Source organism: Embleya sp. AB8, assembly GCF_049739465.1.
Taxonomy (GTDB): Bacteria; Actinomycetota; Actinomycetes; order Streptomycetales; family Streptomycetaceae; genus Embleya.
Genome location: NZ_JBMHHY010000006.1, coordinates 173,015 through 230,685 on the forward strand (window position 1 = coordinate 173,015; position 57,671 = coordinate 230,685).

The 57,671-nt window shown below is 71.4% G+C and carries 51 protein-coding genes, 2 tRNA genes and 1 pseudogene (2 of these 54 running past the window's edge); 21 read left to right on the top strand and 33 right to left on the bottom strand.

Annotation, left to right across the window (positions count from 1 at the left end; translation table 11 throughout):
- From ABIA38_RS10830 to ABIA38_RS10845, 4 genes are all read left to right on the top strand, one after another.
- Positions 1-1,000, top strand: partial view of an MFS transporter gene (locus ABIA38_RS10830; protein WP_424638309.1) — the 3' portion only. It extends 347 nt beyond the left edge of the window; the window shows 1,000 of its 1,347 coding nt (coding positions 348-1,347); its start codon lies off the left edge, out of view; it ends in the stop codon at positions 998-1,000.
- A gap of 271 nt (positions 1,001-1,271) precedes the next feature.
- Positions 1,272-1,865, top strand: a complete 594-nt coding sequence (locus ABIA38_RS10835) for a lytic polysaccharide monooxygenase auxiliary activity family 9 protein (RefSeq protein WP_424638310.1) — start codon at positions 1,272-1,274, stop codon at positions 1,863-1,865.
- 157 nt (positions 1,866-2,022) lie between these two features.
- A complete protein-coding gene (locus ABIA38_RS10840) occupies positions 2,023-3,399 on the top strand; it encodes a hypothetical protein (RefSeq protein WP_424638311.1) in 1,377 nt (458 codons plus the stop codon).
- 178 nt (positions 3,400-3,577) lie between these two features.
- Positions 3,578-4,057 (top strand): hypothetical protein, encoded by a 480-nt coding sequence (locus ABIA38_RS10845; protein WP_424638312.1) that lies wholly within the window; start codon positions 3,578-3,580, stop codon positions 4,055-4,057.
- Positions 4,058-4,388: 331 nt separating this feature from the next.
- On the opposite strand, the gene ABIA38_RS10850 is transcribed toward ABIA38_RS10845, so the two are convergent.
- The 3 genes and pseudogenes from ABIA38_RS10850 to ABIA38_RS10860 all read right to left on the bottom strand — a co-directional run bounded on the left by ABIA38_RS10850 (position 4,389) and on the right by ABIA38_RS10860 (position 9,070).
- The gene (locus tag ABIA38_RS10850; protein WP_424638313.1) at positions 4,389-5,231 is read right to left on the bottom strand and encodes an HAD family hydrolase; all 843 of its coding nucleotides are present in this window, start codon (positions 5,229-5,231) and stop codon (positions 4,389-4,391) included.
- Positions 5,228-7,770 (bottom strand): annotated as a pseudogene (locus ABIA38_RS10855) (phosphoribosyltransferase). The gene ABIA38_RS10850 and the pseudogene ABIA38_RS10855 overlap by 4 nt, the downstream one beginning before the upstream one ends.
- 127 nt (positions 7,771-7,897) lie before the next feature.
- On the bottom strand, positions 7,898-9,070 hold the full coding sequence (locus ABIA38_RS10860) for an HpcH/HpaI aldolase/citrate lyase family protein (RefSeq protein WP_424638314.1): 1,173 nt from the start codon (positions 9,068-9,070) through the stop codon (positions 7,898-7,900).
- A gap of 250 nt (positions 9,071-9,320) precedes the next feature.
- Here ABIA38_RS10860 and ABIA38_RS10865 point away from each other — a divergent pair, with 250 nt between their 5' ends.
- Complete coding sequence (locus tag ABIA38_RS10865) at positions 9,321-10,634, top strand: TerD family protein (RefSeq protein WP_424638315.1); 1,314 nt, start codon at positions 9,321-9,323, stop codon at positions 10,632-10,634.
- Between the two features lie 105 nt (positions 10,635-10,739).
- Here the strand turns inward: ABIA38_RS10865 and ABIA38_RS10870 are convergent, their stop codons facing one another.
- The 5 genes from ABIA38_RS10870 to ABIA38_RS10890 form a co-directional block, all read right to left on the bottom strand.
- Positions 10,740-11,432, bottom strand: coding sequence for a Tellurium resistance (locus ABIA38_RS10870; protein ID WP_424638316.1), 693 nt, complete (start codon positions 11,430-11,432; stop codon positions 10,740-10,742).
- 165 nt (positions 11,433-11,597) lie between these two features.
- Entirely contained in the window at positions 11,598-12,746 is a 1,149-nt protein-coding gene (locus ABIA38_RS10875; protein WP_424638317.1) for a DUF475 domain-containing protein, read from the bottom strand.
- Positions 12,747-12,899: 153 nt separating this feature from the next.
- Positions 12,900-13,478 (bottom strand): TerD family protein, encoded by a 579-nt coding sequence (locus ABIA38_RS10880; RefSeq protein WP_424638435.1) that lies wholly within the window; start codon positions 13,476-13,478, stop codon positions 12,900-12,902.
- A gap of 201 nt (positions 13,479-13,679) precedes the next feature.
- Positions 13,680-14,255, bottom strand: coding sequence for a TerD family protein (locus ABIA38_RS10885; protein WP_424638318.1), 576 nt, complete (start codon positions 14,253-14,255; stop codon positions 13,680-13,682).
- Positions 14,256-14,407: 152 nt separating this feature from the next.
- Positions 14,408-14,866 carry a peroxiredoxin gene (locus ABIA38_RS10890; RefSeq protein ID WP_424638319.1) on the bottom strand — a complete coding sequence of 153 codons (459 nt, stop codon included), beginning with the start codon at positions 14,864-14,866 and terminating at the stop codon, positions 14,408-14,410.
- 283 nt (positions 14,867-15,149) lie between these two features.
- Here ABIA38_RS10890 and ABIA38_RS10895 point away from each other — a divergent pair, with 283 nt between their 5' ends.
- Complete coding sequence (locus ABIA38_RS10895; RefSeq protein WP_424638320.1) at positions 15,150-16,097, top strand: maleylpyruvate isomerase N-terminal domain-containing protein; 948 nt, start codon at positions 15,150-15,152, stop codon at positions 16,095-16,097.
- Between the two features lie 766 nt (positions 16,098-16,863).
- Here the strand turns inward: ABIA38_RS10895 and ABIA38_RS10900 are convergent.
- Together ABIA38_RS10900 and ABIA38_RS10905 are read right to left on the bottom strand one after the other, a co-directional pair.
- Positions 16,864-17,307: a DUF3052 domain-containing protein gene (locus tag ABIA38_RS10900; protein ID WP_379995360.1), complete on the bottom strand. Its 444-nt coding sequence runs from the start codon at positions 17,305-17,307 to the stop codon at positions 16,864-16,866.
- A gap of 202 nt (positions 17,308-17,509) precedes the next feature.
- Positions 17,510-17,734 (bottom strand): DUF1918 domain-containing protein, encoded by a 225-nt coding sequence (locus ABIA38_RS10905; RefSeq protein WP_424638321.1) that lies wholly within the window; start codon positions 17,732-17,734, stop codon positions 17,510-17,512.
- Positions 17,735-18,112: 378 nt separating this feature from the next.
- Here ABIA38_RS10905 and aceE point away from each other — a divergent pair, with 378 nt between their 5' ends.
- The 3 genes from aceE (at position 18,113) to ABIA38_RS10920 (ending at position 23,678) form a co-directional block, all read left to right on the top strand.
- On the top strand, positions 18,113-20,848 hold the full coding sequence (gene aceE / locus ABIA38_RS10910) for a pyruvate dehydrogenase (acetyl-transferring), homodimeric type (protein ID WP_424638322.1): 2,736 nt from the start codon (positions 18,113-18,115) through the stop codon (positions 20,846-20,848).
- Between the two features lie 221 nt (positions 20,849-21,069).
- Positions 21,070-22,524, top strand: coding sequence for a hypothetical protein (locus ABIA38_RS10915; protein WP_424638323.1), 1,455 nt, complete (start codon positions 21,070-21,072; stop codon positions 22,522-22,524).
- A complete protein-coding gene (locus ABIA38_RS10920) occupies positions 22,521-23,678 on the top strand; it encodes an ARPP-2 domain-containing protein (RefSeq protein WP_424638324.1) in 1,158 nt (385 codons plus the stop codon). The genes ABIA38_RS10915 and ABIA38_RS10920 overlap by 4 nt, the downstream gene beginning before the upstream one ends.
- A 41-nt stretch (positions 23,679-23,719) precedes the next feature.
- On the opposite strand, the gene ABIA38_RS10925 is transcribed toward ABIA38_RS10920, so the two are convergent.
- Both ABIA38_RS10925 and ABIA38_RS10930 read right to left on the bottom strand, forming a co-directional pair.
- Positions 23,720-24,718, bottom strand: coding sequence for an aldo/keto reductase (locus tag ABIA38_RS10925; RefSeq protein WP_424638325.1), 999 nt, complete (start codon positions 24,716-24,718; stop codon positions 23,720-23,722).
- Entirely contained in the window at positions 24,696-25,157 is a 462-nt protein-coding gene (locus tag ABIA38_RS10930; RefSeq protein WP_424638326.1) for a MerR family transcriptional regulator, read from the bottom strand. The genes ABIA38_RS10925 and ABIA38_RS10930 overlap by 23 nt, the downstream gene beginning before the upstream one ends.
- A gap of 420 nt (positions 25,158-25,577) precedes the next feature.
- On the opposite strand from ABIA38_RS10930, the gene ABIA38_RS10935 reads away from it, so the two are divergent.
- The 8 genes from ABIA38_RS10935 to fabF all read left to right on the top strand — a co-directional run bounded on the left by ABIA38_RS10935 (position 25,578) and on the right by fabF (position 33,736).
- Positions 25,578-26,564 carry an ABC transporter substrate-binding protein gene (locus tag ABIA38_RS10935; protein WP_424638327.1) on the top strand — a complete coding sequence of 329 codons (987 nt, stop codon included), beginning with the start codon at positions 25,578-25,580 and terminating at the stop codon, positions 26,562-26,564.
- Positions 26,565-26,574: 10 nt separating this feature from the next.
- On the top strand, positions 26,575-27,627 hold the full coding sequence (locus tag ABIA38_RS10940; protein WP_424638328.1) for a FecCD family ABC transporter permease: 1,053 nt from the start codon (positions 26,575-26,577) through the stop codon (positions 27,625-27,627).
- Positions 27,624-28,436: an ABC transporter ATP-binding protein gene (locus ABIA38_RS10945; RefSeq protein WP_424638329.1), complete on the top strand. Its 813-nt coding sequence runs from the start codon at positions 27,624-27,626 to the stop codon at positions 28,434-28,436. Before ABIA38_RS10940 ends, ABIA38_RS10945 begins: the two co-directional genes overlap by 4 nt.
- A gap of 239 nt (positions 28,437-28,675) precedes the next feature.
- Positions 28,676-29,842 carry a PucR family transcriptional regulator gene (locus ABIA38_RS10950; RefSeq protein ID WP_424638330.1) on the top strand — a complete coding sequence of 389 codons (1,167 nt, stop codon included), beginning with the start codon at positions 28,676-28,678 and terminating at the stop codon, positions 29,840-29,842.
- A gap of 98 nt (positions 29,843-29,940) precedes the next feature.
- Positions 29,941-30,954 (top strand): ACP S-malonyltransferase, encoded by a 1,014-nt coding sequence (locus tag ABIA38_RS10955; RefSeq protein WP_424638331.1) that lies wholly within the window; start codon positions 29,941-29,943, stop codon positions 30,952-30,954.
- On the top strand, positions 30,951-31,961 hold the full coding sequence (locus ABIA38_RS10960) for a beta-ketoacyl-ACP synthase III (protein ID WP_424638332.1): 1,011 nt from the start codon (positions 30,951-30,953) through the stop codon (positions 31,959-31,961). Before ABIA38_RS10955 ends, ABIA38_RS10960 begins: the two co-directional genes overlap by 4 nt.
- An 88-nt stretch (positions 31,962-32,049) precedes the next feature.
- Positions 32,050-32,295: an acyl carrier protein gene (locus ABIA38_RS10965; protein WP_424638333.1), complete on the top strand. Its 246-nt coding sequence runs from the start codon at positions 32,050-32,052 to the stop codon at positions 32,293-32,295.
- A 145-nt stretch (positions 32,296-32,440) separates the two neighbouring features.
- On the top strand, positions 32,441-33,736 hold the full coding sequence (fabF, locus tag ABIA38_RS10970; RefSeq protein ID WP_424638334.1) for a beta-ketoacyl-ACP synthase II: 1,296 nt from the start codon (positions 32,441-32,443) through the stop codon (positions 33,734-33,736).
- Between the two features lie 603 nt (positions 33,737-34,339).
- On the opposite strand, the gene ABIA38_RS10975 is transcribed toward fabF, so the two are convergent.
- A complete protein-coding gene (locus ABIA38_RS10975; RefSeq protein WP_424638335.1) occupies positions 34,340-34,834 on the bottom strand; it encodes a DUF3145 domain-containing protein in 495 nt (164 codons plus the stop codon).
- Between the two features lie 352 nt (positions 34,835-35,186).
- Here ABIA38_RS10975 and ABIA38_RS10980 point away from each other — a divergent pair, with 352 nt between their 5' ends.
- Positions 35,187-36,128 carry an SGNH/GDSL hydrolase family protein gene (locus ABIA38_RS10980; RefSeq protein WP_424638336.1) on the top strand — a complete coding sequence of 314 codons (942 nt, stop codon included), beginning with the start codon at positions 35,187-35,189 and terminating at the stop codon, positions 36,126-36,128.
- 157 nt (positions 36,129-36,285) lie between these two features.
- Here ABIA38_RS10980 and ABIA38_RS10985 read toward each other — a convergent pair.
- Positions 36,286-36,359 (bottom strand) — tRNA-Ile (locus tag ABIA38_RS10985).
- A gap of 240 nt (positions 36,360-36,599) precedes the next feature.
- Here ABIA38_RS10985 and ABIA38_RS10990 point away from each other — a divergent pair.
- Complete coding sequence (locus ABIA38_RS10990) at positions 36,600-37,544, top strand: NADP-dependent oxidoreductase (protein ID WP_424638337.1); 945 nt, start codon at positions 36,600-36,602, stop codon at positions 37,542-37,544.
- A gap of 329 nt (positions 37,545-37,873) precedes the next feature.
- On the opposite strand, the gene ABIA38_RS10995 is transcribed toward ABIA38_RS10990, so the two are convergent.
- Positions 37,874-37,949 (bottom strand) — tRNA-Asn (locus ABIA38_RS10995).
- Positions 37,950-38,111: 162 nt separating this feature from the next.
- Between ABIA38_RS10995 and ABIA38_RS11000 the strand changes: the two genes are divergently transcribed.
- Entirely contained in the window at positions 38,112-38,414 is a 303-nt protein-coding gene (locus tag ABIA38_RS11000) for a YtxH domain-containing protein (RefSeq protein WP_424638338.1), read from the top strand.
- Positions 38,415-38,489: 75 nt separating this feature from the next.
- Here the strand turns inward: ABIA38_RS11000 and ABIA38_RS11005 are convergent, their stop codons facing one another.
- The 18 genes from ABIA38_RS11005 to rpsP all read right to left on the bottom strand — a co-directional run bounded on the left by ABIA38_RS11005 (position 38,490) and on the right by rpsP (position 57,220).
- Complete coding sequence (locus tag ABIA38_RS11005; RefSeq protein WP_424638339.1) at positions 38,490-39,962, bottom strand: FGGY-family carbohydrate kinase; 1,473 nt, start codon at positions 39,960-39,962, stop codon at positions 38,490-38,492.
- Between the two features lie 41 nt (positions 39,963-40,003).
- Complete coding sequence (locus ABIA38_RS11010; RefSeq protein WP_424638340.1) at positions 40,004-41,128, bottom strand: RNA polymerase sigma factor; 1,125 nt, start codon at positions 41,126-41,128, stop codon at positions 40,004-40,006.
- Positions 41,129-41,257: 129 nt separating this feature from the next.
- Positions 41,258-43,192: a DNA primase gene (dnaG, locus tag ABIA38_RS11015; protein WP_424638341.1), complete on the bottom strand. Its 1,935-nt coding sequence runs from the start codon at positions 43,190-43,192 to the stop codon at positions 41,258-41,260.
- 52 nt (positions 43,193-43,244) lie between these two features.
- Entirely contained in the window at positions 43,245-44,549 is a 1,305-nt protein-coding gene (locus tag ABIA38_RS11020) for a deoxyguanosinetriphosphate triphosphohydrolase (RefSeq protein ID WP_424638342.1), read from the bottom strand.
- A gap of 222 nt (positions 44,550-44,771) precedes the next feature.
- Positions 44,772-45,620 (bottom strand): RNA polymerase sigma factor WhiG, encoded by an 849-nt coding sequence (gene whiG / locus ABIA38_RS11025; RefSeq protein ID WP_424638343.1) that lies wholly within the window; start codon positions 45,618-45,620, stop codon positions 44,772-44,774.
- Positions 45,621-46,392: 772 nt separating this feature from the next.
- On the bottom strand, positions 46,393-47,553 hold the full coding sequence (gene dprA, locus ABIA38_RS11030; protein ID WP_424638436.1) for a DNA-processing protein DprA: 1,161 nt from the start codon (positions 47,551-47,553) through the stop codon (positions 46,393-46,395).
- A gap of 24 nt (positions 47,554-47,577) precedes the next feature.
- Positions 47,578-49,182: a YifB family Mg chelatase-like AAA ATPase gene (locus ABIA38_RS11035; protein WP_424638344.1), complete on the bottom strand. Its 1,605-nt coding sequence runs from the start codon at positions 49,180-49,182 to the stop codon at positions 47,578-47,580.
- A 1-nt stretch (position 49,183) separates the two neighbouring features.
- Positions 49,184-49,597 carry a YraN family protein gene (locus ABIA38_RS11040; protein ID WP_424638345.1) on the bottom strand — a complete coding sequence of 138 codons (414 nt, stop codon included), beginning with the start codon at positions 49,595-49,597 and terminating at the stop codon, positions 49,184-49,186.
- Positions 49,598-49,715: 118 nt separating this feature from the next.
- The gene (locus ABIA38_RS11045; protein WP_020553228.1) at positions 49,716-50,042 is read right to left on the bottom strand and encodes a DUF2469 domain-containing protein; all 327 of its coding nucleotides are present in this window, start codon (positions 50,040-50,042) and stop codon (positions 49,716-49,718) included.
- 112 nt (positions 50,043-50,154) lie between these two features.
- Positions 50,155-50,724, bottom strand: a complete 570-nt coding sequence (locus ABIA38_RS11050; protein WP_424638346.1) for an NUDIX hydrolase — start codon at positions 50,722-50,724, stop codon at positions 50,155-50,157.
- Positions 50,725-50,811: 87 nt separating this feature from the next.
- Complete coding sequence (gene lepB / locus ABIA38_RS11055; protein WP_424638347.1) at positions 50,812-51,843, bottom strand: signal peptidase I; 1,032 nt, start codon at positions 51,841-51,843, stop codon at positions 50,812-50,814.
- Positions 51,844-51,983: 140 nt separating this feature from the next.
- Positions 51,984-53,000, bottom strand: a complete 1,017-nt coding sequence (gene lepB, locus ABIA38_RS11060) for a signal peptidase I (protein ID WP_424638348.1) — start codon at positions 52,998-53,000, stop codon at positions 51,984-51,986.
- 118 nt (positions 53,001-53,118) lie between these two features.
- Entirely contained in the window at positions 53,119-54,273 is a 1,155-nt protein-coding gene (gene lepB, locus ABIA38_RS11065; RefSeq protein WP_424638349.1) for a signal peptidase I, read from the bottom strand.
- Positions 54,274-54,338: 65 nt separating this feature from the next.
- The gene (rplS, locus tag ABIA38_RS11070; protein WP_424638350.1) at positions 54,339-54,698 is read right to left on the bottom strand and encodes a 50S ribosomal protein L19; all 360 of its coding nucleotides are present in this window, start codon (positions 54,696-54,698) and stop codon (positions 54,339-54,341) included.
- Positions 54,699-54,851: 153 nt separating this feature from the next.
- Complete coding sequence (gene trmD, locus ABIA38_RS11075; protein WP_424638351.1) at positions 54,852-55,670, bottom strand: tRNA (guanosine(37)-N1)-methyltransferase TrmD; 819 nt, start codon at positions 55,668-55,670, stop codon at positions 54,852-54,854.
- Complete coding sequence (gene rimM / locus ABIA38_RS11080) at positions 55,667-56,374, bottom strand: ribosome maturation factor RimM (RefSeq protein ID WP_424638352.1); 708 nt, start codon at positions 56,372-56,374, stop codon at positions 55,667-55,669. Before rimM ends, trmD begins: the two co-directional genes overlap by 4 nt.
- A gap of 136 nt (positions 56,375-56,510) precedes the next feature.
- A complete protein-coding gene (locus tag ABIA38_RS11085) occupies positions 56,511-56,750 on the bottom strand; it encodes an RNA-binding protein (protein WP_020553237.1) in 240 nt (79 codons plus the stop codon).
- Positions 56,751-56,752: 2 nt separating this feature from the next.
- Positions 56,753-57,220 (bottom strand): 30S ribosomal protein S16, encoded by a 468-nt coding sequence (gene rpsP, locus ABIA38_RS11090; protein WP_424638353.1) that lies wholly within the window; start codon positions 57,218-57,220, stop codon positions 56,753-56,755.
- Positions 57,221-57,475: 255 nt separating this feature from the next.
- Here rpsP and ABIA38_RS11095 point away from each other — a divergent pair, with 255 nt between their 5' ends.
- Positions 57,476-57,671: the 5' portion of a proline--tRNA ligase gene (locus ABIA38_RS11095; RefSeq protein WP_424638354.1), read on the top strand. The gene runs 1,511 nt beyond the window's last position; 196 of the gene's 1,707 nt are visible here — the first part of the coding sequence; the start codon lies at positions 57,476-57,478; its stop codon lies beyond the right edge, outside the window.

Genomic DNA, 57,671 nt, shown 5'->3' on the forward strand with positions numbered 1-57,671 from the left:
CCGGGTCGGCCTGCTCGCGCTCGCCACGTCGTTGCTCGCCACCGCCCTGCTGTGCGTCGGCGGGTCCGGCGTGGCCTGGCTCTATCTCGGCCGGCTGATCGCAGGCGTGGCCAGCGGTGCGGCCTTCGCGTCCGGCGCCGCGTGGGTCAAGGAGTTGTCCGCCGCCCAGCCCACCGGAGGCCGGCTCGGCGCCCGCCGGGTCACCGTGGCGATGACCGTCGGGTTCGGTGCCGGCCCCCTCGTCGCCGGCACCCTGGCCGAATGGGCCCCGGCCCCCACCCTGCTGCCCTACCTCCCACACCTGGCGCTGACCGTCACCGCGTTCGCCTTCGCCCTGCGCACCCCGGAAACCCGCGCCGCCGCCCCGACCACCGACAGCCTGTACCGCCAACTGCGCCCCGCCGGCCTCCGTGACCAGCGCTTCCGCACGGTCGTCCTGCCGCTGGCCCCCTGGGTGTTCGGGTCCGCGGCGATCGCCATCGCCTATCTCCCCGGGCTGGTCGCCGGCCGGGTCGGCGGCCATCCCGTGGCGTTCAGCGCCGGTGTCGCGGGCCTGACCGCCGCCGCCGGGATCGGCGTACAGCCGCTCGCCCGTCGACTCGAACAACACGGCGGCGCCCGGCCGTTCCGGGTCGCCCTCGCCCTGGTCGCGATCGGCGTACTCACCGCCGCACTCGCCGCCGCGACCCGCGAACCGGTCGTCGTCCCGATCGCCGCCGCCATCCTCGGCGCGGGCTACGGCTGCTGCCAGGTGTGCGGCTTCGCCGAGGTGCAACGCATCGCCGCACCAGGCGAGTTGGCCGCCCTGACCGCCGTCTACCAGGCGGTCAGCTACCTCGGCTTCGCCCTCCCCTACCTTCTGGCCACCGCCGAAGCCGCCCTCCCCGCCGAGGCGTCGTTGTCCATCGTCGCCGCCCTGGCCACCGCCACCCTCCTCTACGTCGGCCGCAAAGCCGCCCCGTCCCCCGCCCCCGCCTCGTCCCCGTCCACATCGCGTTAGCCAATTTGTGCCACGAGTGGTCCAGACCATTGACCACCCCAAAGCACCCCTCCTAGCGTGAGCACGCGCCCCCGGCAACGAAGGCACGCGACCCGCGCAGGTCGCACCCGACACGGTCCGTCCCCGGACCGCGTGGTTCCACGTTCGGATGCGGATTCGACGTCCCATCGACTCGACGACCGCGCTCCGAAGCACGCGCGCGGTCGATTCGAGACCGCGTCCGAACGGGTCTGCCCGTCCCGGCACGACTTCGTTCACGAGGAGAAGTCCCATGCGCAAGAGGTCCATCCTGGCCACGCTGAGCGCGTCCGTACTCGCCCTACCCTTACTGCTGCCGGCACCATCCGCCTCCGCCCACGGCTTCATCTCCAGCCCGGAAAGCCGCTCCGCGTACTGCGGCGACGGCACGGTCACCAACTGCGGCGACATCCAGTGGGAGCCGCAGAGCGTCGAGGGCCCCAAGGGCTACCCGGCCGGCGGCCCGCCCGACGGGCAGTTGTGCGCGGGGGCCGACGGGCGTTGGGCCCCGCTCGACGACCCGCGCAACGGCGCCTGGCCGACCACCCACCTCACCTCCGGCACCACGTTCAGCTTCACGTGGGAGATGGAGGCCCGGCACTCGACCACGACGTTCCGCTACTACGTGACCAAGCCCACCTGGAACCCCGCCACGCCGATCACCCGCGCACAGCTCGAACCCACCCCGTTCCTGACCGTCCCGATGTACGGCGCCGAGCCGGCCGCACACGAGGTACACACCGGCACCCTCCCGACCGGCCGCACCGGCCGCGCGCTGATCTTCGCGGTGTGGGACGTCGACGACACCGACAACGCCTTCTACTCCTGCTCCGACGTCACGTTCTGACCGAACGCCCACCACCGAACACCACCACCGAACGCCACCCGCCACGCCCGGCGGTCGAGCCCGGCTCACCGCCGGGTCCACCACACGTCCCGGCACGCCCGAAGCGCCGGTTGGTGGACCTCCATCGGACAGCACCTGGAAGGATGTGCAGGATGGAGTGAGCACGGCTCACATGGTGACGGGAGCAGGCGTGGTGGTCGGATCCGCACGACGGTCCCTCGGGATCGGCCTTCCGCTGTCGATCACGCTCGCCCCGCTGCTCCTGGCCGTACTGCCGGCCGCGTTCGCCGGCGGCGACACCCGTCCGTGGCGGCGGCGCAAGGACGCCGCCCGCTCGGCCGCACTGGCCGCGCGCGAGGCGGCGGGCGAGGCGTTCCTCCAGTTGGACACCGCGCAGCGGGACATGATGCTCTCGCTGGAAACGGTCCGCGCGGTACGCGGCGCGCGCGGCTCCGAGGACGCGCTGCGCGGCTTCGCCGCGGTGAGCCTGCAAATCGACGAGGCGAGCGCCGCCTACATCACGCTGATGGACCGGTATCCCCTCGACAACGAGCTGGAGACCGACGAATACGCGGCCGCCCGCCGGGAGTTGACCGAGACCGCGCGCAAGCTGGACACCGTCCGCCAGGACCTGGAACGGTTCGCCGGCACGCTCGCCCCACTGCTCGCCGACGCCGAACAGGCCCTCGGCCAGTTGCCGCCGGCCGTGGACCGGGCCCGCCGGGCCGCCGCCGAGGCCGCACAGGCGGTCGCCGACACCGAACGGGCCGGCCTGGGCTCGACCACGCTGACCACCCGCCTCACCGCGATCCGCACCGATCTCACCGAGTTGGACCGCGGCCCGGCCGCCCTCGGCATCCCCGGGACACTCGCGGTGGCCCGGCGCATCGAAACCGCCGCCGGCGAACTGCGCACCGAGGCCGAACGGCTGCCCAAACAGCGCGAAGAGGTCACCAACCGGCTGTCCTCGCTGCGCACCCGCAGCCAGGCCCTGGAGTCCCGACTGGGCACTGTCGAGCCGGCGCTGCACCGGCTGCGCCGCGACTACGTACAGTCCTGCTGGACCGACCTGGAGCAGGTCCCGGCCAAGGTCCGACAGTCACTCGGCATCGCGCGCACCCGCCTGGAGGAGGCCGGCGCCGCGGCCGGACGCGGGGAGTACGCCGACGCGGTGAGCCGATTGGCCACCGCGCGGGCCACCCTCAAGGACGCCGACGAGGCGATGGCCTCGGTCACCGACCGGCTGCGTGCCCTCGAAGAGGTCGCCCGCGATCCCGGCGCCGAACTGGAGCGCACCCGATTCGCCCTACGCGACGCCCAACGACTCGCCCTCGGCGGCCGGGCCAATGCCGAGGAACGCTACGCCCGACGCCTGGACGCCCTGGTCTTCCGCCTCGAAGCAATCGCCTCGCTCCCCGACCACGCCCGCCCCGACTGGTGGCGCTTCCTCAGCGAAACCCGGGCAATCCGAGCAGAGGTGGCGGCCACCGTGCAGGTCATCCGCGAAGACCGAGCCGGCTCGGGCCCCCACTGACCGCCACCATCAACCCCGACCCCAACGAGTCAAGTAAAGAATCGGCACCATCAGCCACCTTCCCGAAATTTAAGGTTTAAAGTCGTCGGACCGGCCGAGTCCGGGACCTCGGTCCCGATTCACGGGCCCGAAACCCGTGCGCGCCGGCGACCACGATGCTGATACCGGGAAGTCGCACATGCCCGTGCTCTTGTTGCTCCTGTTCGCGTTCCTCCTCGTTCTCGCGCTGCCCAGCCTGCGCGCGCTGCGCCGAGCCCCGCGGACCGCCCCCGCGCTGCCGCTGCACACGAACGACGTGAGCGACATGCACCGGATGATGGTCGTCGCGTACGAGGAGGAGCGCGCGGAGCTGCACCGCCAGGCGGTCACCTGGCTGCACTCGCTCGGCCGCGGCCCCCTACGAGTCACCGACGCACAGGCGGCCACCGGCAACCGAGGCTGCGACCTGGTAACCCTGGGCGACGGCACGGTCCTCGGCCTGTCCTCGACGGGCGTGGTCATGCACGAGCTACGCGGAGCCCTGGACCACTTCACCGAGGTAGCCCTGACCCGAGTCCGCGCCGCCCGCGACGGCTTCGAACTGACCTTCGACATAGCAGGCGGCCACCAACTACAGGCCCGAGCCGAACTCCTGACCGTCCGAGGCGCCTGCGTCTAACCCCCACAGCCGGCCCAACCAATACCCCTCAACGGGCCAACGCCCGACGGTCACACTCAGACCAACCAACTCCCCCCAGCCTGGCCCGCACCACCCAGCCCAAGGGCACGCACTCCACCCGACGAACGCCCCTCGCCCCGGCCGGCACCGCTCGGCCCGACGATCACGCACTCAACCCAACGAACGCCCCTCAGCCCGGCCGGCGTTTGAGGCCAACCCAACCAACACCCAACGCCAGCCGAACTCAACCAGCGCGGCCGGCGTTTGAGGCCACCCAGCCCCGCCGGCGCATGAGGCGACCAGCCCGGCCGGCGCTTGAGGCCAAAAAAAATCAGCCCGGCCGGCGCTTGAGGCCAGCCGACCCCACAACCCCACTCCGTGCCAACAGCCACGCCGCGATTTCCTCACCCGCAGTCACACCCTGCGCCAAGAGCGCCTCGACCCCAGGCGCAGCCCAACCACTCTCGGCAAGCTCCCCATGCCCCGGCCGCACCCCCGCGTCCGCAGCCCGCAACAACTCGATGTCAAGCAACGAGTCCCCGGCAGCGAACACCGCCTCGGCCGACACCCGCCGCGCGACCTCCCGCACCGCATCGCCCTTGGTCAGCGCATCCGGAACCAGATACAGCTTCCGCCCCTGCAACGAAACGCCATACCCCCGCTCCCCCGCCCACGCACTCACCTCCGGCACGAACTCCCCGGGCAACGCCGCCCGTTCCACCACCAGATAGGCGAACAACTCCTCGGCCACCCGAAGTTTGTGCGTCCACTCGGGCCGCGCGACCCGCTCCAGATGGGCCACCACCTCGCCCAACGGCGCAGCCCGCACCGCAAGCGCCGCACGCACCCCCGCATGCCAATCCGGATCGCTCTCGCCATCCACCAGCAGATGCCCCCCGTTCGCACAGATCGCAAACTCCGGCACCCGCCCCGGCAGCACGATCCGCGCGTACTGCTCACGCGTACGCGTCGTCGTGGGCACAAACGTCGTCCGCTCGGCCAACTCCCTCAGCAGCTCCACCGCACCGCGCGTGACGAACGACATCGGCGCACCCAGATACTCCTCCACACACACCAACTCGGGCGTCGGATCAGCCACCCCGAGCCCAAGCCGCGCGGCAGCCTCGGAGTAGACCAGCGTGCGATCCAGATCACTGGCCACCACAACACTCACGCAACACCACCCCCACCCGAACCCGCACCCACATCCACTCCCACACCCGCACCCGCACGCACGTCCACACCCACGCCCCCACCCCGCCGAAAGCCCGGTTTCACCAACCCCACGCACGAATAAGGCAGTTCATCCACATCCACCACCGGCACCCCACGCTGCGCGGCCAACATCCGCACGTGGTCCAACTCGGCGCCGACCCCCTTACGCGCCAAAATCTGCCAAGGGACCCGACGCAGCAGCACCCGAGTGGTCTCGCCCACCCCGGGCTTGATCAGATTGACATCGTCGATCCCATACTCGGCCCCAATCCGCTCGACCGCCCGCCACCCCTCCCAGGTCGGCGACCGATCACTCCCCGCCAACACCGCCTGGTCACGCGCGACATCCGCACTTACCGCGTCGAACCGTTCGGCCACCGTGTCCAAGAACAGACCCGAGGCATCGACGCCACCCAACTCGGCGTAGAACTTCGCACCGTGGAACTCGTCCGGCCCCACCAAATCCGCCCGCAACACCGTCCGCGAAACCAACCCGGACACCGTCGAGTTCAGACACGCCGACGGAATCAAAAAGTCGTCCCGGGTCCCATACGTCCGCACGCACGACCCCGGATCGGCCAACACCGCCAACTCCGGGTCGAACCGCATCCCGGTCGTCTCCGCGGTCAGCTCCAACGCGTCGGCCAACTCCCGGGTGATCGCGCCCTTTCCGGTCCAGCCGTCGACGAAGACGATCCGCGACGGATCGAACTCCCGCCCCAGCCAACGCAGCGCGGTGGTGTCGATGCCCCGCCCCCGGACGATCGACACCGCGAAGTGCGGCAGCGACAGACCGTGCGCCCGCTGCGCCCAGCGCCGCATCAACACGCCCACCGGAGTCCCCGCACGGGCCAACGAGACCAGCACCACATCCCGCCCCCGCTCGGCCAGAATGGTCTCGGTGACCACCCCGACCGCGTGCGCGATCCGCTCCGCCGACGCGTCGAGCGCGGCCTGGAACAGCGCCTGATATTCGGCCGAAGGCTGGTACTCGATCGGCAACGACTCCGCATAGTGCGCGCCCTCGTGCTGAATCGCCTCCTCGCGCTCCTCGAGCGGCGCCTCCAACTCCACGCCGGACAAGTCCTTGAGCAACCACGCCACCTCGTCGGCGGCATAGGAGGAGAACGCGGGTCCGTACAAGGGCTCGGGCAGCTTGCCGGTATCCGGCCCGGCCGACCGCGGCTGGTGGTTCATGAGCTGCACACCTCGGGAACGAAGGAAGGAACGACAAGCAGCGCGACGTGGTCGGCAACCCTGGACAACACATCCAACAGGCCGCCGGGCGCGTGCAGTTCAGGGGTGTCGGCGACCGAGTCGACGACAACCACCACCTCGTCGAAGCGCCGCGCGGGATCGACGCCCGCCGCGACGTTGTACGCGAACCGAGTGCCGGCGCCGTCCGACGGATCATCATGCGCCGGAAATTCCAGCCGCGTTCGGATCGCGTAGCCCGGGTGATCGACCGCGAGCACCGGGGAACGTGTGGTGGTCGAATAGCGCACCTCGACCCCGTCCGGAACCCGCTCGGCCAGCGCCCGAGCCAGCCGCAGCGGCGTATACATCAGCTCCTCGAAGCCCAGCACCAGGATCCGCCGGCCCACCATCCGCTCGGCCAACGCCGCGCCCAACGCGGGCAACGCCCGTTCCAGCGCGTCCTGATCGGCCTGGGTGAACCCGTGCCGCCCACCATCCGGCAACCCGGCGGGCCATTCCAGCCCCAGCGTCCGCACCGACCCGACGCCGTCCGCCGCCGCAGAAGAAGCACCCACCTCGTGCCCGGCCGCCGGCTCGTGCCCGGCCCCCACCTCGTGCTCGGCCACCAGCTCGGTCCCGCGCACCAACACATCCGCCGGCAGCCCGACCGTTCCCGCGGCGAGCGCCACCACGTCCACCCGGGCGCCGAGTTCGGCCGCGAACACCGCCAACTCGGCCCGGTCGGCGGGCCCGCGCACATCGATCAGCGCGGCGATCACGTAGTGTGCGCGCGGCGCGACCGCGTGCAGTGCCGCGATGGTGTTGGACACCGTGCGCCCGGTGGAGAGTTCGTCGTCGACCAGCACCAGCGGCCCGGTCCCGGCCAACACACGCGGATCACGCGGCAGGATCAGATGCGAGGTCGCGTGCGAGTGCTCCTCCTCGAACGCGCCGAACTCGGCCACGCCCGGCACCGGTCGCCGGGTCGAGTGCAGGTAGGTCGCCCCCGGCAACGCCTCGGCCACACAATGCCCGAGCCCGGTCGCGGTCTCCGCGTAGCCGAGCACCACCGGCGTCGGCTCACCGGCCAATACCTTCGCCACCCGCGCGCCCAGCTCGCGGCCCGCGTCATGTACCACGTCGGGCAGCTGCGGGATGTGCTTGCCGAGCACCGTGGACACCAACAGGTGGGCCCGGCGCGGGTTCCGGCGCAGCGCGAGCCCGACGAGCGTGTCCAGCCCGTCCCCCGCGAGCGCCACCTCGAGCCGCTCGGCGACCCAACTCCCCGACCAGGTATCCATCTGACGTTCCGTCACGCACAAACCCGCTTCCCGGTAAAGCCGTTCCGAACACACCGTCCCGAGGCACCACACCCCGCCCGGCCATTCATCGCATTCACTCCATGACCCCACTCACTCCATGCCCCGCTCACTCCATGACCCCCGCCGCGAGCAGGTCCACGAAGGTGACGTCCTCGCGCGCGACCCCGAACGCCCGCGCCCGCCGCAGCACCGCCTCGGCCCAGGCCCGATGCGGCTTCACCTCGTTCATCTTGTTGGTGTACGCCGAGCGCAGCACCCCGCCGCCCGCCGCGCTCTCCGCGAGAATGTCGGTGGCGTCGCAGTACTCCTCATGCGTCACCACGGACATCGCGTGGATCACCGCGACATGGCTCGGGTGGATCGCGGTCTTCCCGAGCAGGCCGTTGGCCTTGTCCAACTCCAGCTCGCGGATCAGCCCGTCCAGGTCGGCCGAGATCAGCCGGCTGCGCAGCTCGACCGCCTCGGGATCCTCGGCCTCGGCGAACGGCGTCCGCCGCAACTGCGGCTTGAACAGTCGCTCGCCCTGCGGGAAGTACTCCCACACCGGTCCGCTGATCACATACCCGGAGCCGTCGGCCCGGCCGAACACGTTGACGATGTCGCCGATCAGGCCGGCCACCAGGTGCACGTCGTACGCGGTCAGATCGCGCGAGCGGCGCAGCGCGTACGCGGCCTGGAAGTCGGTGGCACCGATCCGCACCGCCAGGATCCGGTCCCGGTGCCCGGCGATCAGCTCGGCCAGTTCGCTCAGCACGGCCCGGCGGTGTTCGAGGTAGGCGATCGACGGCGACTCCAGGACCGGCATCGCGTACAGTCGCCGACCGCTCACCGCGCTCGCCTCGTCCAGCGCCTTGAGGTAACGCGCGCCGCTGTCGGGCTCGAACTTGGGCAGCACGAATCCGGACAGCACGTCCAGCGTGCCGCCGAGCCGCTCGGTGAGGTCGGTGATCTGCTCGGGATGTCTGACCCGGATGAACAGCAGCGGGCCCTCGGCGCCCGAGCGGGCGAACTCGGTCAGTTGCTCGACCAGGTTCTGCTCGGCGCCGATCACCTCGCGGTCGTCTATCGAGTCCTCCAGGCACAACACCATCGAGGTCACTCCGCGCAACGCCTGTTTTGCGATGTCCGCGGCCAGCGTGCGACGTGTGGCGGGGCTGTACAGGGTCGCGCCCAGTGCCGAGGCGAGCACGGCGGGTTCGCTGTCCCGATCGAACGGTTCCGGCGGCCGGTGGAACAGGTGATCGCGGACCGCATCGTCCAGGTAGCCGAAATGCCGCATCGTGTACTGATCCCCCTCGACCGTCGGTGGTGGTGACAAGGCGCGTCGGGCAGGGAACCCGTACGCGCCCCGGATATCGCGAGAAAGGCGCATTCGCGCCGAGCCGGTGAGCCGCCGGCAGGCGTGCCCTACGGTAACCGAAAAGTAAAATCGAAGACGTACGATCCGGTTATAGGACCATGTGTTCACACAATCGTCACGAGGCCGCCCCACGTTGAGAGCACCTCCGCCGGGACGGCAGGATGGGCCCATGACCCAGGTGATGTCCAAGGGAGCGAATACGGCCCTCCCGGCCCGGTCGGTGCGCGTGGTCCTGGAATGGCGGCCGGGTGCCGGTGTCCCGGACATGGACGCCTCGGCCCTGCTGCTCGGCGCGAACGACAAGGTGCGCGACGACCACGATTTCGTCTTCTACAACCAGCCCCGACACCCCTCCGGGACGGTCGTCCACGAGGGCAAGCACACCGCCCCCGACCGCTGCACCGACGGCGTCCGGGTGGACGTCGCGGCGCTCGGCCCGGATGTGCGACACGTGATCGTGGCCGCCTCGGCGGACGGCGGCACCGTCGGCGCGGTGCCCGGCCTCGTCCTTCGACTGTACGACGCCGACGGCGGCGCCGAGCTGATCACCTTCCCGATCACCGGTGCCACCACCGAGACGGCGTTCGTGTTCGGCGAGATCTACCGCCGTGCCGACCAGTGGAAGTTCCGCGCGGTCGGCCAGGGCTACGCGAGCGGCCTGGCGGGCCTGGCGACCGACTACGGGATCAGCGTCGACGACGAGCCACAACACGCGCCCCGGCCGCCCGCACCGACCCCGACGCCCACACCCCCGCCCACCCCGACGCCGTCGCCGTCGCCCGTACAACAGACCCCACCGGCCCCGGCCTTCCCGAACACCCCACCCGCACCACCCGCTTACCAGGACGCGGCCCCGACCACGGTCCTCCCGCAGCTGCCCTATGGCCAGGGCACGCTGCCCGCCCCGCCCGTCCGCGACCAGCCGGCACCCCCGCAGGGCGTCCTGCCGATCTCCGGGAACACTCCGTACGGCGGCGCCCCGATGCCGGCGCCGCACCACGACGGCCCGACGATCCCGCCGCCGCCCGCACCGCACACGTTCGGCGGCCCACCGCCCGGCTACCCGCAATCGCCCCCCGGCGGCATGCCCCTGCCACCGCCGGCCGGCACCCCGCCCCAGGGCTTCCCGCCACCCGGTCCGCCCGCGCCGGCGATGTCCTTCCAAACCCCGCCGGGCGTCATGCACATGCCCCCGGGCGGCCCGCAACTCCCCCCGCCGGGCCAGTACTCCCCCGCGCAGGGCGTCCCGATGCCCCCAGGCCAGTACACGCCGGCCCAAGGCGCCCCGATGCCGCCCGGTCCGTACCCCCCGGCCCAGGGTGCCCCCATGCCACCCGGCCAGTACTCACCCGCCCACGGCGCCCCCATGCCGCCCGGCCAATTCCCCCCGCCCGGCCAGGGCACCCCGCCCCAGGGCCAAGGCGGCCCGCCGCAACTGCGCCGCCTGGACTCGCCGCCACAGGGCCCGCAGTTCCAGGGCTGACCCGGACGCCCTCGAACGCCGGCCGGCACCCGGCCGGCGTTCGAACCGGGGACTACCGCCGCGGGGCAAACGTGGGCAGCCGAGCCGACTGCCCACCCGCACAGGTCACTTGTACCCGCGCGCCCACAGCAGCCCCCACCCGTACTGCCGATCCAACTCGGCCTGATACCCGTGCACGTATCGCACCTCGCGCCGAACCACTATCTCGTCGCCGTGGTTCTCCACCACCGCCACCGCACACGTGTGCGCCTCGCGCGCGTGCTCGTCCAACCGCACCTCGATCGGCAGCCCGGCATTCGGGAACAGCGTGACCACGCCGTTGACCTGATCGAACGCCGGGATGCCCTCGTAGATGTAGACGAAGATCAACAACCGGCGCACGTTCCGCGCCTGGTCGATGTTGATGAACAACGTCTCGCCCGACGCCGACCCGGACCGGTCGTCGGCGTCCAGACGCACATACGGCGGCTGGCTGAACGACCCGTACAGGTTGCCCAGCGCCTGGACCGCGCCCTTCGAGCCGTCCGACATCTCCCACAGGCAGCCCAGGTCCAGGTCGATCTTCTGCGGCAGCGGCGGCGCCTGCACCGTCAGCGGCCGGAACAGCCCCCCGCTGCGCTGCTTCGGCAACGACTCCTCGACCTGCGGGTTCCAGTGCAGGTTGACCCGCAACGTCCCGGTCGCGGAGCCCGCCTGGGTCAGCGAAACCTCGGGCGTCGAGCGGGTCAACGCGACCTTGTGCCCGCCGTGGTCGGGCTCACGATCCATCAATCCGCGACGCCAGTCGAAAAGCGGCATCAAGCCCTCCCTGATCCCCCGGCCGGCACCCGTACGCGTAGTGGCGACTCCAGTACACAAGGCTGTATCACACAAGACAATGGCGCGCGAAAAAACCGGTACCGCACCCGACTTGCGGTCGGACGCGGTACCGGTGGTGAGATCGAGCTCGGCACATCGCCAGGGCTAGACCCCGGCCCCCGCCTTCGCCTCGCTGTTCTGCCCCGGCACATGGCCGATCCGCTTGTTCCGCATGATCGACGAGATCAGCGCGATACCGATGAAGCCGACCCCGACCAGGCCGGTGATCACCTCGTGGATCTCCCACTTGATCGACACCAGCAGGATGGTGGCCAGCGCGCCGATCGCGTACATCGCGCCGTGCTCGAGGTAGACGTAGTCGTCCAGGGTGCCCTGCCGGACCAGGTAGACGGTCAGCGACCGGATGTACATCGCGCCGATGCCCAGACCCAGCGTGATCATCAGCAGGTCCTGGGTGATCGCGAACGCGCCCACGACACCGTCGAACGAGAAGGAGGCGTCGAGCACTTCGAGGTAGAGGAACATGAAGAACGCGGCCTTGCCGGCGGCCAGCTGCGCGGTCTTCGCTCCACTGCGCCCCTCGGCCTTGGCCGGCGCCGCACCCTCCTCGGCGTCCTCGTCCTCGTCGTCGATGTGCGCCAGTTCACCGTGCGTCTCGAAGAAGTCCGAGAGCCCGCCGACCCCCAGGTAGGCGATCAGGCCGAGCACGCCGGCCACCATCACCGTGCCCTCCTTGTGCGCGGGGGCCAGCGTCTGGGCGGAGACCACGAGGGCGACCAGCGCGATCAGCGTGGAGAGTACGTCGAAGCTGCCGAGCTTGGCGGTGAACCGTTCCAGCGGGCCGACCCACTTGTGCTCGCGCTCGTCGTCGAACATGAAGTCCAGGAAGATCATCAGCAGGAACAGCCCACCGAAGGCGGCGATCGCCGGGTGTGCCTCGTCCAGGTGCTGGGCGTACGTCATCCCGTCGATCGTCTTGCTGTCGTTGAACGCCAGGTCCACGACATCCACCGGGCCGATTCCGGCCGTCAGGCTCACGATGAGCAGCGGGAAGACGAGCCGCATGCCGAAGACGGCGATGAGAATGCCGACCGTCAGGAACATCTTCTGCCAGAAGACATTCATCTTCTTGAGGATGGTCGCATTTACTACAGCGTTGTCGAAAGAAAGCGAGATCTCGAGGATCGACAGGATCAGCACGATGCCGAATCCGGTCGCTCCCCAAAAATAGGCGGCGACGGCGAGACCGACCGCCGTCACCGCGAACGACCAGCCGAACGTACGGATTACCACGGATGAGGTCCTTATCTACCTGGGGATTGCGTCTCCGGGCGGGTCATCAGGAAGACCGACTCTCGTCCCTCACCCAAGAAAAATATCCCCAGGAAAGGCGTCAGGGCCGGCCCCACCGGGTGACCGACCCTGACACACACCGTCAGCACGCGCTCATTGCACGCTGACGCCGAAGTCGAGTGCGATCCCCCGCAGGCCCGAAGCGTACCCCTGACCTACCGCGCGGAACTTCCACTCCCCCTGGTATCGGTAAAGTTCTCCAAAGATCATGGCAGTCTCGCTTGACGCATCCTCGGTGAGGTCGTAGCGCGCCAGCTCGTTGTTGTCCGCCTGATTCACGATCCGGATGTACGCGTTGCGGACCTGTCCGAAGGTCTGCCCGCGCATCTCCGCGTCGTAGATGGAGACCGGGAAAACCACCTTCTCGACCCGGTCCGGAACGGCGAGCAGATCGACGAGAATCACCTCGTCGTCGCCTTCCCCGTCGCCCGTGAGGTTGTCACCGGTGTGCTCGATCGAACCCTCGGGGCTCTTCAGATTGTTGTAGAACACGAAATAGTCGTCGCCGAGCACCTTGCCCGCACCGCCACACAGCAGCGCACTCGCGTCCAGGTCGAACGAAGCGCCCGTGGTGGCACGCGCGTCCCACCCCAGACCCACCAACACATTGGTGAGATTGGGTGCGGCCTTGCTCAGCGAGACGTTTCCGCCCTTGGCGAGGGTGACCCCCATCGAATCCTCCTGATCGTCGTACATTCGCTTCAACCTTGCCACGCCCCCGACTCGGCGGGACCCCCTTTTTGCCCAGGTCGAGACGGGCCGAGGGGCACTTTTGACAGCCGCCTGCGCGAGCCTGCCCGAGTCCCGGTCCGGGACGACGAACGCCCGCCGACCGCGGTTGCGGTCGGCGGGCGTCGTTCATGTGTCGCCGGGTCAGACGTTGACCCCGAAGTCCTTGGCGATGCCGCGCAGGCCCGAGGCGTAGCCCTGGCCCACCGCGCGGAACTTCCACTCCGCGCCGTTGCGGTAGAGCTCGCCGAAGACCATCGCGGTCTCCGTGGACGCGTCCTCGGTGAGGTCGTACCGGGCGAGTTCCGCGCCACCGGCCTGGTTCACGATCCGGATGTACGCGTTGCGCACCTGGCCGAAGCTCTGCGCGCGCGCCTCCGCGTCGTAGATCGAGACCGGGAAGGTGATCCGCTCGACATCCGCCGGCACGCCCGCCAGGTTGACCTTGATCGACTCGTCGTCGCCCTCGCCCTCACCGGTGGTGTTGTCCCCGGTGTGCTCCACCGAACCGTCCGGGCTCTTCAGGTTGTTGAAGAAGACGAAGTGCTGGTCGGTCGGCGCCTGACCACCCGAGTTGAGCAGGATCGCGCTCGCGTCGAGGTCGAAGTCCGTGCCGGTGGTGGTACGCGCGTCCCACCCCAGACCGACGAGCACAGCGGTGAGGCCGGGAGCCTCCTTCGAGAGCGAGACATTGCCGCCCTTGCTCAGGCTGACGCCCACGAGTCCTCCAAAGGTTCATGGAGCAACTGGTGCCCCGGGATTTTCGCCTAACGACGTGACAACGCGCCGATCCTAGTCAGGAGTTCCTGACCGGCGGGAGATCTCGCCGGGGCACGGTACCCCGGGTCACTCCGACCTACGCCCGAAGGGCCTCAGATGCTCGCCAGCGCCTTGAGGTATTCCGCCTGGTCACGGGCGTCCGGGATGGCGTTGACGACGCTCCACTTGACCACGCCCTCCTTGTCGATGACGAAGGTCGCCCGCACGGCGCAACCCTTGTCCTCGGCGAACACGCCGTACGCCTGCGCAGCGCCGCCGTGCGGCCAGAAGTCGGAGAGCAGCGGGTACTCGTAGCCCTCCTGCTCGGCGAACACGCGCAGCGAGAACGGCGCGTCGCAGGACACCGCGAGCAGCTGCACGTCGTCGTTCTGGAACTTGGGCAGATCGTCCCGCAGCGCGCAGAGCTCACCGGTGCACACTCCGGTGAACGCGAACGGATAGAACACCAACACCACGTTCTTCTCACCGCGGAAGTCCGCGAGCCGAACCACCTCACCGTGCTGGTTCTTCAGCTCGAACTCGGGGGCCTTGCTACCGATCTCGACGGCCATGACGCACATCTCCTCATCCCGGGCGGCAAGGTCCGCCCACTCCACGAGCGAGCCTAGTCGGGGGTGAGGCGGCCACGAGGCCCGGGCACCGCGGCCGGCCGCCCCCGCCGACGCGCACCCCACCGGTCCGCGAACGCCGGGCGAGCAACCGATGAACCGGCGGCCACGCCGGTTCGGGCGGGGCGGCGGCACCCGGCGGCCGAGGGCCGTGACCATCCGGGGTTGGGGCCGGCCGACCGGGGGGCGCGCGTTCGGGGTTCGGGGAAGCGGGCAGTATGCGGGCATGTCGTCGATCGAGATCGTGAGCGGCCCATGGGGCACCGCCTCCATGCCCGCCGAGGCGCAGCGCGGACGAGCCCTCGCCGCGTGGGACGCCTTCCGCGACCTGGCCGTCCGGGTCGACCCGGACGCGCCGTCGCGGCTGCCGGGCTGGGACGGCCGCGCGGTGATCAGCCACCTCGCGTCCTGGCCGGACGCCCCGCTGCTGGCCCGCCTGCTCGCCGAGGCCCGCGGCCGACGTGCCCCGAACGCGGCGCCGATGGCCCAGGACGAGGTCAACGCGCGACTGGTCGACACCCACCGCAACGCCACGCACGAGGAGTTGCTCGCCGCGCTCGACGACGGCCGCGCCCGGCTGGCCGCGGCGTTCGAGGCAACCGCCGCGGACCCGGACCTCGGGCTGGCCCGCACCGGCTCACAGGTGGGCCCGGTCCCGCTCCTGACCCAACTCGGCGCGATCGCCTACGAACTGGCCGTACACGCGCTCGACCTGGCCCCGTGCGGCGCCGACGACCCGCCCCCGGCGCTGCTCGACGCCGGCGTACTGGCCCTGGCCGACATCACCGGCGCCCTCGCCGCGCGCCACCACGTCCGCGCCCGAACCGGTCTGGCCGTACCGGGCGGCGGCTGGGGCTTCGCCGCCCCCGGCACCGACGGCACCGGCTGGGAGGTCTTCCCCCTCCCACCCGGCCGACCGACCCTCCCCGCGGTGGAAGCCCGCACCGCCGCCACACTCCTCGACGCCAGCGCCGGCCGCCGCCCGGTCCCCACCCTCCTGGCCCGCCGCGACCTCAAGCCCCACAACCTCCCAGGCCTGCTGGCCCTGGCCCCCCTGCTCGACCAGGTCCCCGGCCTCCCGGGCGGCCCAGCCCTACGCCTGACCGCCACCACCCTGTCCGGCATAACCCGCCTGACCACCCACCTCCCAACCCTGCCCCGCCCCCGCCCCTGACCCCCGGCACGTCCGGCGCGTCCGGCGCCCAAGCCGCCCAACCAAGCAACACGCCACAGAACACCACTCCGCCACCGACTCACCCCGCTCCAGACCCACACCCGCCGAAACAACTGCCGCCCCGGCTCCGACCGCAGCCCACGCCACCGTCCCAGCGATGCCCACGCCCCACCCCCGGCACGTCCGCGCCCCAACCCGAGCCGACCCAAGCAACAGCCGGGAGCCGCAGGCCACGACTCCGGCCCACCCGCCGGCTCCGCCCGCGATTCGGGCTTCCCGCCGCAGCCACGGTCCCCACTCCGACCCGGCCCGATCACCCAACTCCCGCCCCACACCCACCACACCGGTGCCCACGCCCCACCCCCGGCACGTCCGCACCCCCGACCCGAGCCACCCCAAACAATCGACACACGAAGCCCGGAGCCCGGCGAAGCCGCAAGACACGCCTCCGGCCCGCGCACCCGCTCCGCCCGCGACTCGGGCCCCTGGTGCAGCCACGGTCCCGACTCCGCCCCGGCCCGATCGCCCCAACTCCCGCCCCACGCACCTCGGCACCCTCGCCGGCCGACCCCGCCCCCGCCAACTCGCCCCGCTCCCGCCCCACACCCACCACACCGGTGCCCACGCCCCCGACCCACACCGCCCCCAACCATCGACGCACGAAGCCCGGAGCGCGGCGAAGCCGCAAACGCAGCGCGGCCCCGAGCGGTGATCCACATCACCGCTCGGGGCCGCGCATTCGTCTGCTTACCGCAGTGGCGTCACGTCACTTCTTGCCGCTGCGCACCGCCTTGGGCGACACCAGACGGGTCGCCGACCAGTCCTTTACGGCGCCGAAGCTCGTCGTGCGGGCCAATCCCGCCGTCGGCGCGGCCTCACCGATATCCGAGGGTTCTACGTATCCGTCCCGGCCGGTCTTCGGGGTCAGCAGCCAGATATGGCCGCCGTCCGTGAGCGTGGCGAGGGCATCCACGAGGGTGTCGACGAGGTCGCCGTCGTCCTCCCGGAACCACAACAGGACGACGTCCGCGACGTCATCCTCGTAGTCCTCATCGACGAGTTCGTTGCCGGTGAGCTCCGCGATCTCCTCGCGCAGCTCCTCGTCCACGTCGTCGTCGTAACCGAGCTCCTGGACCACCTGTCCGGGCTGGAACCCAAGTCGAACGGCCGAGTTGGCCCGTTCTTCCGCGTGGTCCGCGGTCGCGCTCACGAATTAACCTCCCTTGTCCGGCCCCACAACGCTTCGGGGCTCACGCGCGTAAGTCCACACGCGCCGGGCTGTTCGCGCAAGTACCCAGGTCACGTACTCGTGCAAACGCCACGCCACGCCCTGTGCGGAAGCTACCCCGACCAGGTGTGGATCACGCAACGTATTCGAGAGTCCAGCCTGACAGACGAAAGCCCGCGAACGCTCACCAGGTGCGCCGAGACCGCCCCGCCGCCGGATCCGCGCCGCCCGACCGCTCGATCACCGCGTCCGCGCCGGGGACCACCAGGCCGGTGTGCCCGTCCTCGAACCGCACCACGTACGGCGGCGCTCCATCCGGGCCCCTGACCTCGACGATCTCGCCGAAACGATCCCCCCGGCCGACCGTCTTCCCGTGCACGTGGAGCCGGTCGCCAATTCGTGCCCGCATCAGCTGTGACCTCCCTCTCGAACGGGTGCGAAACCACTCACACCCCCAGGGAACTACGCCAGTGCTCCGCGCGTAAGACAGGCGGCGTAAGGTCTTGGAGGTTCACGGTTGCAGCACCCCGCAATCGCGAACCGCCGCGTGGAGCGTCCGGCGACAGCCGGCCGATCAGGGCAGCTCCGCTCCTTTCGCGGTAACCGAACACGGATCGGAATCGGTGCATGTGGCGCAGGCGGGCACCCCGCCGGTCCATTACCGGTCGGTAGAGATGACGGATCCAACGTCCGGGTACCACGATGGGGACGGCGCGACACCGCTCAGGGTGGTCGACCCCGCTCTCGCGGGGAGGGTCCCCATCTACCGATAAGGCGAAGGAACAGCGTGGCTTCCGGACGAGAGCGCTTCTCGATCATCAGCGACGGCCTCCCGAGCCAGCTCCCCGACATCGATCCGAACGAGACCGGGGAATGGCTGGAGTCGCTGGACGCAGTCATCAACGAGCAGGGCCGCCAGCGAGCCCGATACATCATGCTCAAGCTGCTCGAACGGGCCCGTGAACGACAGGTCGGCGTGCCGGGCCTGCGCAGCACGGACTACATCAACACGATTGCCCCCGAGAGCGAGCCCTGGTTCCCCGGCGACGAGAACATCGAACGACGCATCCGTGCGTTCGTCCGGTGGAACGCCGCGATCATGGTGTCGCGGGCGAACCGCCCGGGGCTCGGGGTCGGCGGTCACATCGCCACCTACGCGTCGTCGGCGAGCCTGTACGAGGTCGGCTTCAACCACTTCTTCCGGGGCAAGGACCACGGGGAGTCGGGCGACCAGATCTACTTCCAGGGACACGCGTCCCCGGGCATCTACGCACGTGCCTTCCTGGAAGGACGCCTGAGCGAGGCCCAGCTCGACGGCTTCCGCCAGGAGAAGTCGGCCGCCCCGAACGGGCTGCCGAGCTACCCGCACCCGCGAATGATGCCCGAGTTCTGGGAGTTCCCGACCGTCTCGATGGGCCTCGGCCCGCTCGGGGCGATCTACCAGGCCCGGTTCAACCGATACCTGCACAACCGGAACATCAAGGACACCTCGCGCAGCCACGTCTGGGCCTTCCTCGGCGACGGCGAGATGGACGAGCCGGAGTCGCTGGGCAACATCGGTCTGGCCGCGCGTGAGGAACTCGACAACCTCACCTTCGTGATCAACTGCAACCTGCAGCGCCTGGACGGCCCGGTGCGCGGCAACGGCAAGATCATCCAGGAGCTGGAGTCGTACTTCCGCGGCGCCGGCTGGAATGTGATCAAGGTCGTCTGGGGCCGCGACTGGGACCCGCTGCTGGCCCAGGACACCGACGGCGCGCTCGTGAACAAGATGAACACGACGCCCGACGGCCAGTTCCAGACCTACGCGGTGGAGTCCGGCGCCTACGTGCGCGAGCACTTCTTCGGCGACGACGCGCGCCTGCGCCGCATGGTGCAGGACCTGTCCGACGAGGACATCCAAAAGCTCGGCCGCGGCGGGCACGACTACCGCAAGGTCTACGCGGCCTTCAAGTCGGCGCGCGAGCACGTCGGTCAGCCGACGGTGATCCTGGCGCAGACGGTGAAGGGGTGGACGCTCGGCCCGAACTTCGAGTCGCGCAACGCCACGCACCAGATGAAGAAGCTCACCAAGTCGGACCTGAAGGCGTTCCGCGACCGGCTCTACCTGCCGATCAGCGACGAGCAGCTCGAAGGCGACATCCCCCCGTACTTCCACCCCGGTGAGAAGTCCGAGGAGATGGAGTACATGCGCGAGCGCCGCGCCGCGCTCGGCGGTTCGCTGCCGCGCCGGCTGGACCGGTCCAAGCCGCTCAAGCTCCCCGGCGACCCGGTCTACAGCGTGCTCAAGAAGGGCTCGAAGCAGCCGGTCGCCACGACGCAGGCGTTCGTCCGGCTGCTCAAGGACCTGATGCGCGACGGCGAGATCGGCAAGCGCTTCGTGCCGATCGCGCCGGACGAGTACCGCACGTTCGGCATGGACGCGATGTTCCCGACCGCCAAGGTCTACAACCCGCACGGGCAGACCTACGACTCGGTGGACCGTGAACTGCTCCTGTCGTACAAGGAGTCGGCGCAGGGTCAGATGTTGCACGACGGCATCTCCGAGGCCGGCTGTGTGGCGTCGCTGATCGCCGCGGGCTCGACGTATTCGACGCACGGCGAGCAGATGATCCCCGTGTACGTCTTCTACTCGATGTTCGGGTTCCAGCGCACCGGCGACCAGTTCTGGCAGATGGCCGACCAGCTCAGCCGCGGCTTCGTGCTCGGCGCCACGGCCGGTCGCACCACGCTGACCGGTGAGGGCACCCAGCACGCGGACGGCCACTCGCAGCTGCTGGCCTCGACGAACCCGGCGTGTGTGGCGTACGACCCGGCGTTCTCGTACGAGATCGCGCACATCGTCAAGGACGGTCTGCGCCGGATGTACGGTCCGGACGCCGAGGACATCTTCTACTACATGACGGTCTACAACGAGCCCATCGCGCAGCCGGCGGAGCCCGCGAACGTCGACGTGGACGGCATCCTCAAGGGTCTGTACCTCTACCAGGACGGTCCCGCCAAGCCGGGTGCGCTGCGCGCCCAGATCCTGGCCTCCGGGGTCGGCATGCCGTGGGCCCTCGGGGCGCAGAAGCTGCTCGCCGAGGACTGGAACGTGGTCGCCGACGTGTGGTCGGCCACGTCCTGGAACGAGCTGCGGCGCGACGCGGTCGCGGCGGAGGAGCACAACCTGCTCCACCCCGAGGCCGAGCCGCACATCCCGTACGTGACCCGAGTACTCGACGGCCGGCCCGGCCCGGTGGTGGCGGTCAGCGACTGGATGCGGGCCGTCCCGGACCAGATCTCCCGCTGGGTCCCGGCCGACTTCGCCTCGCTCGGCACCGACGGCTTCGGCTTCGCGGACACGCGCGGCGCGGCGCGGCGCTTCTTCCACGTGGACACCGAGTCCGTCGTGGTGGGCGTGTTGTCCGAGCTGGCCCGCCGGGGCGAGATCGACCCGGGCGTGGTCGCGGAGGCGATCAAGAAGTACGAACTCCTGGACGTCAAGGCGGCCGGAGTGGGCACGGTCGGCGGCGACGCCTGATCGACACCCGATAGCGACAAGCGGCGGCGGCCTCGATCCCACCCGGGATCGGGGCCGCCGCCGTTATTGCCGACCCGGCGCGACGAGCGGGGGCCTAGACTCGTCCCCGGCCGGCCGCGGGACTTCGGCTGCGACTTTCGGAACCGCCTCTTAAGCGTCACTTCGCAGTTCGCGCCTCCATTCCCCGGCCGGCCTCGGTTCTTGCTCGGTCGAGGGGACGTGTGGTGGATCGCCGGGAGTCGGTCGCGTGCGAGGACGTGGTGATGTTCGTCAACGCGGCGGTGACCTCGACCGGCCAGCGCGAGTTCCGCGACGACGCGGACGAGCAGCGCTTGTCCGTCGAGTTCCTGCACGCGTATGTCGCGGGCAACTACCGTGAGCTCTACGCCGCGACGCTCGCCCTGGACATCAACGACTTCAACGCCGCCCTGATCGTCCGGCACCTCCTGGAGAGCAGCCGCGAGCTGACTCCCCAGACGCGCCGCCGCGAGGGCGAACTGATCGCCCGCCGGCTCGAACTGATGGCCCCTCAGCGGGTCTACAAGCTCTTCCGCGAGCTGGCCCGGCGCGGCGTCAACAACCGCCGCACCCGCGCGATCATGCGCGACTGGACGGCGCAGCGCCGCGATCCGGTCTTCGACGCGGTGAAGTACCGCAGCGCCGTCAAGGCCGTGCTGCGCCACGCGCACCTGCCCGCGCCCGCCGAGACCGGGAAGTTCCTGTTCACCGCGACCCGCAAGGTGCCGGTGTTCGGCACCCCGCTGTTCGAGAGCTGGCGGCAGGCGCACTACGCGCAGAGCGCGCTGTACGAACTGCCGTACACCGTCGCCGAGGGGCTCGCCGGGAAGCACGGCATCAAGCGCGCCGTGTTCCTGGAGCGGATCGCCCCGCAGCTGACCCGGCTCGAACGACTGCGCCTCCAGCGCGCCGGCGAGCGGGCCGAGGTGGGCGCGGTCCGGGCCGAGTTGGCCGAGCAGCCGCTGACCCGGCTCGCGTCCTACGTACTGTCCCTGTCCCGGGCCGAGCGCACCGCCCGCTACGACGAGTTGCGGACCGCGCTGACCGAGTCGGCACGCCGGGCGGCGGGCGACGCGGCCGGGTCGTGGGGGCGGGTGGTGGCGGTGCTCGACGACAGCTTCTCCTCGTTCGGCTCGACCACGAAGCGGCAGCGCCCGCTGGCCGTCGCGCTGGCCTGCCGCTTCCTGCTGAAGGCGCTCGCCCGGGAGTTCACCGGCCTGTGGACCTCGGGGCTGCACGATCCGCTCCTGGTCCGGCCGAGCGGGCCCACGCCGCTGGGCGAGCGGCTGATCGACGCGCTCGAACTGGCCCCGGACCGTCTGGTCGTGGTCTCGGACGGGTGGGACAACAGCCCGCCCGGGCTGGCCGCCGAGGTGCTGCGGGTGTGGCGCGAGCGGCTCGACCCGGCCGGGGCGACCACCGTGGTGCACCTGAATCCGGTGTACGACGCGACCGGCTTCGATGTGAAGCGGCTGGCCGCGAGCGTACCGACGGTGGGGGTGCGCGACGCGGAGGACGTACCGGCGCTGATCGAACTGGCCCGATTCGCCGAGGGCCGGGCCGGTTTCGCGGAGCTGAGCGAATACCTCACGGCCCGCGAGGACCGCTTTCGCAGCAGGAACCACCCCGGGCGGCAGAGCGGAAAGGTGCCGGCATGATCGGCGACTTCGAGCTGACCGGCCTGACCGCGCGCCCCGCCCAGGTCTGGGGCGGGATCCGGCTGGTACCGCTGGTCCGGGACACGCCGATCACCGACCTGCGCCTGGACGAGCGCGTCTACCAGGCCGGCGACCCGTCGATCGTCGACCTCGGCGACCGCACGTTCTACCGCTCGTTCATCCCGCACGCCTTCGTCGCCTCCTGGGACGTCGGCGAGGACCCCGCGGCGGTCTTCGGCACCCAACTCCAGGAACGACCCGCGCCGCCGCCCCGGGCGAAGATCCGCCGGCCCGCTCGGGCGCTGCGCCGGATGGCCCGTCGGGTGGACGGCACCCGACTGCGCTTCCTGCCGATGCACCTGGCCCTGGAGGGCTATCTGGCGCTGCACTTCGGCGGCCCCTCGATCGCGTGGGAGGAGTGGACCGACCGGGCCGTACGCGAGGGCCTGTCGCCGCGCGTGGAGGAGGCGTTCTGCGGCGGCCAGGTGCGCGGATTGGCGGACGCGCTCAAGGTGTTCGAGATCCACCCGGGCCAATGCGGCGTCGCGCTCTATGTCGCGGACGCGCTCGCGAGCGTGTTCGTGGTGCCGCATCCGGCCGACTATCGGGCCCTGCACGCCACGCTGTTGACCGACATGTACGGGGAAACCCTCTACCACTACGCCCACTACGCCGCGCCGGTGCCCGACTTCGTGGCCGAGCTGGACGCCGACCGGGTGTCCTCGCTCGCGGATCTGCGTCGCGAGGCGGCCGGGCAGCACGACGCGTGGGGGCGGTTCCACGGGCTGATGACGTCCGGGCTCACCGCCGAGCAGGCGTACACGCACCAGCGCGTGTACCGCCTGGGCCCGTACGAACTCGGCCGCTTCCTGCCCTCGTTCCGGCTCGACGAGGAGAACCACATCGGCGAGCGGATCACCCACCAGGACGGCCGGCTCGCCTACTGCAAGACGTTCCTGCTGTCGGCGCAGCAGGTCCGCCGAGGTCACCTGCTCTCCCGGTTGGCCGCCCACGACTGGGACCTGATCGCCGCCGCGACCGACCTGCGCACCACGCCGACCGCGCTGGAACGCCGGATCCACGACTCGGGCTTCGACCACCTGCTGCGGGCGCACGTGGTGGCCCGTCTGGAGCGCGAGGGACGCCACCGCTGAGGCCGGCCCGAGCGGGGCCGGTCTCGGCGTCGGCGTGCGGGTCAGTCGCGGTCGTTGAAGGTCGCCGACATGTCCGGGTACCGGGCCCCGGTGACCTGCCCGGCAATCGGCTCCAACGCGGCCAGCTCGGCCTCGGTGAGCACCAGTTCGGTGGCCGCCACGTTCTCCTCCAGGCGGTGCGGCTTGGTGGTGCCCGGGATCGGCACCACCGACAGACCCCACGCCCGCGTGCGCGAGTGCACCCACGCCAGCGCGACCTGCGCGGGGGTGGCCCCGTGCGCCTCGGCGATCGCCCGCACCGGCGCCAGGATCGCTGTGTTCGCCGCCGCGTTGTCCCCGGTGAAGCGCGGCTGGGAGCGGCGGAAGTCGCTCTCCGGCAGCGTCTCGGCGGCGGCCCAGGCACCGGTCAGGAAGCCTCGGCCGAGCGGCGAGTAGGCGACCAGGGCCGCGCCCACCTCGCGCGCGGCGGGCACCACGCTCTCCTCGATGTCGCGGGTGAACAGGCTCCACTCCGACTGCACGGCGGCGATCGGGTGCACGGCCGCCGCCGCGTGCAGTTCCTTGGCGGTGACCTCGGACAGGCCCAGGTGTCGGACCTTGCCCTCGCGGACCAGTTCGGCCATCGCGCCGACGGTCTCCTCGATCGGCACCCGCACGTCCCGGCGGTGCATGTAGTACAGGTCGATCACGTCGGTGCGCAACCGGCGCAGGCTGCCCTCGGCGGCCTGCTTGACGTAGGCCGCGTCGCCGCGGATCTCCCGCCCGCCGTCGGGTGTGACGTTGACCGCGAACTTGGTGGCCAGGGTGACCCGCTCACGGCGCCCGGCCTCGGCGAGGAATGCGCCGAGCAGTTCCTCGTTGGTGTGCGGGCCGTACATGTCCGAGGTGTCGAACAGCGTCACGCCCAGCTCGAGCGCGCGCTCCAGGGTGGCCACCGACTCGTTGTGGTCGGCGCCCGAGTAGAAGGCGCTCATGCCCATGCAGCCCAGGCCCTGGGCGAAGACCTCGGGGCCGTCGTTACCCAGCTTGAGAGTGCTCATCGTGATTGCTCCGCTCTGCGTCCGCGTACGACTCGATCTTGTGGTCGATGACGAGTAGGCAACTCTGGAGATCGCTGATCCGGTTGCGGACCTCCTCGCGGTGCTCCTCGAGCAGTTCCCGGCGGGCGAATCGGGTCGCGTCGCCCTGGCGGACCAGCTCCGCGTACCGAAGCATGTCCGCCACCGGCATCCCGGTCAGCCGCATCTTGCCGACGAATTCCAGCCAGTCGAGGTCGCGGTCGCTGTAGCGCCGCCGAGTGCCTCGCCCGTTGCCGCCCTGTCCCGTCCGGGGCCCCTGTCGACTCACGTGCCGCATCAGGCCGATCCGCTCGTACCAGCGCAGGGTGTGTGCGGTCAGCCCGGTGCGCTCGGCCACTGCGCCGATCGAGTACTTGCCGACCTCGTAGTCGTCGGGGGTGATGGTCCGCGTGGCCGACATCGGGAAGCCTCCGGTGGGAAGCCCGTCGGTGGGACGGGCATGACACAAACGCTACGGAGTTGGAGCGCACTCCAAGCAAGCCGCACCTCCCACACCCGGGTCAACCCGATCCGGCGGGATGACTCGACCGACCCGCCGGCGGGCCCCCGCAGCACCCCCAAACCACCCCAATCACCGACGGTGAACGACCCGATTGGTATCGTTCGCGCGTCGGCGGCCGGTTGTCGCCGACGGTGTCGAACGCAGCGAAGTCCGGTGGGATCCCGGCGCTGTCCCGCAACTGTGATGCCCCGGCAGCGGCCTGCCGCTCGGGGACGAGCCAGGTCGCCTCGTCCGCACCGACGACATCGGCCTCGCAGGAGGGGCGATCCGTCTCCACGGGTCCCGACGCCTGCCGCGTCCGAGGACCTGGAGTTCGCGTTGAGATCCGTACCCCTGCTTCGTTCCGCCACCGCGCTGCTGCTCGGCGTGCTCGTCCTGACCGGGTGCGGCTCGGACGACTCGAAGGACAAAAAGGCCCAGGGCACCCCGGCAACAACCGGCGGGTCGGCCGCCGGCACCGGTCCCGACGCCAAGTCCTTCCCGGCGACGGTCGACTCCGACGGCACCAAGGTCACCATCCCCGCCGCGCCGAAGAAGATCGTCTCGCTGGCGCCCAGCGCGACCGAGATGCTCTTCGCGATCGGCGCCGGCGGCCAGGTCACCGCGGTCGACGACCAGTCGAATTTCCCGGCGAGCGCGCCCAAGACCAAGCTGTCCGGCTTCAAGCCGAACGTCGAGGCGATCACCAACTACACGCCCGACCTGGTCATCGCCTCGGCCGACACGGACGGCCTGGTCGCCGCGCTGAACAAGCTGAAGATCCCGGTCGTGCTGACCCCGGCGGCAAAGACCTTCGACGACTCGTACGCCCAGCTGAACACGCTCGGCACGGCCACCGGGCACACCACGCAGGCGGGTGAGGTCGCCACCAGGATGAAGACCGACATCGCCACGATCGTCGCCGCCACGCCGAAGCCCGCGAAGCAGCTGACCTACTTCCACGAGCTGGACAACACGCTCTACACCTCGACCTCGAAGACCTTCATCGGTCAGGTGTACGCGCAGTTCGGTCTGAAGAACATCGCCGACGACGCGGACAAGGCGGGCACCGGCTACCCGCAGCTCTCCGCCGAATACCTCGTGCAGACCAACCCCGACCTGGTCTTCCTGGCCGACACGAAGTGTTGCGGCCAAAACGCCGACACGGTGGGCAAGCGGCCGGGCTGGGACCGGGTGACCGCCGTGCGCAACGGCGGCGTGATCGGGCTCGACGACGACATCGCCTCGCGCTGGGGCCCGCGCGTGGTGGACCTGGTCCGCGCGGTGTCGCAGGCGGTGGCCAAGGCCGGTGCGACGCAGGGCTGACGGCCGGCTCATGCACTCTCTCCCGGTCGGCAAACGCCCGCGAGCAGCCCTGCCCCCGCTCGGCGCGGGCCTGTTGCTCGTCGGTGCCGTCGTGCTCGGGTTGACCGTGGGCGCGGCCGACCTACCCGCCCGCGGCGTGGTCCTCGCGCTGCTCGACCAGCTGCCCTTCGTGCACCTCGACCACGGGCTCACCCCCGTGCAGTACGCGGTGCTGATCGACCTGCGATTGCCCCGGGTGCTGGCCGCGGTGACCGTGGGCGGGCTGCTGGGCCTGGCCGGCGCCGGCTACCAGGGCGTCTTCCGCAATCCGCTGGCCGACCCCTACCTGCTCGGCGCGGCCTCCGGCGCGGGTCTGGGCGCGACGCTGGTGATCGTCTACGCGCACGGGGACAGTGTGGGCGGCATCCCGGTCGTGCCGCTCGCGTCGTTCGTCGGCGCGCTCGGCGGGGTGCTGCTCGCGTACACGATCGGCGCTGGCACGAGCCGCTCCGGCGGCACCGCGAACCTGGTCCTGGCCGGCGTCGCGGTCGCCCAGTTCCTGGCCGCCGCGCAGACCTACGTACAGTCCGCCAACACCGACGAGCTGCGCCGGATCTACTCGTGGCTGTTCGGCCGACTGTCCGGGATCGGCTGGGCCGACCTGCGGATGATCCTGCCGTACGCCCTGGTCAGCACCGTCGTCCTGGTCCTGCACGGCCGCCTGCTCGACGTCATGTCGGTCGGCGACGAGGAGGCCGCCGGACTCGGCGTCCGCCCCGGCCGGGTCCGCCTGGTGGTGCTGCTCGCCGCGTCCCTCGCCACCGCGTCGGCGGTCGCGATCAGCGGCCTGATCGGCTTCGTCGGGATCGTCGTGCCGCACCTGGTGCGCCGCCTGGTGGGCGGCAGCTACCGGCGGGTGTTGCCGATGTCGCTGTTGTGCGGCGCGGCGTTCCTGGTGCTCACCGACGTGCTCGCGCGCACCGTCACCGCGCCCGGCGAGCTGCCGATCGGCGTGGTCACCGCGTTCGTCGGCGCGCCGTTCTTCGTCTTCGTACTGCGCGGCACCCGGCGGGTGGACGTATGAGCGCCCGCCTGGCACTGCGCGAGGCGGGCGTGGACCGGGACCACTGCCCGGTGCTGCGCGGCGTCGATGTCGACGTCGAGCCCGGCGAATGGCTCGCGGTGATCGGCCCCAACGGCGCGGGCAAGTCCACCCTGCTCAAGTCGATCGCCGGGCTGCTGCCCCACCTGGGCTCGATCACCGTCGGGGACCGCCCGGTCCGCGACCTGTCCCAGCGCGAACTGGCCCGGACCATCGCCTACACCGCGCAGAACCCGGTGGTCCCAGCGCAGATGCCGGTACGCGAATACGTCCTGCTCGGCCGCACCCCCCACCTGGGCTACCTGGCCCGCCCCGGGCGGCGCGACCGGGCGATCGCCGACGAGGTACTCGACCGCCTCGACCTGGCCGCGTTCGCCGACCGCGACGTGGGCCGCCTCTCCGGCGGCGAACGCCAACGTGTGGTCCTGGCCCGCGCCCTCGCCCAACAGGCCCCGATACTCCTCCTGGACGAGCCCACCACCGCACTCGACCCGGGCCATCAACAACAGGTCCTGGAACTCGTCGACGCGCTGCGCCGAGACGACGGCCTGACCGTCCTCACCACCCTCCACGACCTCGGCGTGGCCGCCCAGTACGCGGACCGCCTGCTCCTCCTGGTCGCCGGCCGGGCGGTGGCCACCGGCCCACCCGCCGAAGTCCTCACCCCGGAGTCCATCGCCGAGCACTACCAGGCCCGAGTCTCGGTATCCCCGGGCCCCGACGGCCGCCCCCGGGTACACCTGACCCGCCCCGAACACCCACCCCGGGCCACCACCGAGACCCCCGGATGACCCCCTCCCCCGGCATCACCCGCACAGCTCCACCGACAACCCACACCCCTCGACCCACTCGCGCCCACCACCACCCGACCCACGCTGTGCAGACACGACCGCGGTCCTCCCCCTCACCCCGCCTCCCCCCGACCCGGTCGCCGTCCCCACCCCGCCCACGACCCGCGCCACCCCGCGCCACAGGCACCCCCGCCCGAGCCCGGTCCGGGCCGCCGCCTCGGGAGGAGCATGATTGCCTCGTGAGTTCCAAGCCCGATTTGCGTGCCGCGACCGTCCGCCGGCTCGAGAAGTCCGCCGGCGCCCTGGCCGGCGCGGCGCTCGCGCGGATGGACGAGGCCCTTCCCTGGTACCGGAACATGCCCGCCGACAACCGATCCTGGATCGGTCTCGTGGCGCAGGCCGGCATCTCCGCCTTCACCGAGTGGTTCCGCCACCCGGAGACACCGCAGAAGGTCAGCGCCGACGTGTTCGGCACCGCGCCGCGCGAGCTGACCCGCACCATCACACTGCCGCACACCGTCGAGCTGATCCGCACCACGATCGAGGTGGTCGAGGCGGAGATCGCCACGCTGGCCGCCCCCGGCTACGAGCAGGTGTTGCGTGAGGCACTGCTGCTCTACTCCCGGGAGATCGCCTTCGCCACCGCGCAGGTGTACGCGCACGCGGCCGAGACCCGCGGCGCCTGGGACGCCCGCCTGGAGGCCCTGGTGGTGCACTCGCTGCTGCGCGGCGAGGCGGACGAGGGCATCCTCTCCCGCGCCTCCGCCCTGGGCTGGGGCTCCCCCGACTCGGTCATGGTGGTGGTCGGCAACGCCCCGGACGCGGACGCCCAGGAGGTCGTCGACGGCATCCACCGCGCCGGCCGGCATGCCCGGCTCAACGTGCTCACCGGCGTCCAGGGCGAGCGGCTCGTGGTGATCCTGGGCGGCACCGACGATCCGATCCGGGCGACCCGCTCGCTGATCGGCCAGTTCGGCCCGGGTCCGGTGGTGGTCGGCCCCGAGGTGCCGGACCTGCTGGCCGCCGTACGCTCCGCACAGGCCGCGATGTCCGGCCACCGCGCGTGTGTGGCCTGGCCGGACGCCCCGCGCCCGGTCTCCGCCGACGATCTGCTGCCCGAACGCGCGCTCGCCGGGGACGACGAGGCTCGGGAGCAGTTGGTGGAGGAGATCTACATACCTCTGCACGCGGCCGGCTCCGCGCTCCTGGAGACACTTTCCGTATACCTGGAGCAGGCAGCGAGTCTCGAAGGAGCCGCCCGGATGCTCTTCGTACACCCGAATACCGTGCGCTACCGGCTCCGACGTGTCGTGGACGTCACCGGACTCGTGCCGACCGAGACCCGTTCCGCATTCACCCTCCAGGTCTCGCTGATCCTCGGCCGGCTGGCCGCGATCGAGAGCTAGCCCGAGACCTTTTTGTAGCAACCCAACAAAGTCGCCATCGGATCTTCGTCCCTGCCGATAAGGGGGTGTCACCCCTCGCAGGAGAGAGGCTTGACCTCGTGCTCGTACTCGTCGCTCCCGGACAGGGTGCCCAGACGCCCGGATTCCTCGCCCCCTGGCTCGACCTCGACGGCGTGGCCGACCGGCTGCGCTGGTGGTCCGCCGTCACCGGCCTCGACCTGATCCACTACGGCACCAAGGCCGACGCGGACGAGATCCGGGACACCGCCGTGGCCCAGCCGCTGCTCGTCGCCTCAGGTCTGGTGGCCACCCTCGCGCTGTTCCCCAACCCCGCCGACGCGGCCCGCGTGGTCGGCGCCACCGCCGGCCACAGCGTCGGCGAGCTGACCGCCGCGGCCGGCACCGGGATCCTCAGCGCCGAGTCGGCGCTGACCCTGGTCCGCGAGCGAGGCCGGGCGATGGCCGCGGCCGCCGCGGTCACCCGGACCGGGATGAGCGCGGTGCTCGGCGGCGACCGGGAGACGGTGCTCGCCAAGATCGCCGAACACGGCCTGACCCCGGCCAACCTGAACGGCGCCGGCCAGATCGTCGCGGCCGGCACCCTGGAGCAGCTCGCCGCGTTCGCCGCCGACCCGCCGGAGAAGGCCCGAGTACGGCCGCTGGCGGTGGCCGGCGCGTTCCACACCGAGCACATGGCCGCCGCGGTGAGCCGGCTCGCCGAGCTGGTCCCCGGCGTCACCGTGCGCGACCCGCGCACCCCGTTCATCTCCAACTCCGACGGCGCCGTGCTGCACGACGGGCACGACGTGGTCAAGCGGCTGGTCACCCAGGTCTCCAACCCGGTGCGGTGGGACCTGTGCATGGAGACCATGAAGAACCTGGGCGTCACCGGCCTGATCGAGGTCGCCCCGGCGGGCACCCTGACCGGGCTGGCCAAGCGTGCCCTGCCCGGCGTGGCGACCGTCGCGCTCAAGACCCCGGACGACCTCGAGGCCGCCCGCGACCTGATCGACACGCACGGCGGCACCGTCACGACGCAACCGGCGCCATCCGCTCTGCACTCGGCCGCGAACCCACCCGGCCGTGAACCCGTACGGGAGGACCACGCGTGAGCGCATCCATCACCCCCCGCGCCGGAGCCGCGCACGCGCGCATCCTCGGCGTCGGTGGCTACCGTCCGAGTCGGATCGTGCCCAACTCCGAGCTGGTGGACCGGATCGACTCGTCCGACGAGTGGATCCAGTCGCGTTCGGGGATCCGGACCCGGCGCTGGGCCTCCCCCGAGGAGACCGTCGCCGAGATGTCGATCGCGGCGGCCGGCAAGGCGCTCGCGCACGCCGGCCTGGACCCCGCGCAGGTGGGCTGCGTGATCGTGTCGACAGTCACCCACCTCAAGCAGACCCCGGCGATCGCCACCGAGATCGCCCACCGCCTGGGCGCGGGCGGCGGCCGGGCCGCGGCCTTCGACGTCTCTGCGGCCTGCGCGGGCTTTTGCTACGGCGTCTCGCTGGCCAGTGACATGGTCCGCGGCGGCAGCGCCGAATACGTCCTGGTGATCGGCGTCGAGCGACTGAGCGACCTGACCAACCTCGACGACCGCGGCACCGCGTTCATCTTCGGCGACGGCGCCGGCGCGGTCGTGATCGGACCCTCGACCACCCCGGGCATCGGTCCGGTGGTGTGGGGCTCGGACGGCTCGCAGGCCGAGGCGATCACCCAGACCGTCGACTGGAACGATCTGCGCGACAACCGCGACCAGGACTTCCCCACGCTCAAGATGGAGGGCCAGAAGGTCTTCCGCTGGGCCGTGTGGGAGATGGCCAAGGTGTGCGAACAGGCCCTTGACGCAGCCGGCGTCAAGGCCGAGGACTTGGACGCGTTCATCCCGCACCAGGCCAACATGCGGATCACCGACGCGATGATCAAGGCGCTGAAGCTGCCGGCCGAAGTACCGGTCGCCCGCGACATCGCCGAGAACGGCAACACGTCGGCGGCGTCCATCCCGCTCGCGATGGAGCGCATGCTCGAAAGCGGCGAAGCGGTCAGCGGCGGCACCGCGCTGATCATGGGATTCGGGGCGGGCCTCGTCTACGCCGGCCAGGTCATTACGCTTCCGTAGTCCCCCGTCGGCCGCCGGAAGGCGCCGATCGGACATGCAGTACGGCTTCACCTGTCACCGCAGCAGTTTTTTCCAATCGAGGAGCAACATGGCTACCACCCCGGAAGAGGTCCTCGCGGGCCTCGCCGAGATCGTCAACGAGATCGCCGGCGTCGACGAGGAAGACGTCGAGCTGGACAAGTCGTTCATCGACGACCTGGACGTGGACTCGCTGTCGATGGTCGAGGTCGTCGTGGCGGCCGAGGAGAAGTTCGAGGTCAAGATCCCGGACGACGACGTCAAGGGCCTGAAGACCGTTCGCGACGCGGTGGACTACATCGTCAAGGCCGCCTAGGTCCGATGTAGCGCCGGTCGTTTCCCGGGCCGGATTCGCGTCCGCGAGTCCGGCCCGGTCCGTCGCAGAACCACACCGGGCCCGGCCGCGCCACAGTCCGAAGTCGCCGGATCGCCCGAATCAACAGCGTGAGAGTGAGAAGACAGTGAAGTCGACCGAGCGCAACGACGCCACGCGTGCCGTGGTCGTCACCGGTCTGGGCGCGACCACGCCGGTCGGCGGCGATGTCGCGACCACGTGGTCCGCACTGCTCGCGGGCACGTCCGGCGCGCGGGCGCTGACCGAGGAATGGGCCGCGCAGCTGCCGGTCACCTTCGCCGCCCGGATCGCGGTCGAGCCGCTCGAGGTCATGCCGAAGGTCGAGGCGCGCCGTCTGGACCGCTCCGGCCAGTTCGCCATGATCGCCGCGCGCGAGGCCTGGCGGGACGCCGGTTACGCGGCGAAGAACAGGGCCGACGAGGACACCCCGGACGCGCTCGTCGTGGATCCGGTCCGCCTCGCCGTGGTGATCGCCTCCGGCATCGGCGGCGTCACCACCCTGCTCGACGCGTGGGACATCTTCAACGAGAAGGGCCCCCGTCGGGTCGGCCCGCTCACCGTCCCGATGTTGATGCCCAACAGCCCGGCCGCCAACGTCGGCATCGAACTGGGCGCGCGGGCCGGTGTACACACCCCCGTCAGCGCGTGCGCCTCCGGCGCCGAGGCGGTCGCCTACGGCCTGGAGATGATCCGCGCCGGCCGCGCCGACGTGGTGGTCTGCGGCGGCACCGAGGCGGCGATCCACCCGCTGCCGATGGCCGCCTTCGCGAACATGATGGCGATGTCCAAGCGCAACGACGAACCACAGCGCGCGTCGCGCCCGTACGACAAGGGCCGGGACGGCTTCGTGATGGGCGAGGGCGCGGGCGTCCTGGTCCTGGAGAGCGCCGAATACGCGGCGGCCCGAGGGGCCCGCGTCTACGCCGAGGTCGCGGGTGCCGGACTCACCTCCGACGGCCACCACATCGCCCAGCCGGAGCCGACCGGCCGCGACATCGGCCGCGCGATGGCCCAGGCCATCGAGGACGCCGGGCTTGACCCGGCCGAGATCGTGCACATCAACGCGCACGGCACCTCCACCCCGGCGGGCGACGTCACCGAACTCAAGGCGATCCGCGCCACCCTGGGCGACGCGGCGGCCGACAAAGTCACCGTCACCAGCACCAAGTCGATGACCGGACACCTGCTCGGCGGCACCGGCGCGGTCGAGTCGGTGGCCACCGTGCTGGCCCTCTACCACCGCACCGCGCCGCCCACGATCAACGTGGACGACCTCGACGACGAGGTCGACCTGGACATCATCCGGGGCGAGGCACGCACCCTGCCCGACGGCGACATCGCCGCACTCAACAACTCGTTCGGCTTCGGCGGTCACAACGTCGTGGTGGCCTTCCGCCGGTAGCCGCGCTCCGCGCGGCCCCCCTTGTTGCCGCGCTTCGCGCGGGGCGGCTTCGCCGCCGGCGGCCTCCGGCCGCTCTCCTCGCTGCGCTCGTCGATCACTCGTCGACGATCAAGTCGTGGGCGCTGACGCGCCGAGGGTTGGCCGGGTAGGGGTCGCGACCCCTAAGACAACCCGCTGCCCGGGAAGCGACGACCTCCTGCTCTGGGGGACCGAAGTACTGGTCCTGACAAGCGCCGAAGTCGCCGTCCGGGGGCGCGGTCGCGGTCGTCCGCGGCCCGTACCGGTGCCACCTCGCCGAGGTTTGCGATCCGTCGGTCGAGCCGACGCCGGCGGCCGAACACGGGCAGGTCACGGGCGGTTTGCGCCGGATGGTCGACCTCGGCGTGGTGGGCGAGGCGAGCGGTCCGGACGAGAGCCGGATCACCGTCGCGAAGGCGATCGCCACGGCGCCGCGAGTCCGGGGCGCACACCGCGACATCCCGCGCCGAGACCCGCTCTCGGCCCGAAGGCGGAGACGCGAGCGGCCCTTCCGGATGATTCGGAGGGGCCGCTCGCGTCGGTATGTCTATACGTATGTCTTCTTCCCGGGGCTCCCCCGCACGCTCAGACCACCTGGTGCAGCCAGCGCACCGGGGTGCCCTCCCCCGCATAGCGGAAGGGCTCCAACTCGTCGTCCCACGGCTTGCCGAGCAGCTTCTCCACCTCGGAGCGCAGATCGACCTCCCCGCGCGCCGCCCGCCCGAGCACCGCGCGCAGCCGATCCTCCGGGATCAGGATGTCGCCGTGCGCCCCCGTGACGGCATGGAAGATGCCGAGGTCGGGGGTGTTGCTGTAGCGCTCCCCCTCGGCGTTGGCCGAGGGTTCCTCGGTGGCCTCGAATCGCAGCAGGTGCCACCCGCGCAGCGCCGAGGCCAGGCGCGACGCAGTACCGGGCGTGCCCTGCCAGGACAGCTCCGCCCGCAACATGCCGGGCGCCACCGGCTGGCGGACCCAGTCAAGACTCACGCGCACGCCAAGAACGCCCGCTGCGGCCCACTCGACGTGCGGGCACAGCGCACGCGGCGCGGAGTGCACGTACAGAACTCCACGTGTCGTCACCGGGACCTCCAGGCTTCAAGGACGAGGTTCGCCTTCCCCAGCGGCCTCAACCCTTGTCTCGGACTGCCTGTTCGAATCCCGGTCTTCCATTGTGCCCCACAGACCACGGATGTACCACAAGCACCAGTTGCTGTCCGTAATCACATGTGGGCAATTGTCCGATGCGAAGGAACAATTCGTTACTCACCGTCTCGGAATGGTGAGCCACTGCACTCAACGTGCCCGGCCGCCGACAACGCCACTCCCGGCAGTGTCGGCCTTCACACGAAGGAGTGACGTACCGTCGATGAACATCGTCGTGTCGATGCTAGGGGGCGGAGGGGGCGGCGTGGGTAGGAAACGGCGAGTAGGGGTGGCAACCACCACGACGGTCGCGGCACTGTTGACGTTGTCCTCCTGTCTGGGCTCGGACGGCGGCGGCAAGTCCGCCCCGGCCGCGGTTGGTACCAACCCGGCGGCCGATCCGACCACCGGCCAATCCGCGAAACCCGGCAACCCGACCGCGTCCGAACGGCCCAGCGAGAAGGCGCCCGTCGCCGAGTCGCCGGCCACCGCGACCACACCGGCCAAGCCGCGCTCGATGGCCGCGCTCGGCGACTCGATCACGCGCGGCTTCGACACGTGTTCGCCGCTTCAGGACTGCCCGGACAAGTCGTGGGCCACCGGCACCTCGGCCGAGGTGAACTCGCACGCCAAACGGTTGGGGCTGCCCGAGAACGCGGTGTTCAACGACGCCAAGACCGGCGCGAGGATGGCCGATCTGGCCGGTCAGGCTCGCGCGGCGGTCGACCAGCGGGCCGAATACGTGACGATCCTGATCGGCGCCAACGACGCGTGCCGGTCCGCCGAGGACGAGATGACCTCGCCGAGCACGTACGAAAGCCAGTTCAAGGACGCGCTGCAGGTACTGCGTACCGGTCTGCCGCACGCGCGCGTGCTCGTGGTCAGCATTCCGGACGTGGGGCGGATGTGGGAGACCGGGCACGACGAGTTCCTGGCCCGCACGGTGTGGTCGGTGGCCGGCGTCTGCCAGGCGATGCTGGAGGACCCGCAGTCGACCAAGCCCGACGCGGTCGACCGTCGGCAGCGGGTGCGCGACCGGGTGACCGCCTACAACGCGAAGCTGCGCGAGGTGTGTTCGTCCTGGTCCAACTGCCGGTACGACGGCGGGGTGGTGAACACCCAGCGGTTCGGCAAGAACGACGTCAGCCACTGGGACTGGTTCCACCCCAGCGTGTCCGGTCAGCGCACGCTCGCGGAGGTCACCTCACGCCAGGGATACACATGGGGATAGCCCGTACGAGTGATTTCCCTCCCGGTATCCCCCAAGAGCCCGCTAAGCTCTGACTCGACTACGGAAAAGAGTCGCCCGACAACACACAGCGACCAACCGCCCGACCGGGCACATACGGCACGAGAAAAGCGCAGCGAGAGCACCGACCTGAAATGGGTGGGGCGGGTGGGACTCGAACCCACGGCCAGAGGATTATGAGTCCCCTGCTCTAACCAGCTGAGCTACCGCCCCTTACCGTCCACTGCCGGACGGCCTGACGCAGCATAACCGGTCAGGCCCGACCAACGCCCGGGGGGATCCTCGCGGGCGTGGTCTCGTCCTGCCCGAAAGTGCTCGAAACCCGCCTTCGAGCGGGCGTGCACGACGGGCACTCGTGGTGCGGGGCCGGCGTGCGGACGCCTGTTTACGACGGGTCGCACGCGGTCACTCGGTTGACCTGATGCCACGTCTCGTCGTACCGAGGAGCAGACCATGCGCGCTGTCGCCGTGACCGAGTTCGGAGGCGACCCGAAGGTCGTCGACGTACCGAAACCGACGCCCGGCCGGGGCGAGTTGCTGGTGGAGGTCGCGGCGGCGGCGGTCAACCCGTTCGACTGGAAGGTCGCGGACGGGATGCTCGCCGGGTCGATGGAACACACGTTCCCGCTCGTGCTCGGGGTGGACTTCGCAGGCACCGTGGTCGACAGCGGTCCGGGGGCGACCCGATTCGCGATCGGCGACCGGGTGTTCGGCTCGGCGCTGCGCGCACCGGTCGGCGCGGTCGGCGCCTACGCGGAGTTCCTCACCGTCCCGGACACCGGCCCGATCGCCTCGGCGGCCGACCTGGACCCGGCCCAGGCGGCCACGCTGCCCACCGCCGCGGGCACCGCGCTCGGCCTGTTGGAGGCAGGCGGCATCCGGGCCGGCCAGACCGTCCTGCTGGTCGGCGCGGCGGGCGGCGTGGGTACGTTCGTCACCCAGCTCGCTGCGGCGCGCGACATTCGGGTGCTGGCGGTGACCCGGGGGGTCGGGCAGACCAAGATGGGCGCGCTCGGCGCGGCCGAGACCTACGACGCGAGCGGCGGCATCGTCGTGGCCAAGGTCCGGGCGAACTACCCCGACGGCGTGGACGCGCTGATCGACCTGGTCTCCGACGCCGCCGACTTCGCCGACTACGCGAGCCTGATTCACGCCGGCGGAACGGCCGTGAGCACGCTGTTCGCGGCCGACCCGGAGGCACTGTCCACGCGGGGCGTCAAAGCGATCAACCACAACCAGAAATCCACCCCGGCCCTCTACGACCAGTTGGCCGACGAACTGAGAGCCCACCGCCTGACCGTCCCCATCGAAGCCCGCCTCCCCCTGTCCGACACCCCGACCGCCATCGCCCGAAGCCGCCTCGGCGGCGCCAGGGGCAAAACGGTGATCATCCCGTAGCCCCACGGGCTCCTTGCACGCGGCGAGAGCATCGCCGGCCCGGCCGGCGCTCGAGGCGACGCCGCCTCGGCGGGCTGGCCCGGGAGTTCGTCCGACACCGGGATATCTGACTGGCCGTCAGCCCACCGAGCATCCCGAGCACGAGGTCGGCGACCCGTGGGTGGTGCTGGCGAGGCAGTACCGGGGACCGCTACGCACGGCGGGGCGGGCGCCGGTACTTCCGCAGCCGCAAGCCCGGGGCGTGCTACCGGAGTTCCGGGCCCGCGCCGGGAGCGCGTGAGGGGAACGCACGGAAGCGCCCGCCGGGTGGGACCGACGGGCGCTTCCGGTGGCTCCCGCAATTGGACTCGAACCAATAACCTGCCGGTTAACAGCCGGCTGCTCTGCCAATTGAGCTATGCGGGATTGCGTTGGACCGCCGGGCGGTCGCTGCGTGGAATACATTAGCGCATTCCGTGGGGTGGCCCGCACCAGGGTTTTTCCGGTAGGACCTCACAGGTTGCCTACGCACCGCGCCCGGGTAGGCGCTGACGTGCACGGGCGGGACAAACGACCGCGGAGGACACCATGATCAACAAGCTCACCTTCGTCACCGGCCTCGCCATCGGCTACGTCCTGGGGGCGAAAGCCGGGCGTGAGCGGTACGAGCAGATCCGGAAGTTGTCCGGCACGGTGGCGGGCAGCCCGCCCGCGCAGAAGGCCGGACACGCGGCGGCCGAGCTGGGCCGCGGCGCCGGTGCCAAGGCCGGCCGGGCGATCGGCGAGCACCTGCCCGAGCGGGTCGGCCGGCACCTGCCGGACCGGTTCGGCGGACACGGCGGCACCAACGGCGCGTCCCCGGCCTCCTCGCGGCCCGGCCAGGGGCTGTAGGCCGCCCGACGCCGACAGGGGCCGTAACACCACCACGCGGGCCGGGCAGCCACATCCCCGGCCCGCGTCGCCCTGTCACCCCCGGCGGTGCCGACCGCCCGGCTCCGCGCCCTCCCGAGGCGGCGCCACCGCACCCGGGTGCAGCCGATCACGCACATCGCGGTATTGCTGCCGGACCGCGTCGCCCAGGGCGAGCGCCTCCTCGTCGGATTCGGCGAACGCGCCGACCCCCGCCGGCCACCCCGGCAACTCCCCGAACAGCGCCCACGCGGCCTGCCGGGCCGCGCCGAGCGCGACGAAGCGGCCGGCGAGCGCCGCCGGGGGCACCGCGGTGGGCAGCCCGAGCAGCGCCGGCGCGACCTCCGCCACCGCCGCCGAGCGGGCCCCGGGCCCGACCAGGATCAGCCGGTTCACCGCCACGTCGTGGTCGCGCAGCACGTCCAGCGCGTCGGCGAGACCGCACAACATCCCCTCCACCGCGGCCCGCGCCAGGCCCGAGGGCGTCATGCTCTCCAGCCGCAGCCCGGTCAGCGTGCCCGCCGCGTGCGGCAGGTCGGGGACCTGCTCCCCGTCGAGGTAGGGCAGCAGGACCAGCCCACCGGCGCCCGGCGTGGACTCGAGCGCGATCCGGTCGAACTCCTCGGCGTCCACACCGAGCGTCGTGGCGGTGCCGCGCAGCACCCGGGCCGCGTTGACGGTGCGCACCCTGGGCAGATACCGCCCGGTGGCGTCGGCGTAGGAGCCGACCACCCCGGTGGGGTCGGCCACCGCCACCGGGTGCGGCGCGAACACCGTGCCGGTGGTGTCGACGGACAACACCACGTCGCCGTCGGCCAGGCCCGCGCCCAGGGCCAGGGCCGCCTCGGCACCGGTGCCGGCCGAGACGAGGATGCCCTCGGGGGTGCGACCGGCGGCGCCGCCGGGGGGCAGCACGATCGGCGTGCGCGGCACCCGGCCGATGGCCAGGTGCAGCAGGTCCTCGCGCCACTCGCCCGTGATGGCGTGGTAGCCGGTGGTGGAGGCGTCCGCGTGGTCGGTGACCGGTTCCGGCGGGCAGCCGAGCAGTTGCCAGGTCACCCAGTCGTGCGGCAGCAGTACGGACGCGATCCGGGTCACCGCCTCCGGTTCGAACCGGGCGAAGCGGCGCAGTTGGGCGATCGCCGAGGACGAGCCCGGTACCGAGCCGGTCGCCGCCGTCCACGCGGCCGGCCCGCCGAGCGCGTCCACCAGGTCGGCGCCGGCGCCGGAGGCCGAGCGGTCGTCGTCGGGCAGCGGATGGCCGAGTACCACCCCCTGGGCGTCCAGCGGGACCGCGCCGTGGTTGGTCGCGGCCACCGCGATCGCCGCGACGCCGTCGAGCAGGCCGCCCGCCGCGGCCTCCCCGAAGGCTCGCAGCCAGGCACCGGGCGTGGTCGCGGCGCCGTCGGCGTACCCGGCGCGGCCCTCGCGCAGGGGCGTACCGGTCGCGGCGTCGCAGACGAGGATGCGCAACTGGCGCGCTGAGCAGTGCACCCCGGCGACGAGGGTGGCGGTCGGGCTTGTCGGCATGGGCGAATTCTGACAGCAGACGAGGCCCGGAACGGTAGGGATCAGTCGAGATAGCCTCGCAGTTGCTCGGAGTAGGACCGCTCGCGGAGCCGGGACAGGGTGCGTGACTCGATCTGGCGTATTCGCTCCCGGGTCACCCCGAAGACCCGGCCGATCTCCTCGAGGGTGTGCGGTTCGCCGTCGGCGAGGCCGTAGCGCAGTTGCACCACCTGCCGCTCGCGGTCGCCCAGCGTGGACAGCAGCGCCTCCAGGTGTTCGCGCAACATCAGGTAGGCGGCGGCCTCGGCGGGCGAGGTGGCGTCGGTGTCCTCGACGATGTCGCCCAGGATCACCTCGTCCTCGCCCACCGGGGTGTGCAGCGACACCGGTTCCTGGGCCAGCCGCAGGATCTCGGTGACCCGCTCGGCGGTGAGGTCGAGCACCGCGCCGACGTCCTCGGCGGTGGGTTCCTCGCCGTGCTCCTGCAGCAGTCGGCGCTGCACCCGGATGACCCGGTTGATCAGCTCGACCACGTGCACCGGGACCCGGATGGTGCGGGCCTGGTCGGCCAGCGCCCGGCTCATCGCCTGGCGGATCCACCAGGTCGCGTAGGTGGAGAACTTGTAGCCGCGGGTGTAGTCGAACTTCTCCACCGCTCGGATCAGCCCCAGATTGCCCTCCTGGACCAGGTCGAGCAGGCCCAGGCCGCGACCGACGTAGCGTTTGGCGATGGAGACCACCAGGCGCAGGTTGGCCTCGATGAGCCGGCGCTTGGCCCGGACACCGTCGCGGACCAGGGTGGTCAGTGCGTCGCGGGCGGCGGGGTCGGCGGGCGGGTCGGCGCGCAGGCGTTCCCCGGCGAACAGGCCGGCCTCGACCCGGCGGGCCAGGTCGACCTCGTCGGCGGCGCCGAGCAGCGGCACCCGGCCGATCTCGCGCAGGTATTGGCGCAGCAGGTCGGCGGACGAGCCGCCGGTCTCGGCCGGCCGCGCGTCCTCGCCGTCGCCGTCGGAAGCGGGCTCCTCGGCGGGTTCGGCGGGGGTCGGCGCGGGTGGTTCGGGTGGCGCGGTTCCTGGGGTGGCGTGCTCCGTGAGGACGGTGGCCGGGCCCGGTTCAGGCTCATCCGTCCGGTCCGTGTGGGCGGGGTCACCGCCGGGCGTTTTCCCCCCTATGGTGTGCCGATGCACCTTCCCCAGTCTGCTGTACGAGGGGGCCCGTAGCCGAGAGCCCGGCGCCAAATTCTCGCTGGCCGGCGGCGGTTCGGGCCGGCCGACGTGGCCGGGTGGGCCGGGCGGGGTCGGTTTCCCGCCGCCGGGTCAGCCGCCCGGGGCGTAGAGCGCTTCGGCGCCGCGGTCGAGCAGGGCGCGCTTGTACGTTTCCAGGGTGGTCAGTTCCTGCCAGACCAGCGCGTAGTCCTGCGCGTCGCGGACCGGATCGATGCGCAGCAGGCGGGACTTGGCGTCGGCGATCCGGCGTTCGGCGGAGAACACCCGCAGTCGGACCAGGTTGCCGTCGGCGTAGGCCCGGTCCGGCTCGGCGGTGCGGTGCATGCTCTCCACGGCCAGTTCGGTGACCATGTGCCGCACGGTGTCGTCGGGCGCGGCGGCGCGTACCTCGCCGACCCAGTTCGGGGTCTGCGCAAGCTCGCAGCACACCCCGCCGGCCGCCGCGACGGCGGTGCGCACCGCGGCGTACGGCGGTGCGGTGAACTCGTCCGTCTCGAAGTGGTCGAACGCGGGCGCGACCAGCAGGGGGGCCTGGAGGGCGAGTTTGAGCACCTCGCGCTGGACCGCCTGGCGCGAGTCGCGCGGATCCGGTCGGAAACCGGCCGGCCGTCGGGGAGCCGGTGCCTGCGGACCGTCGGTGGGCGCGGCGCGCCCCGGGCCGGTTCCCCGCTCGCCGCGCGCGGTGCGCTCGCGCTGCCAGCGGTTGACCTGGGCGACCCGGCCGACCACGAACTTCTCGTCCAGGAAGCCGAGCATCGAGTCCAGGCGGACCGCGTAGGTGTGCCGCAGGGCCTGGTCCTTGATGCCCGCGATGACCGGCGCGGCGGCGTCGAGGGCGGCCACCCGGCCCTCGGCGGTGGACAGGTCGTGGCCCTCGATCCGGGACTTGATCGCGAACTCGAAGAGCGGGACGCGCGCGTCGATCAGGCCGAGTACCGCGTCGTCGCCGTGCGCGAGGCGCAGGTCGCACGGGTCCAGGCCGCGTGGCTCGACCGCGACGAAGGTGCGGGTGACGAACTTCTGGTCCTCCTCGAAGGCGCGCAGTGCGGCCTTTTGGCCGGCCGCGTCGCCGTCGAAGGTGAAGATCACCTCGCCGCGGAACTCGCCGGAGTCCATCAGCAACCGGCGCAGCACCTTGATGTGCTCGTCGCCGAAGGAGGTGCCGCAGGTGGCGATCGCGGTGCCGGCGCCGGCGAGGTGGCAGGCCATCACGTCGGTGTAGCCCTCGACGATCACCGCCCGGCCGGACTTGGCGATCTCCTTCTTGGCCAGGTCCAGGCCGTAGAGCACCTGGGACTTCTTGTAGATCGGCGTCTCGGGGGTGTTCAGGTATTTGGGGCCGTTGTCGTCGTCGTAGAGCTTGCGCGCGCCGAAGCCGATCACATCGCCGGTGATGTCCCGGATCGGCCAGATCAGCCGGCCGCGGAAGCGGTCCATCGGGCCGTTGCGGCCCTCGCTGGCCAGGCCGCCCTCGAGCATCTCCTGCGGGGTGAAGCCCTTGCCGCGCAGGAACCGGACCAGGTTCTCCCAGCCCTTGGGCGCGTAGCCGAGGGAGAACCGCTCGGCGGCGTCCTGTTCGAAGCCGCGGTCGGCGAGGAACTGGCGGGCGGTGGCCGCCTCGGCGCCGCCGAGTTGTTCGGCGAACCAGGTCGCGGCGATCTTGTGCGCCTCGACCAGGCGGGTGCGGCGGCCCTGCTGGCGGCCGGGGGTGTAGCCGCCCTCCTCGTAGTGCAGCTCGATGCCGTACTGCTGGGCGAGCCGCTCCACGGTCTCGGAGAACGTGGTGTGGTCCAGGCGCATGACGAAGTCGAGTACGTCGCCGCCCTCGCCGCAGCCGAAGCAGTACCAGAGGTTCTTGGCCGGGCTGACCTGGAAGGACGGGGACTTCTCGTCGTGGAAGGGGCACAGCCCCTTGAAGTTTCCTCCGCCCGCGTTGCGGAGTTGCAGATGTTGTTCGGCGATCTCCGCGATGCGTGCCGTCTCGCGGACCCGCCTGACGTCTTCCTCACGGATACGGCCGGCCACGATCGTCGAGTCTACGGGTCCGCGCGGTGCGCGTCGGCGGGGACCGGCCGGCTCATCGGCCGCTGCGGCCGGTGGTGAGCACGGCGTGCAGGGTGAGGGCGGCCCGGTCGGTGAGCGAGGCGACCTGGTCGATCACCACGCGCAGTCGCCCCGCGTCGTCGGGCGCCTGGATCCAGTCCTCGCGCAGCGACGCGTCCAACTGCTCCGGGGCGCCGGCCGCCAGCAGTTCGACCAGTTCGGTGAGCACCGCGCGCTGGCGCTCGCGCAGTTGCTCGGCGCCCTCGCGGGCCATCACGTATCGGGCGGTGACCGCCTTGAGCACCGCGCATTCGAGCCGGATCTCGCGCGGGACGATCAGGTCGGCGGCGTAGCGGGTGACCGGGTCGGTGCCGGAGCGCTCGCGGGTGGCGTGTTCGGCGGCCAGGCAGAAGCGGCCGATCAGGCCGCTGGTGGCGTTCTTGAGCCGGGCCTGGGCGCGGCGCGAGCCGTCGTAGCCGGCCGGCCAGAAGTCCTGCGCGAGCAGCCGGTCGAGCGCCTCGCCGAGTTCGTCGGCCGCGCAGTCCGGACGGTAGCGGCGCACGGTCAGGTCGAGCAGTTCGCGTCGCTCGCCCGCGTCGCGCAGCCGGACCAGGTCGAGCCGGTGCGACTGGACCGCGTCCTCCAGGTCGTGCACCGAGTAGGCGACGTCGTCGGACCAGTCCATCACCTGGGCCTCCAGGCAGCGGCGGTTCGGGTCGGCGCCCTCGCGCACCCAGTCGAACACGGCTCGGTCGTCGTCGTAGACGCCGTAGGAATGGCCCTGGAAATCGACCTGCTCGCGGCGCGGCCACGGGTATTTGAGCACCGCGTCCAGGCCGGCGCGGGTCAGGTTGAGGCCGACGCTGCGGCCGTCGGGGGCGAACGTCTTGGGTTCGAGCCGGGTGAGCAGGCGCAGGCTCTGCGCGTTGCCCTCGAAGCCGCCGCAACTCTTGGCCGCTTCGTCGAGCGCGCGCTCCCCGTTGTGGCCGAACGGGGGGTGGCCCAGGTCGTGGGCCAGGCACGCGGTCTCCACCAGGTCCGGGTCGCAGCCGAGGGCCTGGCCCAGCTCACGGCCGATCTGGGCACATTCGAGCGAGTGGGTGAGTCGGGTGCGCGGGCTGTCCTGGCCCGCCGCGGCGCTCTCCCCGGGGGTGACCACCTGGGTCTTCCCGGCGAGTCGGCGCAGCGCGGCCGAGTGCAACACCCGGGCCCGATCGCGCTCGAACGAGGTGCGGCCGCGCCGCTTGTTGGGCTCGCGGACCCAGCGGGCGAGGTCGGCGGCGCCGTATCGCCCCGGTCCCGGTCGTCGTACTGCCGCATCTGCTGTATCGCTGTCCACTTGTCCACATTAAGGAGTCGTACCGACATTCGACGAAGACCGGGCCGCCAACAACACACGAAGCCTTCACCGCGCGTCGGACAACTTGCCGCGCAGCCGAGGCGCCGCCTCGGTGTGGATCCGAAGGCGCGACCACGGGCGACACCGAGCACCCAGCCGCTCCGGGACGGTGGGCGTACCGACATTCGACGAAGACCGGGCCGCCAACAACACACGAAGCCTTCACCGCGCGTCGGACAACTTGCCGCGCAGTTGCAGGACCGCCTTGGTGTGGATCTGACAGGTGCGGCTCTCGGTGACGCCGAGCACCTGGCCGATCTGGGACAGGGTCAGGCCCTCGAAGTAGTAGAGCGTCACGACGGTCTTCTCCCGTTCCGGCAGCGCGTTGACGGCGCGCGCGAGCAGGTGGCGCATCTCGCGGGTCTCGGCCACCTCGACCGGGTCGTCGGCGGTGGTGTCCTCCAGCGTGTCCACCAGGCTGAGCCGATCGCCGCCGTCCTGCCCGGTGTGCAGCAGCTCGTCCAGGGCCATCACGTTGATCAGCGAGAGCTGGCTGAAGATCGCGTGCAGGTCTTCGAGCGCGATGCCCATCTCGCGCGCGACCTCGACCTCCGAGGGGGTGCGGTTGAGCTTGGCCTCCAGGCCCGCGTACGCCAGTTCGACCGCGCGGGCCTTCTGCCGGACGGATCGGGGGATCCAGTCGAGCGCGCGCAGCTCGTCGATGATGGCGCCGCGGATGCGGCTGATCGCGTACGTCTCGAACTTGATCGCGCGGTCGAGGTCGAACTTCTCGATCGCGTCGATCAGGCCGAACATTCCGTACGAGACGAAGTCGGCCTGGTCCACATTGGCCGGAAGACCGACGCCGACGCGCCCGGCGACGTACTTCACGAGCGGCGAGTAATTCAGGATGAGGCGTTCCCGCAGGGCGGGGTCCCCCGAGCGCTTGAAGTCGCTCCAGAGGTTTTCCAGCGCGCGGTTGGAAGCGCCACCGTCCTCGACGGTGACGGCCGGTCCGTCCTCGGACGCGGCCGCGGTGGCGCTCTTACGCCCTGGGGTTTGCTTGGGCATACGTGGCCTTGAGTCGTTCCACGGAGACGTGCGTGCAGATCTGGGTCCTCGCGAGCGTAGCGTGACCTGGCGACTCCCGAGCGCTACGAAAATCGCCGGGGGCGGGGTTCGCCCGGGCCACGCGGTCGGCACCGGCCTCGCGCGACGCGCGCGAAGGGCCCGCCGACCCGGCCCGCGCACCCGCCGGAGGCGCAGGTCGGAGCGGGTACGCGGGGCCTCCGGCCGGCTCGGCCCCGAAGTCCCGCGCCGACCCGCCGCAACGCCGCCCACCGGCCCGGATCCACCGATCGGGGGCGCACGGAAGCCATCGGTACGCGGCGGCCGCGCACTCCGGCGCACCCGCACCGGGCAGCGTCGGACCGGTATGCCCGAGCCATGCAGCCCCCGACCGAACCCGAACGGGTGTACCCAACCCCGCCTCGCCCGCACCCGAACCCACCGACCGCCCCAGGTCACACCCCCACACGGGCGTGTCGCCGACCGGCGCAACACCCGCCCGGGCGGGCGTGCCGTCGCCCGGCGCGCCGGCGCCTGTCGCGCAGGCTCGGGTCGACGGCGGTCGGGTGGACGCGATGTGGTGGCCGCGGTGCCCGGGTCGGGGGTCCCCGGGGAACGGATCGTGGGCCGGGCGGGCTCGGGTGGGTGGGGTTTCGACCGGCGGTGGGGTGGGTTCGGCGGGCCCGGCGTCCTCGGGCCTGCTCGCCTCGGTCACGGGGTATGGCACCTCCTCGATTGCGCCTCCCCTCACGGTGATGATCACTGCGGCCCCAGGTCAAGCACCGCCACGGCGACGCCACCCCTTCGAGGTGCGATCCACCAGTTCCCGAGCCGCCAGGACGTCGAGCCGGCGCCGGGTGGCGGCCGGTGCCACCCCCGCCTCGCGCGCGATCAGCGCCGTCGACAGCGCGCCGCGGGTGGGTACCACGTCCAGGATCCGGCGCGTCTGCGGTGCCAGGTCGTCCCCCGGGCGGGTCGGCCCGGACAACATCGGCGCCAGGTCGTCGCCGATCAGCCCCACCTGCTCGACCACCTCGGCCGCCCGGGTCACCAGCACCGACCCCGGCTCGCGCAACAGCGCGTGTACGCCCGCCGAACTCGCCGAGCCGATCGGGCCCGGCACGCCCATCACCTGCCGACCGAGCAGCGCGGCCCGCCGGGCACTGATCAGCGCCCCGCTGCGCAGCGCCGCCTCGACCACGACGGTGCCTCTGGTCAGCGCGGCGATCACCCGGTTGCGCTCCACGAAGCGGTAGCGGGTGGGATGCGCGCCCGGTGGCAACTCGGTGACCACGGTACCCAGTTCGGCGATCCGGGCAAGCAATCGCTCGTGCCCGCGCGGGTAGTTCACGTCGATCCCGCAGGCCAACACCGCGACGGTCCGACCCGCCACCGCCAGCGCACCGCGATGCGCCGCGCCGTCCACGCCGTAGGCGCCGCCGGAAACCACCGTCCAGCCCAGCTCGGCCAGGTCGGCGGCCAGCGTGCCGGCCACGTAGGTGCCGTAGTCGGTACAGGCCCGCGAACCCACGACCGCCACCGACCGCAACGCGGCCGGCCGCAGCGACACCGCGCCGCGTACCCACAGACCAAGCGGCCCGGCGTCCCCGAGGTCGTCCAACTGGGTCGGCCAATCCGGGTCCCCGGGAACCACGAACGCGCCGCCGAGCTCGGCGATCAGTTCCAGATCCGCCTCCGGATCATGCGGCCCCAACCGAACCCGATACCCGGCCGGATCCCGCCGAGCCAACTCGACCGGCAACGTCCCGTGCCCCCGCAGATCCCGCAGCAGCCGGTCCGCACCATGGTTTCGCACCGCGCGCCCGAAGGCCGCGTCCCCCGGCTCCACCAGCCGACTCAACGCCGCCCGAGCCACCCGCTCCGCCCGCGCGTCCCGCCCACCGAACTCCCCCTCAGGCCACGGCAACGGCTCCACCCCGATCACCCCCGACGCGCGCCTTCACGGTTTCCGGCCGTCGTCGTCGGCCTGCTCGCCTCGGGCGATGCCGGTGCGCAGTTCCAATGCCGTGTCCACGTCCGTCCGCGTCGGCCGCTCGTGCTCGCGCAGATCGGCGATGGTCCAGGCGACCCGCAGGACCCGGTCCAGGCCCCTCGCGGTGAGCAGGCCGCGTTCCAGGTCACGGGCGGCCTGGTCCAGGGCGTCGGGGGCCAGGGACCAGCGGGTGCGCAGTTCGCGGCCGGGGATCTCGGCGTTGACCGTCCAGCCGGTCCCGGCCAGCCGCCTGGCGGCTCGTTCCCGGGCCGCCAGCACCCTGGCCGCCACCACCGCGGAGGACTCGCCCGCGCCCTCCGGGGCGAACAGTTCCGCCCGGGAGACCGCGTCCACCGTGACCCGGACGTCGATCCGGTCCAGCAGCGGCCCGGACAGCCGGGACAGGTACTTGTGCCGCATCAGGGACGAGCACGTGCAGTCCAACCCCCGCCCGGCGAACCGCCCGCACGGGCACGGATTGGCGGCCAGGACCAGCAGGAACCGGGCCGGGAAGCACAACATCCCGCCGCTGCGCGCGACCGTCACCGTGCCCGATTCCAGTGGCTGGCGCAGCGCGTCCAGGACCCGCCCGCTGAATTCCGGGCTCTCGTCCAGAAAGAGCACCCCACGATGGGCCAGGGACACCGCGCCCGGGCGGGGCAGGCCGTTGCCGCCGCCCACGATCGCGGGCATCGTCGCGCTGTGGTGCGGCGCGCAGAACGGCGGCGTGGTCACCAGCGGCAGGTCCGGCCGCAGGGTGCCGGCGATCGAGTGCACGGCGCTGACCTCCAGCGAGGCCGGGCCGTCGAGCGCGGGCAGGATCCCGGGCAGCCGCTCGGCCAGCATCGTCTTGCCCGCGCCCGGACAACCGAGCAGGAACAGGTGGTGCCCGCCCGCCGCGCACACCTCCAGGGCCCGTCGGGCCCGCTCCTGACCGGCCACGTCCGCCAGATCGGCGGGCCCCGCCCCCGGCGGCCCCGCGGCCAGTGTGCCGACCACCGCCAGCGGGTCGGGGCCGAGCCCGACGTCGGTCACCGCCTGCTCCTGGACCGGCACCGGCTCACCGCGCAGCAGCGCCAGCAGATGCCGCAGCGAGGTCACCCCGCGCACGGTGACCCCCGGCACCAACTCGGCCTCGCCGGCCACCGCCGCGGGCACCACGACCCGGGTGCAGCCCGCCGCCGCCGCGGCCAGCACCGCCGGCAGCACCCCGCGCACCGGCCGCAACCGCCCGTCCAGGCCCAGTTCGCCGACCATCACCAGGTCCTCGATCGCTCCCGGATCCAGCACTCCGGCGGCGGCCAGCACCGCCGCCGCGATCGGCAGGTCGAACCCGGATCCGGTCTTGGGCACGGTGGCCGGCGACAGGCCCACCGTGAGCCGCCGCTGCGGCCATTCCTCGCCGCTGTTCACCAGCGCCGCGCGGACCCGCTCCTTGGATTCGACCAGGGTCTTGTCCGGCAGACCGACCAGTGTGAAGGTGGTCACGCCCGGCTCCAGGTCGGCCTGTACCTCGACCACCACGCCGTCCACGCCGAGCAGGGTGACCGATCGGGTGCGAGCGAAGGCCATCTCAGCCCACCCCCCGGACGTGCTCGACCCGGGCCGCCCCGCGCATCGCCGGGATCACCGCGACCAGATCGATCCGCACCTCGCGCGCCGGCGGTCCGGCCGCCGGGTGCGCGAGCAACCAGCGCTCGGCCAGCACCCGCAACCGCTCGACCTTGACCGCGCCCAGCGCCGCCAGCGGATGCTCGAAGCCGCCCGCCCGCCGGGTCTTGACCTCGCACACCACCAACGTGCGCCCGTCCCGCGCGACGATGTCGATCTCGCCGTCCCGGCAACGCCAATTGCGGGCGAGCACGGCCATCCCGGCCTCGGTCAGATACCGCGCCGCGACCCGTTCGCCATATCGCCCCACCGCGCTGTTGCGCGTTTGCCGGGCCCGCCCGCCCCGGCCTTGCCCGCCACCCCTGCCCGTGCGCACCACGACCACCTCCGGCCTCCACCGTGCGGGAGTCGGAGGTGGTCGCGCGCCGCCCCGGGCCGGCCTGTGTACAACTCGGCCGTTGTGGACACCTCGGTTGCGGGCCTGCCGGATTCGCTCAGCCGCCGAACCCTTCGTTGCCCGAGGGCATCTCGAACTCGCTCTTGGTCAATTCCTCGACGTTGACGTCCTTGAAGGTGAGGACGCGGACATTCTTCACGAAACGTGCGGGTCGATACATGTCCCACACCCACGCGTCCGCCATGGACAACTCGAAGAAGACCTCCCCGTCGGCCGACCTCACGTGCAGCTCGTACTGGTTGGTGAGGTAGAAGCGCCTTTCCGTCTCGATGACGTACTTGAAGAGACCCACGACGTCGCGGTACTCGCGGTAGAGCTGGAGCTCCATCTCGGTCTCGTACTTTTCGAGATCTTCCGCACTCATGCGCGCCCCTCGCTCCTGCGCTTCGCTGACGCCTCCCATTGTGTACCGGCGACCGTCGCGACCACCGGCGCACCATGGCTCAACCGTCCGGGACACCTCCGGCGGCCCATGCTCAGTCGTTCCACCACTCGAACGGCTCGTCGATCAGCTCGCCCGCCAGGAACACCCGGAGCAGCTCGGGCAGCCGGCCCGGATAGAACCGCACCCGCGCCGCCTCGATCTCGGCCACCGGCCACCACACCGCCTCCTGGTACTCGGCCAGCTCGTCGGCGGTCCACGCGGAGCGGTCCTCGCAGACCTTCGGCGCCCGGTCGGCGATCCGGATCAGGACCACGAACTCGTGCTGCACCCGCCGATGCCCCGGCCGCACCCAGGTCACACTCCGCCGCCAGGTGGGCGGCCCCACGTCGGCCGGCTCGATGCGCAGGCCGGTCTCCTCCCGGATCTCCCGGACCGCCGCGTCCACGTAGTTCTCGCCGGGGTCGAGCCCGCCGCCCGGCAGGTCGTACCACTCCGGCGGATCGGAGTCCGGCACCAGGGTGCGAAACAGCAGCACCCGATCGTCGGGGTCGAGCAGCACCACACGCACCGCGCGGCGCTCCAGGTCGGGGGCCAGATCGGCGGGATAGTCCGGAACCGGCTCCGGCACGTCCCCGGGCCAGGACACGGGTTGAGTCGTCATCCTCGGATTGTGCCCCGAGTCGCCGACGGCCGGGTCACCCGGGAAGCGAGTCCCCGGGCGACCCGGCCGTGGCGAACGGCGCGACGGTCAGGCCGGCGGCGCTCCCGAGGGAGTGCGCGTGACGTCCCGGACCTCGGGCAAATCGCCCGCCCCGGCCCGCCGCCGGCGTCGCCACAACACCATCGGCACCGCGCCGACCAGGCCGGCCGCGAGCGGCGTGTTGCCGATCACGTCCAGGCCCAGACCGGGCTGGTCGAAGGTGCCCGGCACACCGAGCCCGTGGATCCGGTTCAGCGGCCACACCACGGTGAACGCGCGCCCGATCACCCGGTCCTTGTCCACCGTCCCGTTGAACGGTTGGTCCATGTGATAGCGCGAGTCGGAGGAATTGTCCCGGTTGTCGCCCATCAGCCAGAGCCGGCCCTTGGGCACGGTCACGTCGAACACCCGCGTCGACGGGGCCACGCCCTTCTTCAGGTACGAACTCTCGTCCAACGGTTTCCCGTTGACCATCAGTCGGCCCTGCGCGTCACAACACTGGACCCGGTCGCCGCCGACCCCGATCACCCGCTTGATCAGGTCCTTCTCGTCGGCGGACGGCATCAGGCCGACCCACGACATGCCCTTCTGCAGACCACGAACCACCGCGTTGTCGGACTGCTTGGGGGCCTCCTGGAGCCAGTTGCCCGGGTCGTGGAAGACCACCACCTGACCGCGCTCCGGCTCCGCGCCGAACCACGGCGAGAACTTGTTCACCAGTACCCGGTCGCCGACCTTGATGGTGTTCTCCATCGACTCCGAGGGAATCGAGAAGGCCTGTACCAGGAAGGTCTTGATCAGCAGCGCGAGCACGATCGCGATCAGCAGCAGCAGGGGCAGTTCCTTCCAGAACGAACCCTTCTTCTTCTTGCGCCGCTCACCCGAGTCCGAGGCACCCTCGTCGTCCCCGGAGCCCGCCGGCTCCGCCGACTCACCGGAGTCGCCCGGACCGCCGGGACCGTCCGGACCATCGGCATCCGGCGGCGCACCGTCGCCCGGGCCACCGGGCGCGGGCCTCGGCTGCACCGGCGGGAAGGTCGGCGTCGCGTCGGCGCCGACCGCGGCCGCCGGTCGCTGCACCGGATCGGGTGGCTGCCCGGGTCCGTCCCCGCTCGTTGGTTGGGTCGGTGGCGGTCCGGGATCGTGCGGCGCGTCGGTGGGATGCCGCTCCTGCGGCTCCCGCCCACGATCGTCGTCTCCACCAGCGGATCGCGCTCCGATCACGACTTCCCCCACGGCGCCTCCTCGTACCCGTGCAGGCCACACGGCACCCGGTCGGGGCTGTCCACCGGCTGCCCACAGCTCTGTCTTGATGATTTCCGACCCGTGCCGCGCACGTCGCCGGGTCGATGTCGACCCCAAGGGGCCGGCATGCGCCGGCGCGAGCGTACACGTCGGCGTAGCAGGACCATCGGAACCGCACCCACCATTCCCATAACGACCGGGGTGGGCGGGAGAATCGCAACCGACAGGGCTTTGTTCCCGAACGTTTCCGGAACGGGCAGTCGATGCGCACTGCCGAACGGCCAGGCCACCAGGAAGGCCCGACCGACCACATCGTCCACCGGGATCGTGCCCTGATAGGGCCGATCCATATGTGCCCGCGAATCGGCCGAGTCGCCGCGATGGTCACCCATCACCCACAACCGGTCCTTGGGCACGGTCACACTGAACCGCTTCTCCGAGGGCGCGTTGCCCCGGTACAGGTAGGGCTCGTCCAGCGGCACACCGTTGACGGTGACCCGGCCGGACGGATCGCAGCAGGCCACCGTGTCGCCGCCGACCCCGATCACCCGCTTGATCAGGTCCTGTTCGTCGTCCGAGGGCAACATGCCGACGAACACGAGCCCCTGCTTGAGCTGCTTGAGCACCGGCGGCGGATCGCTCGACTTCTTCTTGCCCAGCCACCCGCCCGGGTCCTTGAAGACCACCACCTCGCCGCGCTCGGGGGTCCACCCGAACCACGGTGAGAACTTGTCCACGAGCACCCGGTCGCCGACGTTGATCGTGTGCTCCATCGAGCCCGACGGGATGTAGAACGCCTGCACGAGGAAGGTCTTGATGAGCAGTGCGAGGGCGAGCGCGATCACCGCCAGCATCGGCAGTTCGCGCCACAGCGGCACCACCTTGTCCTTGCGCCGCGAGCGCCGACCCCGGCGCCGGCGCGCGGGTGTGCCCGTCTCGACCGAGGGTGCGGCGGGCGGCGATTCCGCCTCGCCGACGGCGAGCGCGGTCATGCCCGCGCCCGCCGGGTCCGGTCCGGGGCGGACGCCGGGCGGGGCGTCCGCATACGGGTCCGGTCCCGGGCCCGGGGTGCCGGGCTCGGCGGCCCGGGCGCTTTTGGGCCTGCCGCGTTTACCCACGGCGGTCGAAGTCCGACCGATTGAACGTCTTCGGCCGATCCGCGCCCTGGATCCGCCCGAAGGGCCAGATGATCCACTGCACGCGCCCGATCACCCGACTCTCCGGAACCATGCCGCCGCCGGGATCGCCGAGGTGGTCGCGCGAGTCGGCCGAGTTGCTGCGATGGTCGCCCATGACCCAGAGCTTGCCCTTGGGCACCTCGGCCTCGAACGGGAAGTCCGAGGGTTTGTCGCCCGGATGCAGATAGTCGCCCTCGTCCAGCGGCACGCCGTTGACGGTGACCCGGCCCTGTGCGTCGCAACACTTGACCACGTCGCCGCCGATCCCGATCACCCGCTTCACGAAGTCGTTGTCGTCCGGGTTGGCGAAGCCGAACACACCGCCGAGCTTGCGCAGCGCGCCGGTGAACGGGTCGGGCTTGTCGGCGTCCTCGGGGGTGAACGAGCCGCGCCCGTCGAAGACGATCATGTCGCCGCGCCGGATGTCGCCGTACTGGTAGGCGAGTTTGTTGACCAGGACCCGGTCGCCGACCTGGAGGGTGTTCTCCATCGAGCCGCTGGGGATCACGAACGGCTGGGCCACCCACGAGTTCACCGCGAGCACGATCACCATCGCGACCGCGACCAGGAGCGGCAGTTCGACCCATGCGGGCAACCGTCGCCGCCACGTCGGGCGCGCCTCGGCTTCCCCATCGACGTCGGCTTCCGCGTCGACATCGGCGGACGACTCGGCGTCGGCCGGCGCGTCGGCGTCCGGGGTGGCGGCGTCCGGTGCGTCGACGGACAGGGTGGCGACGGACCCGGTGTCGACGGACGGGGATTCGGCAGTCGGCGTGTCGACCCTCCCCGGCGTGGTCGCCGCAGCGCCCTCTCCGGACTTCCCGGACTCGGCCGCGCCACCCCCGGGTTTCGCCGCCGACGCCCGATCGGCGGGCCGTACGGCGGTCGAATCCTTTACGAAATCAGGGGACTTCGCCCGCGCCGAAGCCGGCGAAACCGCCTCCTCGGGCGTGCCCCCTCGGCCGTTCGTGTCCCGCACCCGCTCCGAGACACGCGAAGGCCGCGCCTCCACGACCTCGGTGGACGAGGTACCGGCGGATTCCTCCGCCGTGGAGGCACGGCCCTTGCTCTGCTCTGCGTCGTCCATCGCGGACGAGCCTAGCGTCCGGGCCGCCTCGACATGGCCGAGGCACCCCGGGTGGAACGTACGGGTCAGCGGCCCGGACGGTCGGTGCGCTTCTCCTTGATCTTGGCGGCCTTGCCGCGCAGGTCGCGCATGTAGTAGAGCTTCGCGCGACGCACGGCGCCGCGGCTGACCAGCTCGATCTTCTCGATCACCGGGGTGTGCACCGGGAAGGTGCGCTCCACGCCGACGCCGTAGCTGACCTTGCGGACCGTGAAGGTCTCGCGGACGCCGTCACCCTGGCGACGCAGCACGAAGCCCTGGAAGACCTGGACGCGGGACTTGTTGCCTTCGATGACTCGCACGTGCACCTTGAGGGTGTCACCGGGACGGAAGTCCGGGACGTCGTCCCGCAGGGATGCGGCATCGATGTGGTCGAGCTTGTTCATCTCGCGTCGCTTTCTCGCGGGTGCCACAGGTCACCCACGGGTTTCGTGGTCACAGGTGTGGGGTCGCCGGTCCCGAGTGGCGCTCCCCCTGTGGCAGGGGTGCCGTCCGGCTCCCGGGGAACCCGGTCCGGATCGGGACATGGCAACAGCCCCTCAGTCTGCCACAGGTGCGTCGGCCCGCCGAAACCGGCCGTCCCGCTCGACCCAGCCGAGCTCGGCGAGCAACACCCGGTCCTTCTTGTCCACCGCCGCCGGATCGATCCGGGCGATCAGATCGGGCCGATGCGCCGAGGTCCGGCGCAGCGCCTGGTCCCGCCGCCACCGGGCGATCGCGCCGTGGTTCCCGGACACCGTGATCGGCGGCACCTCGCGCCCGCGCCACTCGGCGGGCTTGGTGTACACCGGCCCTTCGAGCAGGTTGGCCATCGCGCCGGGGGCGAACGAATCGTCCCGATGCGACTCGGCGTTGCCCAGTACACCGGGCAGCAGCCGGGCCACCGCCTCGACCACGACCAGTACGGCGACCTCGCCACCGGCCAGCACGTAGTCCCCGATGGACACCTCGTCCACCCGCATCCGGGTCGCCGCCTCGTCCAGGACCCGCCGGTCGATGCCCTCGTACCGGGCCGGCGCGAACAACAACCACGGCTCGGCGGCCAGTTCGACCGCCAGCTCCTGGGTGAACGGCCGCCCGGACGGCGTCGGCACGATCATCCTGGGCACCGGCGCGGCGGCGCTCTCGCCCTGTTCGAGGACGGCGTCCAGGGCCAGTCCCCACGGCTCGGGCTTCATCACCATGCCGGGGCCGCCGCCGTACGGGGTGTCGTCGACGGTCTTGTGCAGGTCGTACGTCCAGTCCCGGAGCTGGTGCAGGTGCACGTCGAGGAGGCCCTTGGCGCACGCCTTGCCGACCAGCGAGACGTTCAGCGGCGCCAGGTATTCGGGGAAGATCGTGACGACGTCGATCCTCACGAGGGGTCCTGCCTCGACTCGGACTTCGACTCCGCTTCGGGCCCCGGCCGCGCCGCCGCCCGGGCGGCCTTCGCCTCGGCCCGCTCGGCGGCGGTGAGCTTCTTCGGCTTCGTCTTCCTGGGCTTCTTCGGCGCCGACTCGGCCGCGTCCGCCGCCGGGTCCGCGTCCGGATCCGGGACCGCGAGCACCGCGTTCTCCGCGTCGAGCAGACCCGGCGGCGGGGTGATCACCGCGCGCTGGTTCTCCAGGTCGATCTCCGGGACGATCTGGTGCACGAACGGGATCAGCACCTCACGACCGTCCGGCCGGCGGACCAGGAGCAGGTCCTGCGAGGGCAGGTGGACGACCTCGGCGAGGTCGCCGATCGGCTCGCCGTCGGCGGTGACCACGTCGAGCCCGATCAGCTGGTGGTCGTAGTACTCCTCCGGGTCCTCGGGGAGTTCGTCCGGGTCGATCTCGGCGATCAGCAGCGTGTTGCGCAGCGCCTCGGCGCCGCTGCGGGTGGTCACGCCCTCGATGCTCAGCAGCAACCGGCCGCTGTGCACCCGGCCGTCGGCGATGGTCAGCGGACCGACCGACGGGGGGTCGGTGAGCAGCACCGCGCCGGGCGCGAGCCGCAGTTCGGGCTCGTCGGTACGGACCTCGACGGTCACCTGGCCCTTGATGCCGTGTGCCCGGCCGATACGGCCGACGACAAGCTGCACCTGCGACTCCTCAATCTCTTGCCCGAGAACTGCCCGAATGGTGGCCCGGAGGCCGAAAACACCGATAAATGCCAAGAAGCTGCCCGGCGGATGACTCCGCCGGGCAGCTCCCGGTTGGACGTGATGTCCCGGTACGTCAGCGAACCTGGTCGACGTCGACGAGGTCGACGCGGACTCCCCGGCCGCCGAGCGCGGTCACGACGGTGCGCAGCGCACGCGCGGTGCGACCACCTCGGCCGATGACCTTCCCGAGGTCTTCGGGGTGTACCCGAACCTCGAGAATGCGACCGCGGCGAAGATTGCGCGCCCGTACCTTGACCTCGTCCGGATGCTCGACGATGCCCTTGACCAAGTGTTCGAGGGCTTCCTCGAGCACGGTCAGCCCTCGTTAGCGGCGGTCTCGGCGGCGGCTTCGCCCTCGGCGGCCGGAGTCTCGGTCTCGGCGGGAGCCTCGACCTTCTTCTCCTTCTTGGCCTTCGGCGTGGTGGCGCCGTCCTTGGGCTCGTCCATCGCCTCGCGGGCGGCGGCCTCGAAGAGCGACTTCTTGTCGGCCTTCTCCGCGGCGACCAGCAGCGGGGCCGGGGCCGGCAGACCCTTGTGCTTCTGCCAGTCGCCGGTGAGCTTGAGGATGTGCGCGACCGGCTCGGTCGGCTGCGCGCCGACACCCAGCCAGTAGAGCGCACGCTCGGAGTCGACCTCGATGCGCGAGGGGTTCTCCATCGGGTGGTAGATACCGATCTCCTCGATCGCCCGACCGTCACGCTTGGTGCGGGCGTCGGCGACGACGATGCGGTAGTGGGGCGAACGGATCTTGCCCAGGCGCTTCAGCTTGATCTTGACTGCCACGAGTGTGGTGTCTCCTGCATCTTGACGTGGGTGAACAGCCGGCGTTCACGTGGGGACATGAGGCTCGGCTGATCGTGGACACGGTAAGCATGCGGAGAGAGGGTCCGGCAATGCCCCGGGTACTCAGCCAGCCATTCTGCCAGACTTCCCCGCCCCGACCAAAGCCGGGGCACTACTCGGTCGGTCGAGGCTCGCGCGGCTTTTAGAATGCAGCTCGCCCGACCTTCCCCCTAGTCGTCAGGACGCCACGGTCTCATGCGTTGGTCCGAACTGTACGTACCCACCCTCCGTCAGGACCCCGCCGACGCCGACGCGGTCAGCCACCGTCTGCTCGTGCGCGCGGGCTACATCCGCCAGCTGATGGCCGGCCACTACTCGCTGCTCCCGCTCGCGGTGCGGGTGCGGGCGAAGGTCGTGCGGATCATTCGCGAGGAGATGGACCGGATCGGCG

Coding starts and splice junctions, on each gene's coding strand:
- ABIA38_RS10835 (WP_424638310.1), top strand. CDS start 1,272: ATGCGCAAGAGGTCCATCCTGGCCACGCTGAGCGCGTCCGTACTCGCC.
- ABIA38_RS10845 (WP_424638312.1), top strand. CDS start 3,578: ATGCCCGTGCTCTTGTTGCTCCTGTTCGCGTTCCTCCTCGTTCTCGCG.
- ABIA38_RS10860 (WP_424638314.1), bottom strand. CDS start 9,070: ATGCGGCATTTCGGCTACCTGGACGATGCGGTCCGCGATCACCTGTTC.
- ABIA38_RS10865 (WP_424638315.1), top strand. CDS start 9,321: ATGACCCAGGTGATGTCCAAGGGAGCGAATACGGCCCTCCCGGCCCGG.
- ABIA38_RS10870 (WP_424638316.1), bottom strand. CDS start 11,432: ATGCCGCTTTTCGACTGGCGTCGCGGATTGATGGATCGTGAGCCCGAC.
- ABIA38_RS10880 (WP_424638435.1), bottom strand. CDS start 13,478: ATGGGGGTCACCCTCGCCAAGGGCGGAAACGTCTCGCTGAGCAAGGCC.
- ABIA38_RS10890 (WP_424638319.1), bottom strand. CDS start 14,866: ATGGCCGTCGAGATCGGTAGCAAGGCCCCCGAGTTCGAGCTGAAGAAC.
- ABIA38_RS10895 (WP_424638320.1), top strand. CDS start 15,150: ATGTCGTCGATCGAGATCGTGAGCGGCCCATGGGGCACCGCCTCCATG.
- ABIA38_RS10905 (WP_424638321.1), bottom strand. CDS start 17,734: ATGCGGGCACGAATTGGCGACCGGCTCCACGTGCACGGGAAGACGGTC.
- ABIA38_RS10920 (WP_424638324.1), top strand. CDS start 22,521: ATGATCGGCGACTTCGAGCTGACCGGCCTGACCGCGCGCCCCGCCCAG.
- ABIA38_RS10925 (WP_424638325.1), bottom strand. CDS start 24,718: ATGAGCACTCTCAAGCTGGGTAACGACGGCCCCGAGGTCTTCGCCCAG.
- ABIA38_RS10930 (WP_424638326.1), bottom strand. CDS start 25,157: ATGTCGGCCACGCGGACCATCACCCCCGACGACTACGAGGTCGGCAAG.
- ABIA38_RS10940 (WP_424638328.1), top strand. CDS start 26,575: ATGCACTCTCTCCCGGTCGGCAAACGCCCGCGAGCAGCCCTGCCCCCG.
- ABIA38_RS10945 (WP_424638329.1), top strand. CDS start 27,624: ATGAGCGCCCGCCTGGCACTGCGCGAGGCGGGCGTGGACCGGGACCAC.
- ABIA38_RS10965 (WP_424638333.1), top strand. CDS start 32,050: ATGGCTACCACCCCGGAAGAGGTCCTCGCGGGCCTCGCCGAGATCGTC.
- ABIA38_RS10990 (WP_424638337.1), top strand. CDS start 36,600: ATGCGCGCTGTCGCCGTGACCGAGTTCGGAGGCGACCCGAAGGTCGTC.
- ABIA38_RS11000 (WP_424638338.1), top strand. CDS start 38,112: ATGATCAACAAGCTCACCTTCGTCACCGGCCTCGCCATCGGCTACGTC.
- ABIA38_RS11005 (WP_424638339.1), bottom strand. CDS start 39,962: ATGCCGACAAGCCCGACCGCCACCCTCGTCGCCGGGGTGCACTGCTCA.
- whiG (WP_424638343.1), bottom strand. CDS start 45,620: ATGCCCAAGCAAACCCCAGGGCGTAAGAGCGCCACCGCGGCCGCGTCC.
- ABIA38_RS11035 (WP_424638344.1), bottom strand. CDS start 49,182: ATGGCCTTCGCTCGCACCCGATCGGTCACCCTGCTCGGCGTGGACGGC.
- ABIA38_RS11045 (WP_020553228.1), bottom strand. CDS start 50,042: ATGAGTGCGGAAGATCTCGAAAAGTACGAGACCGAGATGGAGCTCCAG.
- ABIA38_RS11050 (WP_424638346.1), bottom strand. CDS start 50,724: ATGACGACTCAACCCGTGTCCTGGCCCGGGGACGTGCCGGAGCCGGTT.
- lepB (WP_424638348.1), bottom strand. CDS start 53,000: ATGACCGCGCTCGCCGTCGGCGAGGCGGAATCGCCGCCCGCCGCACCC.
- lepB (WP_424638349.1), bottom strand. CDS start 54,273: ATGGACGACGCAGAGCAGAGCAAGGGCCGTGCCTCCACGGCGGAGGAA.
- rplS (WP_424638350.1), bottom strand. CDS start 54,698: ATGAACAAGCTCGACCACATCGATGCCGCATCCCTGCGGGACGACGTC.